This is a genomic window from Oceanotoga teriensis (genome assembly GCF_003148465.1).
GTDB lineage: Bacteria > Thermotogota > Thermotogae > Petrotogales > Petrotogaceae > Oceanotoga > Oceanotoga teriensis.
Genome location: NZ_QGGI01000016.1, coordinates 1 through 57,671, shown reverse-complemented (window position 1 = coordinate 57,671; position 57,671 = coordinate 1). Strand labels below are relative to the sequence as shown.

General features: G+C 24.9%; 52 protein-coding genes and 1 CRISPR repeat array (1 of these 53 running past the window's edge). Of the genes, 30 read left to right on the top strand and 22 right to left on the bottom strand.

Translation table 11 applies throughout. The annotated features are described in order from the left end of the window. The 3 genes in view from C7380_RS10490 to C7380_RS10480 are tightly spaced (at most 19 nt apart) and all read right to left on the bottom strand, a layout consistent with a single transcriptional unit that may run on beyond the window. Positions 1-506, bottom strand: partial view of a metal ABC transporter ATP-binding protein gene (locus C7380_RS10490; RefSeq protein WP_109605680.1) — the 5' portion only. 238 nt of this gene lie to the left of the window's left edge; the window shows 506 of its 744 coding nt (coding positions 1-506); its start codon is at positions 504-506; its stop codon lies off the left edge, out of view. A gap of 19 nt (positions 507-525) precedes the next feature. Then, complete coding sequence (locus C7380_RS10485; RefSeq protein ID WP_109605679.1) at positions 526-1,461, bottom strand: metal ABC transporter solute-binding protein, Zn/Mn family; 936 nt, start codon at positions 1,459-1,461, stop codon at positions 526-528. Positions 1,462-1,474: 13 nt separating this feature from the next. After that, positions 1,475-1,777 (bottom strand): ArsR/SmtB family transcription factor, encoded by a 303-nt coding sequence (locus C7380_RS10480; protein ID WP_109605677.1) that lies wholly within the window; start codon positions 1,775-1,777, stop codon positions 1,475-1,477. Positions 1,778-1,957: 180 nt separating this feature from the next. Between C7380_RS10480 and C7380_RS10475 the strand changes: the two genes are divergently transcribed. Beyond that, positions 1,958-2,245, top strand: coding sequence for a hypothetical protein (locus C7380_RS10475; RefSeq protein WP_109605675.1), 288 nt, complete (start codon positions 1,958-1,960; stop codon positions 2,243-2,245). On the opposite strand, the gene C7380_RS10470 is transcribed toward C7380_RS10475, so the two are convergent. The 3 genes from C7380_RS10470 to C7380_RS10460 form a co-directional block, all read right to left on the bottom strand. Beyond that, positions 2,240-3,583 (bottom strand): MATE family efflux transporter, encoded by a 1,344-nt coding sequence (locus tag C7380_RS10470; protein WP_109605673.1) that lies wholly within the window; start codon positions 3,581-3,583, stop codon positions 2,240-2,242. The genes C7380_RS10475 and C7380_RS10470 overlap by 6 nt on opposite strands. Positions 3,584-3,598: 15 nt before the next feature. Beyond that, complete coding sequence (locus C7380_RS10465; protein WP_109605671.1) at positions 3,599-4,213, bottom strand: TetR/AcrR family transcriptional regulator; 615 nt, start codon at positions 4,211-4,213, stop codon at positions 3,599-3,601. A gap of 146 nt (positions 4,214-4,359) precedes the next feature. After that, complete coding sequence (locus C7380_RS10460) at positions 4,360-4,788, bottom strand: flavodoxin (RefSeq protein ID WP_109605669.1); 429 nt, start codon at positions 4,786-4,788, stop codon at positions 4,360-4,362. A gap of 221 nt (positions 4,789-5,009) precedes the next feature. Here C7380_RS10460 and C7380_RS10455 point away from each other — a divergent pair, with 221 nt between their 5' ends. Next, positions 5,010-6,287 carry an amidohydrolase family protein gene (locus C7380_RS10455; RefSeq protein ID WP_109605667.1) on the top strand — a complete coding sequence of 426 codons (1,278 nt, stop codon included), beginning with the start codon at positions 5,010-5,012 and terminating at the stop codon, positions 6,285-6,287. Between the two features lie 200 nt (positions 6,288-6,487). Beyond that, positions 6,488-6,970 (top strand): GNAT family N-acetyltransferase, encoded by a 483-nt coding sequence (locus C7380_RS10450; protein ID WP_206050584.1) that lies wholly within the window; start codon positions 6,488-6,490, stop codon positions 6,968-6,970. Positions 6,971-6,990: 20 nt separating this feature from the next. On the opposite strand, the gene C7380_RS10445 is transcribed toward C7380_RS10450, so the two are convergent. Beyond that, positions 6,991-7,437, bottom strand: a complete 447-nt coding sequence (locus tag C7380_RS10445; protein ID WP_109605665.1) for a MarR family winged helix-turn-helix transcriptional regulator — start codon at positions 7,435-7,437, stop codon at positions 6,991-6,993. Between the two features lie 163 nt (positions 7,438-7,600). Here C7380_RS10445 and C7380_RS10440 point away from each other — a divergent pair, with 163 nt between their 5' ends. From C7380_RS10440 to C7380_RS10395, 10 genes are all read left to right on the top strand, one after another. Continuing rightward, positions 7,601-10,285 (top strand): efflux RND transporter permease subunit, encoded by a 2,685-nt coding sequence (locus tag C7380_RS10440; RefSeq protein WP_109605657.1) that lies wholly within the window; start codon positions 7,601-7,603, stop codon positions 10,283-10,285. Between the two features lies 1 nt (position 10,286). Then, a complete protein-coding gene (locus C7380_RS10435) occupies positions 10,287-11,060 on the top strand; it encodes an outer membrane lipoprotein-sorting protein (protein WP_109605655.1) in 774 nt (257 codons plus the stop codon). A 5-nt stretch (positions 11,061-11,065) separates the two neighbouring features. Beyond that, entirely contained in the window at positions 11,066-12,652 is a 1,587-nt protein-coding gene (locus C7380_RS10430; RefSeq protein WP_109605654.1) for a hypothetical protein, read from the top strand. Positions 12,653-12,697: 45 nt separating this feature from the next. Then, a complete protein-coding gene (locus C7380_RS10425) occupies positions 12,698-13,939 on the top strand; it encodes a tetratricopeptide repeat protein (protein ID WP_158274877.1) in 1,242 nt (413 codons plus the stop codon). A 226-nt stretch (positions 13,940-14,165) separates the two neighbouring features. Further along, complete coding sequence (locus tag C7380_RS10420; RefSeq protein WP_109605650.1) at positions 14,166-14,903, top strand: GntR family transcriptional regulator; 738 nt, start codon at positions 14,166-14,168, stop codon at positions 14,901-14,903. Between the two features lie 10 nt (positions 14,904-14,913). Next, positions 14,914-15,846, top strand: coding sequence for a carbohydrate kinase family protein (locus C7380_RS10415; RefSeq protein WP_109605648.1), 933 nt, complete (start codon positions 14,914-14,916; stop codon positions 15,844-15,846). After that, the gene (locus C7380_RS10410) at positions 15,847-17,349 is read left to right on the top strand and encodes a sugar ABC transporter ATP-binding protein (protein WP_109605646.1); all 1,503 of its coding nucleotides are present in this window, start codon (positions 15,847-15,849) and stop codon (positions 17,347-17,349) included. Beyond that, positions 17,336-18,283 (top strand): ABC transporter permease, encoded by a 948-nt coding sequence (locus tag C7380_RS10405; protein ID WP_109605644.1) that lies wholly within the window; start codon positions 17,336-17,338, stop codon positions 18,281-18,283. Before C7380_RS10410 ends, C7380_RS10405 begins: the two co-directional genes overlap by 14 nt. 18 nt (positions 18,284-18,301) lie before the next feature. Continuing rightward, the gene (locus C7380_RS10400; RefSeq protein WP_109605642.1) at positions 18,302-19,315 is read left to right on the top strand and encodes a sugar ABC transporter substrate-binding protein; all 1,014 of its coding nucleotides are present in this window, start codon (positions 18,302-18,304) and stop codon (positions 19,313-19,315) included. Positions 19,316-19,334: 19 nt separating this feature from the next. Further along, a complete protein-coding gene (locus tag C7380_RS10395) occupies positions 19,335-20,318 on the top strand; it encodes an ADP-ribosylglycohydrolase family protein (RefSeq protein ID WP_109605640.1) in 984 nt (327 codons plus the stop codon). A 72-nt stretch (positions 20,319-20,390) separates the two neighbouring features. Here C7380_RS10395 and C7380_RS10390 read toward each other — a convergent pair whose 3' ends face one another. Both C7380_RS10390 and C7380_RS10385 read right to left on the bottom strand, forming a co-directional pair. Further along, positions 20,391-21,650: a sensor domain-containing diguanylate cyclase gene (locus tag C7380_RS10390; protein WP_109605638.1), complete on the bottom strand. Its 1,260-nt coding sequence runs from the start codon at positions 21,648-21,650 to the stop codon at positions 20,391-20,393. A 93-nt stretch (positions 21,651-21,743) separates the two neighbouring features. Then, positions 21,744-23,318: a histidine kinase N-terminal 7TM domain-containing diguanylate cyclase gene (locus C7380_RS10385; protein WP_109605636.1), complete on the bottom strand. Its 1,575-nt coding sequence runs from the start codon at positions 23,316-23,318 to the stop codon at positions 21,744-21,746. A gap of 237 nt (positions 23,319-23,555) precedes the next feature. Here C7380_RS10385 and C7380_RS10380 point away from each other — a divergent pair, with 237 nt between their 5' ends. The 4 genes from C7380_RS10380 to C7380_RS10365 all read left to right on the top strand — a co-directional run bounded on the left by C7380_RS10380 (position 23,556) and on the right by C7380_RS10365 (position 29,946). Next, positions 23,556-24,755, top strand: coding sequence for a BaiN/RdsA family NAD(P)/FAD-dependent oxidoreductase (locus C7380_RS10380; protein WP_109605634.1), 1,200 nt, complete (start codon positions 23,556-23,558; stop codon positions 24,753-24,755). A gap of 354 nt (positions 24,756-25,109) precedes the next feature. Continuing rightward, positions 25,110-26,111 carry a LacI family DNA-binding transcriptional regulator gene (locus C7380_RS10375; RefSeq protein WP_109605632.1) on the top strand — a complete coding sequence of 334 codons (1,002 nt, stop codon included), beginning with the start codon at positions 25,110-25,112 and terminating at the stop codon, positions 26,109-26,111. Positions 26,112-26,158: 47 nt separating this feature from the next. Beyond that, entirely contained in the window at positions 26,159-28,561 is a 2,403-nt protein-coding gene (locus C7380_RS10370; protein ID WP_109605630.1) for a glycoside hydrolase family 38 N-terminal domain-containing protein, read from the top strand. Positions 28,562-28,641: 80 nt separating this feature from the next. After that, a complete protein-coding gene (locus tag C7380_RS10365) occupies positions 28,642-29,946 on the top strand; it encodes a cache domain-containing protein (RefSeq protein WP_109605629.1) in 1,305 nt (434 codons plus the stop codon). A 232-nt stretch (positions 29,947-30,178) separates the two neighbouring features. Here C7380_RS10365 and C7380_RS10360 read toward each other — a convergent pair whose 3' ends face one another. The 6 genes from C7380_RS10360 to C7380_RS10335 form a co-directional block, all read right to left on the bottom strand. Then, positions 30,179-30,952, bottom strand: a complete 774-nt coding sequence (locus tag C7380_RS10360) for a GntR family transcriptional regulator (RefSeq protein ID WP_109605627.1) — start codon at positions 30,950-30,952, stop codon at positions 30,179-30,181. Positions 30,953-31,015: 63 nt separating this feature from the next. Continuing rightward, the gene (locus C7380_RS10355; RefSeq protein ID WP_206050583.1) at positions 31,016-31,942 is read right to left on the bottom strand and encodes a type I phosphomannose isomerase catalytic subunit; all 927 of its coding nucleotides are present in this window, start codon (positions 31,940-31,942) and stop codon (positions 31,016-31,018) included. 55 nt (positions 31,943-31,997) lie between these two features. Further along, the gene (locus tag C7380_RS10350; protein ID WP_109605624.1) at positions 31,998-32,819 is read right to left on the bottom strand and encodes a PTS system mannose/fructose/sorbose family transporter subunit IID; all 822 of its coding nucleotides are present in this window, start codon (positions 32,817-32,819) and stop codon (positions 31,998-32,000) included. Beyond that, positions 32,819-33,628 (bottom strand): PTS mannose/fructose/sorbose/N-acetylgalactosamine transporter subunit IIC, encoded by an 810-nt coding sequence (locus C7380_RS10345; protein ID WP_170110827.1) that lies wholly within the window; start codon positions 33,626-33,628, stop codon positions 32,819-32,821. Before C7380_RS10345 ends, C7380_RS10350 begins: the two co-directional genes overlap by 1 nt. Positions 33,629-33,645: 17 nt before the next feature. Beyond that, a complete protein-coding gene (locus C7380_RS10340) occupies positions 33,646-34,134 on the bottom strand; it encodes a PTS sugar transporter subunit IIB (RefSeq protein WP_109605620.1) in 489 nt (162 codons plus the stop codon). An 11-nt stretch (positions 34,135-34,145) separates the two neighbouring features. After that, complete coding sequence (locus C7380_RS10335) at positions 34,146-34,577, bottom strand: PTS sugar transporter subunit IIA (RefSeq protein ID WP_109605618.1); 432 nt, start codon at positions 34,575-34,577, stop codon at positions 34,146-34,148. A gap of 305 nt (positions 34,578-34,882) precedes the next feature. On the opposite strand from C7380_RS10335, the gene C7380_RS10330 reads away from it, so the two are divergent. Genes C7380_RS10330 through deoC form a run of 4 tightly spaced genes read left to right on the top strand, consistent with a single transcriptional unit; the run spans position 34,883 to position 38,888 of the window. Next, positions 34,883-36,619, top strand: coding sequence for a class I mannose-6-phosphate isomerase (locus C7380_RS10330; RefSeq protein WP_109605616.1), 1,737 nt, complete (start codon positions 34,883-34,885; stop codon positions 36,617-36,619). Positions 36,620-36,623: 4 nt separating this feature from the next. Next, entirely contained in the window at positions 36,624-37,358 is a 735-nt protein-coding gene (locus C7380_RS10325; RefSeq protein WP_109605614.1) for a GntR family transcriptional regulator, read from the top strand. A gap of 1 nt (position 37,359) precedes the next feature. Next, entirely contained in the window at positions 37,360-38,223 is an 864-nt protein-coding gene (locus C7380_RS10320; RefSeq protein WP_109605612.1) for a sugar phosphate isomerase/epimerase family protein, read from the top strand. Between the two features lie 14 nt (positions 38,224-38,237). Next, positions 38,238-38,888 carry a deoxyribose-phosphate aldolase gene (gene deoC, locus C7380_RS10315; RefSeq protein ID WP_109605610.1) on the top strand — a complete coding sequence of 217 codons (651 nt, stop codon included), beginning with the start codon at positions 38,238-38,240 and terminating at the stop codon, positions 38,886-38,888. A gap of 57 nt (positions 38,889-38,945) precedes the next feature. Here deoC and C7380_RS10310 read toward each other — a convergent pair whose 3' ends face one another. Together C7380_RS10310 and C7380_RS10305 are read right to left on the bottom strand one after the other, a co-directional pair. Next, complete coding sequence (locus tag C7380_RS10310) at positions 38,946-39,578, bottom strand: DUF998 domain-containing protein (RefSeq protein ID WP_109605608.1); 633 nt, start codon at positions 39,576-39,578, stop codon at positions 38,946-38,948. An 18-nt stretch (positions 39,579-39,596) separates the two neighbouring features. Further along, positions 39,597-40,538 (bottom strand): carbohydrate kinase family protein, encoded by a 942-nt coding sequence (locus C7380_RS10305; RefSeq protein ID WP_109605606.1) that lies wholly within the window; start codon positions 40,536-40,538, stop codon positions 39,597-39,599. Positions 40,539-40,860: 322 nt separating this feature from the next. Here C7380_RS10305 and C7380_RS10300 point away from each other — a divergent pair, with 322 nt between their 5' ends. The 6 genes from C7380_RS10300 to C7380_RS10275 all read left to right on the top strand — a co-directional run bounded on the left by C7380_RS10300 (position 40,861) and on the right by C7380_RS10275 (position 47,825). Next, a complete protein-coding gene (locus C7380_RS10300; RefSeq protein WP_109605604.1) occupies positions 40,861-42,690 on the top strand; it encodes a beta-glucoside-specific PTS transporter subunit IIABC in 1,830 nt (609 codons plus the stop codon). After that, complete coding sequence (locus C7380_RS10295) at positions 42,687-44,141, top strand: glycoside hydrolase family 1 protein (protein WP_109605602.1); 1,455 nt, start codon at positions 42,687-42,689, stop codon at positions 44,139-44,141. Before C7380_RS10300 ends, C7380_RS10295 begins: the two co-directional genes overlap by 4 nt. A gap of 30 nt (positions 44,142-44,171) precedes the next feature. After that, entirely contained in the window at positions 44,172-45,014 is an 843-nt protein-coding gene (locus tag C7380_RS10290; RefSeq protein ID WP_109605600.1) for a PRD domain-containing protein, read from the top strand. Positions 45,015-45,056: 42 nt separating this feature from the next. Continuing rightward, on the top strand, positions 45,057-45,578 hold the full coding sequence (locus tag C7380_RS10285) for a cob(I)yrinic acid a,c-diamide adenosyltransferase (protein ID WP_109605598.1): 522 nt from the start codon (positions 45,057-45,059) through the stop codon (positions 45,576-45,578). 242 nt (positions 45,579-45,820) lie between these two features. After that, on the top strand, positions 45,821-47,143 hold the full coding sequence (locus tag C7380_RS10280; protein WP_109605596.1) for a carboxylesterase family protein: 1,323 nt from the start codon (positions 45,821-45,823) through the stop codon (positions 47,141-47,143). A gap of 19 nt (positions 47,144-47,162) precedes the next feature. After that, positions 47,163-47,825, top strand: coding sequence for a DUF4332 domain-containing protein (locus C7380_RS10275; protein ID WP_109605594.1), 663 nt, complete (start codon positions 47,163-47,165; stop codon positions 47,823-47,825). 66 nt (positions 47,826-47,891) lie between these two features. On the opposite strand, the gene cas2 is transcribed toward C7380_RS10275, so the two are convergent. The 3 genes from cas2 to C7380_RS10260 are packed head-to-tail and all read right to left on the bottom strand — an operon-like array spanning position 47,892 to position 49,657. Further along, positions 47,892-48,179: a CRISPR-associated endonuclease Cas2 gene (cas2, locus tag C7380_RS10270; protein ID WP_109605592.1), complete on the bottom strand. Its 288-nt coding sequence runs from the start codon at positions 48,177-48,179 to the stop codon at positions 47,892-47,894. 6 nt (positions 48,180-48,185) lie between these two features. Then, a complete protein-coding gene (cas1b, locus tag C7380_RS10265; RefSeq protein ID WP_109605590.1) occupies positions 48,186-49,175 on the bottom strand; it encodes a type I-B CRISPR-associated endonuclease Cas1b in 990 nt (329 codons plus the stop codon). An 11-nt stretch (positions 49,176-49,186) separates the two neighbouring features. Continuing rightward, positions 49,187-49,657 carry a CRISPR-associated protein Cas4 gene (locus C7380_RS10260; RefSeq protein WP_109605588.1) on the bottom strand — a complete coding sequence of 157 codons (471 nt, stop codon included), beginning with the start codon at positions 49,655-49,657 and terminating at the stop codon, positions 49,187-49,189. Positions 49,658-50,120: 463 nt separating this feature from the next. Beyond that, positions 50,121-52,599: a CRISPR direct-repeat array (repeat unit 30 nt; unit sequence ATAATAATCAAACCATATTGGAATATAAAT). A gap of 698 nt (positions 52,600-53,297) precedes the next feature. On the opposite strand from C7380_RS10260, the gene C7380_RS10255 reads away from it, so the two are divergent. From C7380_RS10255 to C7380_RS10245, 3 genes are read left to right on the top strand one after another with little or no spacing between them, the layout of a single operon-like run. Continuing rightward, positions 53,298-54,269, top strand: a complete 972-nt coding sequence (locus C7380_RS10255; RefSeq protein WP_109605697.1) for an ABC-three component system protein — start codon at positions 53,298-53,300, stop codon at positions 54,267-54,269. Then, positions 54,253-54,480 (top strand): ABC-three component system middle component 6, encoded by a 228-nt coding sequence (locus C7380_RS10250; protein ID WP_109605586.1) that lies wholly within the window; start codon positions 54,253-54,255, stop codon positions 54,478-54,480. Before C7380_RS10255 ends, C7380_RS10250 begins: the two co-directional genes overlap by 17 nt. Continuing rightward, positions 54,471-56,195, top strand: coding sequence for a DUF2326 domain-containing protein (locus tag C7380_RS10245; protein ID WP_109605584.1), 1,725 nt, complete (start codon positions 54,471-54,473; stop codon positions 56,193-56,195). The genes C7380_RS10250 and C7380_RS10245 overlap by 10 nt, the downstream gene beginning before the upstream one ends. 397 nt (positions 56,196-56,592) lie before the next feature. On the opposite strand, the gene C7380_RS10240 is transcribed toward C7380_RS10245, so the two are convergent. After that, positions 56,593-57,192: a PIN domain-containing protein gene (locus C7380_RS10240; protein ID WP_109605581.1), complete on the bottom strand. Its 600-nt coding sequence runs from the start codon at positions 57,190-57,192 to the stop codon at positions 56,593-56,595. A gap of 10 nt (positions 57,193-57,202) precedes the next feature. Then, positions 57,203-57,547, bottom strand: coding sequence for an STAS-like domain-containing protein (locus tag C7380_RS10235; protein WP_158274875.1), 345 nt, complete (start codon positions 57,545-57,547; stop codon positions 57,203-57,205). Positions 57,548-57,671: the final 124 nt, after the last annotated feature.

Below are 57,671 nucleotides of genomic sequence, written 5' to 3'. Positions count from 1 at the left end.
ACACCTTGAAATGGTTCATCCATAAAGTATATATCGGCATTTTGAAGTAAAGCTCTTGCCAAAAATACTCTTTGTTGTTGTCCGCCGGATAATTGACTTATTTGTCTATTAGCAAATTTTTCCATTCCAACTTTTTTTAAAACAGAGATTGCTTCATCTTTTTCTTTTTTACCTGGAAGTTTTATCCAGCCAAGTTTTCTATAAGCTCCCATACTGACAACATCTAATACGGTAGTTGGGAAATCCCAATCAACAGAACCTCTCTGAGGCACATAACCAACTTTTTCAATATTTTCTTTATAAGAATTACCTTTTATTAAAACACTACCAGCAATTGGCTTTATTATATTCAAAACTGCTTTTATGAAAGTAGATTTACCAGCTCCATTCGGACCGACTATTGCCATAAGATTATTTTCAGGAACTTCTAAATCAATATCCCATAAAACAGGTTTATTTTTATATGCTACAGTTAAATCGTTGACTTCTAAAGCGTATTGTGACATGAACTCACCCCTTAAATAATTATTTTAAAGCATTCACTATAGTATCTACATTATGCTTAACCATTCCATAATATGTTCCTTCAAAACTTCCAGCATCACCCATAGCATCTGAGAATAACTCTCCACCTATTTCAACATTAAAACCTCTTGATTTTACGGCTTCTTGCAAAGCTTGAATATTTCTTTTTGGAATAGAAGATTCTATAAAAATAGCTTTAATTTTGTTTTTTGCTATATAATCTGCAAGTTCTATTATATCTTTTGTTCCAGCTTCAGACGAGGTAGAAATACCTTGAATTCCCTTAACTGAAAATCCATACGCATTTCCAAAATAATTAAAAGCATCATGAGCAGTTATGAGCACTCTTTTATCTTCAGGAACTTCTTTAACTTTTTTAATGACATAATCGTTTAATTCATTTAAAGATCTTATATAATTTTCATAATTCTTTTTATAATATTCAGAATTTTTCTTATCATAATCTGATAAAGTCTCATATACTTTTTCAGAAGCCATGATCCATAAATTCACATTAAACCATATATGTGGATCATGAGTTCCATACCCGTCATCAGGTTCTAAAAGCATATTTTCTGGAATATCTTCTGAAACTTCTACCGTTGTTTTACCAAGTTTTTTCATATTTTCAAAAACTTCAGCCATCTTTCCTTCAAGGTGTAAACCATTGTGGAATATTATATTTGCATTTTCCATCTTGCTGACATCACTTTCAGAAGCTTTATAAAGATGTGGATCTACACCAGATCCCATAAGAGATATAGTCTCAGCTTTATCACCAGCTATATTAATCACTATATCATTAATCATACCAGTAGTTGAAACTATATTCAAATTCGAATTTGAATTTACACTTTTATTGTTAAAAAGAATCAAAGAAAAAATGACACCAAAAACTATAATTACTGTTATCAACAAAGAAATTAATCTTTTCATAAAAAACCCTCCCTTAATAGATAAAATCATCTACATGTTCTATTGCAATTTGAATTATTTTTTTTATATGGGGATCTGTGAGAAAATAAAGAATATTTCTACCATCTTTTTTATAATCTACGAGGTTTAGATTTTTTAATATCCTCATTTGATGTGATATCGCACTTTTACTCATATCTAAATTTTCAGAGATCTCTGAGTTTGTTAAAAAATCTTTTTTTGTGAGTTCATAAAGTATTTTAAATCTTGTCATATCCCCCATAGCCGATAAAACTTCTGATGCCAATTGAAAATATTTAGGATTTATTTTCTTCATCAAATTCCCCCTTGTATATTATAGTTGAATAACTGTTCAACTATAATATACTATTCTTTTTTTTCTTTTTTATTTCTTATTAGTAACAAAATAAATTTATTTTATTATAAAAAGTTTAATTTTAATTATATTCAGACGATAAAATATATGAAAGAAAAATAATAAAAGGAGGTGATTATTATGGATTTTAAAGTAGATAAAGTTGAACCTGTAAGTGGAAGAACAATAAAAAGAGTTGAAAATAGTTATGAAGAAGATCAGAGAAGAAAAGATAATTTTCATAAAACTTTAAAAAAAGAGATAAAAAAATTGAAGAATAAAAAAGAGATAAAAATAATAGATGAAGTTATACTAAACGATGATTTAGAAAGATCCAATAATAATTACTCCGAATTAAAACCAAAAATAATACAAAAGAGAAATACAACTATACTTTTTTTAAAAAATAATGAAAAAGGGTCACTATAAAGTGACCCTTTTCATTTGTTTGGTCTTTAATATTTTTATTAAAATAGCTCCAGTGATCGTTATTAAGATATCAGCTAAAGGAAGAGAAATCCAAATTCCATCTGATTGCATAAAATAACTAAGAATGTATACAGAAGGAATAAAAATTATTACGAGTCTACCAATAGTTAATATAGATGCATGGAGACCTTTTCCAAGTGCCTGAAAAAAACTTATATAGTTAACTTCTATTGAATAAATAAAAAATACAGATAAAAGAATTCTAAATAAAGGAGCACCATCAACTATATATTCTGTATTATTGATGAATAAGCTCAATATAAATTCTGGAAATAACATGAAAATTAACCAGCACATAAAAGATATTATAGTTCCTATGATATTAAAATATTTTAATGAAAAATATGTTCTATGTACATTTCCGGCTCCATAATTTATTCCAGAAACAGATGCCAATGCTTGGCCAATACCCCATAGAGGAGTATAAAAAAACATAAAAACTCTTAAACATGTTCCCATTATTATTATATGAAAATCTCCACCATATTTTGCCAAAAGTCTAAATATTATTATTTGCTGAATAATAGCAACTATATTCAATGCCATTGCTGAAATTCCTGGGTTTAATATATTCAATATTATATCGAAATTCAAATTAAATGATTTAATTTTTGCATAACTTGAACTTTTTTGAATATATAATATATTTATAATAAAATATGTAATTTGAGATATGACTGTAGCCCATGCAGCACCTTTAATACCCAGTTTAAAACCTATTATAAAAATGGGATCAAGAATTATGTTCATGAATATTGAAATAAAAACCATCTTCATGGCTGTTTTCATTCTCCCCTCAGCCCTAATCAAAAAATTTAAAGCTGGCCCCGAAGAAGCAAAAACAAATCCTAAAGATAATACTTTTACATAGTCTACTGCAAGATTTAAAATTTCATTTTTTCCCCCTAAAAATGAAATAATATTTTCAGCATAAACATTTACAATTATCGTTAAAATGAGAGAAAATAAGAAAGTTAAGATTAATACATTACCAGCAATTTTTTCAATTTTATTAGAATCATTTTTCCCAATGGCTCTTGACAAAACAGACATTGCACCATTTCCAAATAATGTTGTTATAGACTGATTTATAAGAACGATTGTATATGCGAGTGTGATTGCACCAAGACCTTCTTTACTAACAAATTGACCTATGAATATTGCATCTACAAAATTATAAAGACCCAATGCAAACATTCCTATAATTCCTGGTATTGCGAGTTTCTTGAATAAAAAACCCATATCATCTTTCAAAATATTATCTTTGGAAATTTCCATAAAAATCTCCCCCCATTAATGGTAAATTTTCAAATCTTTTAATAAACCATATGACCCTGAATATAAAAAATTTATAAGTTCTTTTAAAATATTTTTAATTTCTTCTTTTGAATAATCGTTAGAAGTTACTTCTACAAGAACTCTAAAATAAAGAGATATTAATTGTTTTAAAATAAAATTGGAAATATTATAATTATTATTCTTATAATTCATCAATGACATTTGATTTTTTCCAACTTCAAAGTATCTTTTCAATATTTTTTCTGGAATATATTCAAAATTAGTTCCATAAGAAATATTAAAAATAAGATTTATTTCTACTTTATTATTAATGATAAAATCTATCATATCATCGAGTTCTTTCAGGATAAGCTCACTATGAAAATCTAGAATCATATTTTTTTTCTTTTCTTGCTCCAAAAACCATTTATCTATAATTTTTAAAGTATTTTCAATACATGTATAAAAAATAGAATCTTTAGAATCAAAATAATTATATATATTTCCAACTGGGATACCGGATTTTTTTGATATATCAGATATTTTTGTTTTAATATATCCTTTTTCAAAAAATAAAAGTTTAGATGTTTCTATTATATTTTCTCTTATATCTTCTTTTTGTATTTGCATAATATCTCCTTTCAAAAAAGAATAATTGTTCGTTTTTATTTTTTACTATTTAAACGGGCTCTTTGAGCCCGCTTAAAGGAATAGTTCAAGCTAAACAAATGGTAAAAATAGAGGTACACAAAGCCTGGAGTTGCAAGTACAGATGTCTAATTTGCCAATTTATGTGCCATTTCTTTACATTTTTGAATGTCCTCATCTTCTGGATGAAGATGAACTATAAGTCCTTCTGAAACCAAAGTAGCTCCATAACTTTCCATTCTTTCTTCCCAATCTTTCATCCATTGACCATCACCCCAGTCATATGAACCAAAAAGAGCCACTTTTTTATTTGAAAAATTAAAATTAGATAGCGATTCTACAAATGGTTCCATTGAACCATCTTCTAAAATTTCAGCACCCATTGCAGGACAACCGAGGGCTATTATATCTGCATTCTCTAAATCTTCTAAAGTTGCATCATCTACAAATAGTTTTTTAACTGTAGATCCTTCACTTATCAAAGCATCTTCAAGTTCATTGGCAATAGCTTCTGTATTTCCTGTTGCTGACCAAAATACTATAACTGAATTTTTCATAATAAACCTCCTTAAATTAGGTATGCCTAATTTATGTATATCATAACACATAAAATGTATAAATAAAATAAATTAGATGTATAGATTTTATAAAGAGATGATAAAAAAATAAAATATTTAAACATATTCTTTTTTGAATAGATTTTTAAAAAATAAAAACTTTTGATATCATAGATATAGTAAATATAATAATGATATTTTAAGGGGGCATTAGAAAGTATATGAAAAAGCTTAGAAGAAACGGAGATTTTTATACAATTAATACAAAACACAATTTTAATTATTTTGTAACTCCTTTAGCAACAGATACTCATCTTCATCTTCTGGGCTTTGGAGAAAAACTTAATAATCCTGATCTTGAACATAAAGATAATGAAAACATAAAAAAAATAATCGAAGAAGAGCTTTTAAAAGATAAAAAAGATATAGTATTACGTGGATGGTCGGAACAAGATTGTGATCTAAATAAAGATATTTTAGATGATTTTAAAACAGAGAAAAATATTTTACTTATAAGAAGATGTGGACATGTTGCCATTGCAAATACAAATCTTTTAGAAAATTTAGATTTTGAAGAATCAGAAAAATATGTTAATAGATCAAATGGATATATATATGAAAAAGCATTGGAAAAAATATATGAAAAAATAGGATATTTTACAGATATAAATGGTGCATATGAAGAGGCAAAGAATTATTTGATTTCTAAGGGTTATGGATTTGTTCATTCAGAAGATATTCATGGAATAACTGTAGATGATTTACCATATGATGATGAATATTTAAAAGTATATGAGAAAATAGCTGTTAATTCATATGATGAGCTTTTAAAATATTATGAAAGAGGATATTTCAAAAAATATAAAGCTGTTAAAGTTTATTTAGATGGATCTTTTGGTGGATGGACTGCATATATGAGAGAAGTTTATAAGGATAGAAATACTAAAGGGAAATTTGTTTGGAATAAAGAAGAATTGATGAAAGTATTGTTATTTTGTGAAGATAAAAAACTTCATCTTGCAATGCATGCAATAGGAGATGCATCTATAGACATAATATTAGAAATATTTGAAAAAATAAATCCAATAGGTCTTCATAGAATAATACATTCAGCTATTTTACATGATGAACAAATAAAAAAACTTGAAAAATATAATATAATTCTTGATATGCAACCTGAGTTTATAAATTCTGATAAACCAATATTAGAAAAAAGATTGGGATTGAGAACAGAAAAAGCTTATAGATTTTTGGATATATATAAAAGTAATATACCATTATTTTTGTCTTCTGATGCACCAGTTGAAATTCCAGACTGGATAAGAGATTTAAAAACTTTAAGTGATATGGGAATACCTTTAAAATATCTCTTACATAAAGTTACTTATGCTCCAGAAGTAATAGATAAAATAGATAGAGAAAAAGATATGCATGATAGATATTTAATATTCAAAGATAATCCACATGAAAAAATAACTATTCCTGAAATTCACATATAAAAATAAAAGCATTCATATAGAATATAAATATGAATGCTTTTTATGTTATGAAAAACAAAATATAATATTAAGATTTAAAAGAATTTATTTAGATTTAAAATAAAATTATTGCTTTTGTATTAAATAAAGTTAAGAAATGTGATAACATAATATTGAAGACTATTTTTTTTATCTTTAAAAAATTTGGAGGTGTTATACTGTTGTTTAAATTAAAAAATATGAATACGGAAAGTATCAATCTTGAATTTGTTACAAGCAGAGAAGATTTTCTCGAAGATGATATAGATTTTACGAAAAATGAGGTAGCAGAATTTCTCCATGAACATCTTGGAAGATTTGGTGATCCTTTAGAAGATATAATCGATGCAATTGATTATGCTCTTTCTGATGAAAAAGGAAAAGGTGGATTTGTTCTGGTGCTCCATGATCAAGATGAAATAATAGGTAGTGTTGTAATAAACAATACTGGAATGAATGGTTATATACCAGAAAATATATTAGTTTATATAGCTGTTCACGATGAATACAGAGGAAAAGGAATCGGGGGAAATCTTATAAAAGAGACTGCTAAAAAATGTAAAGGAGATATAGCTTTACATGTAGAATATGATAATCCCGCAAGAAAACTTTATGAAAGAAGTGGATTCAAATCTAAATATGCTGAAATGAGGCTTAAAAATTAAAAAATATAGAGGTATAACCTCTATATTTTTTTATGTTTTTTTGAGTGTATTTTATTAACTGTTTCAAATAAAACTTCTAATTCTTCATCGGATATAGGGTCTAACATATCCATCAATTTTATATTGAGATCTTCTAAAAATTCTTCAACCATTATTTTACCTGCTTTTGTTAGATGAATATGAATAATTCTTCTATCTTTAGAAGATCTAATTCTCTTTAAATAATCATTACTTTCAAGTTTATCAACTATTATTGTAATTGCACTTTTTGTTAAATTATGATAATCAGCCAAATCTTTCATCTTTTGTGGCCCTTTATAATAAATCAAACTCAGTATATTAAATTCAATGGGTTTTAAAGAAAGAGCTTTTTTGCTTTTTTTAAAATCAAGATTTGATGTAAAACTATTTACGAGATCTAATAACATCTCTAAAAGTAATTTGTTATTTTTATTCTTATTCTTCATATTTATACCTTCTTAAAAAATTTATTTTTCTTGATGATAACATCTATAATTTTTTTTGTCAAATAAAAATATAATAATAAAATTTGACAATCGATGTAAAAAACAGTTATAATTATTAATAATTAAAAATATTAACTAATTTTATATCAATAGGGAGGATATCATGAAAAATAAAGTTTTAAGCATATTAAGTATAGTACTGATTGTTTTGATAACTATTTTCTTAGGATATCAATTAACAGATATTACAGTAAAAGAAGATATGCTGTCTTATTTATCCGAAAATGACCCTGAAGTTATCAAGTATAATGAAGTTACAAAAAAATTTGGTAAAAAAGATTTTTTAATAGTTGGGGTAGAACTTGATAATATATATTCTAAATTATATGATATAGAACTTATAACAAAAGAGCTTCAAAAATTAAAAGAAGTAAAAAGTGTAAATTCTCTCACAAATGTTATAAGAATAAAGTCTGAAAAAAATGGAATAGAAGTTGGAAGTTTAACAGAAATGTATGATCTTTCTGATAAGACTTTAGATTTAGAAGATGAAATATTATCGGATGATATATTAAAAGAAAATTTTATATCTAAAGATGGAAAAGCTGTGCTTTTTACACTTGAAATAAACACTAAAGATAAAGATTATGATTTTTATAGTTTGAAAAAAAATATAGAAAAAATATTTTTAAATTATAATTATGATGATATTTACTACTCTGGATTAATTTTTATGAATGAAGAAATGGCTAAAATGTCTGTTGAAGATATTTTAAGGATTTTTCCATTTGCTCTTATATTAATAATATCAGTGCTTTATTTTATGTTTAGAAGTTTTACAGGGATATTTATACCAATAATAACGGTTTTGATATCAGTAGTATGGGTTATGGGGACTATGGTATTATCTTTCAATACTTTAACCAGTATAACATTGATGGTTCCAACAATTCTAATTGGTATAGGCGTTGATTATTCAATACATTTTTTTAATAGATATAATGAAGATATTTCAAAAGGCTTTAATGTGGAAAGCTCGATAAAAGAAACATATAAAAGCATTTTAAAGCCTATATTTTTAACAACAATAACCACTATAATAGGAGTTTTAAGTCTTGTAACAGCCGGAATTAAACCAATTTCACAACTCGCTATAATGGCCAGTGTAGGAATAACTTATGCATTTATGATATCTTTAATATTTGGTCCAGCTTTAATTTTTTTAATAAGACCCAAAAAAAAGAAAATTCTTAATGAAAAAGGTCATAATGAATTTTTAAAAAAATATACAAAATTAGTTTTAAAAAATAAAAAATTAATAATTCTTTCAATAATAATATTAATAACCATTTTTACAATACAAATACCAAAATTAGAAGCAAAAATGGATTTAGAACTGTATCTTCCAAAAAATTCAGATTCTATAAAAGGATCTGATTATATAGAAAATAATTTTGGTGGAAATAACTATATAACACTTTATTTAAAAGGTGATAAAGAAAATATGTATCAAGATTTTTATTATAATAGAGTTATGAGAAATATAAAAGAATATATACAAAAATTTGAAAAAGTTGATAGTTCAAGGGGATTTTCTGATTTAGTCTCTAATTGGATGAAAAGTTATGATGGCATTGAGTATATACCAGCAGATAATTCAGCCATGTCTCAAATATTTTTGTTTTTGAAAGGCTCTGATTCTCTAAGACAAATAGCTATTTTAGATAGTTCAGAATCTATTATGGAATTTAAAATGGGGACATCTGATGTTGATTTGGTATATAATCTTTCTCAAAAAGCTCAAAATTTTATGAAAGATAATATAATATATTCTTATGATGTAATACCTTTCAATAAAGAAGACTATAGATCTATAGAAGGATTTGAAAATGAACTCAAATTTTTTGTATTATCCAGACATGGAAATTATGAGGAAATAATATTAAACACTTTATTAGATGCTAAAGATAAAGATGTTTTAGAAATATTAAAATCATTAAATCAAGAAGATATGCTCAACAGATTTAACGAGTTTTTAGAATCATATGATGAAAATAAAGTAAATATGAATACATTTATCTCTATGATTGAAAAAAATGATGATTATATACAAAATTATTTATATCAATCTGAGAAAGAATTAAAAGCTAAATATGTTTATGAAAAATTATTGCAAAACAAAGAAAAAATAAATATAGAAGAAAAAGATCTCAAAGAACTATCTTTTTATGTAAATGATATCTTAGTACCTATTTCTGGAGATACCAATAAACTGGACATTAATTTAACAGGAAATTCAATAGTTACGGCCAATTTAAATAAAATAATGATAGATAGTCAATTATTAAGTCTTTTTATTGCTTTAATATTGGTAACAATAGCTTTTATGATAATAATGAAATCATTTATATTTGGATTAATAGCCATGATTCCCCTTGGGATAACTCTGATAATGAATTTTGGATTCATAAAATTCGTAGGATTTTATTTAAATGCAGCTACAATAACAATAGCTTCAATAGTCATAGGCCTTGGAATAGACTATATAATTCATTACTTAAGTAGATTCAGTGAAGAATATATAAAAACTCATGATAAATACAAATCCATAATAAATGCATCCTCAACCACTGGAAATGCAATATTTTCTGCAGCATTAACTACAATATTTGGATTTTTACCTTTAAGTTTTGCAAAAGTTGGCTTTATGGCACAATTTGGAGCTATAACTGCTTTTAATATATTTATAGCTTTTATAATGACATTAACTATATTTCCAATAATTTTAAATATATTACCGGATAAATTCTATAAAAAGAATTTTCTTAAAAATAAAGGAGCTGAGTAGAATGAAAAAAGTTGTTATTTTAATGATATTAGTATTATCAATGCTATCTATAAATATCTTTGCAGATTCAGCAAAAGATATTTTAAAACAACTTTCAGATTCAATGAAAACATTTAAGACAGCTAAACAAAGTTATGAATTGATAGTAGAAAAAAATGGTAATAAAAGTATAAAAGAATTAGATATATATGTATTAATATATGAAGAAAATGGAGAAACAAAAAATAAAACTATACTTAGAATAAACTCACCTGTAGATGTTAGAAATACTACAGTTTTAAATTTATCTGAAGATGAACAATACGTATATTTACCAGCATTGAGAAAAGTAAAAAGAATTTCTGGTTCTTCAAAAGATGAAAACTTTCTTGATACAGATATAAAATATTCGGATATGAATTTAATAACTGGAGATATAGAAGATGATGAAAATTCAAAAATAATTTCAGAAGATGAAAATAATTGGAAAATACAAATTACAAATGATGATGAAAATGTAGATTATTCAAGAGTAGAAATGATAATATTGAAAAAAGAGATGATGTTAGAACAAGCATACTTTTATAATAAAAAAGGTGAACTTATAAAAATTATGAAATCTCAAGATCTTATAAAAGAAGGAAAAAATAAGTTTTGGAAAAAAATAGAAATACAAAATATACAAAATGATACAAAAACTATAATGAATTATTTAGAAGCTGAATATGATATTCCCATAACAGATAGATTTTTCAATAAACTCAATATATCAAATCCTATATTGGTATACAGGTGATCTATATGAAAAAAATATTATTAATAACTTTTATATTTGTATATTCAATATTCTATTCTGCAAACGGAAAAATTGATTTTGATATAGCAAAAAATTTTGAATCTGAAAACTCAGATATATATCAATTAATAAAAACAGATATAATAAATGAATTCTATTCAGACAATTCATTTTTCAAATATAATATTTCATTTTCCCTGTTGAATGGAATATCAGATGAACAATTGCAAGATAATGCTTATATAATAAGCAGACCTGATTTTACATTTGAAATTCCGAGCATGAATTTATTATCCACATATTTAATATCTAATATATCTTTTAGAGAAGTATTCTATGATTTCTATTCTCAAGCGTTTAATTTGAGAATAGGAAGATTTGATTTGAATACAGGAACTGGGCTTTATTATAGTCCATCTACAAATCTACAAGCCAATGATTATAAAGGTGTTTTTACGAATGATAAAAAAATTCCTATGGATGGATTAAAAATTCAAGGATTTTTAAATGATATAGCTTTAGAGGGCTACTTTACAGCTGTAAATAAATATGATAATCCAGATTATAAATCAAAACAAGAACTACTAATTTTCACAGAAAAATCAAAAAAAATCATGACTTTCGAACCAACCATGACTATATCCAAGATGATAGACGGTAAAAATTCAAAAATATCTTATGAAGATTTAAACTTAGGAATAAAAGGAAACATAAATTTCTTTGGAATAAATACAACAATAGGATATTATAGAGATCATTACCATTTTAAACTTCCACAAGATATAAATTTAAATATGGATAGAACTAATAATAAAGTTAGAATACTTTTAAATGGTGAAATAAATTCAAATGATCCCATGATAGGTCCTATAATAGATGGAATGAAAATAAAAGATACTATAGATGCATCTGGAATGATAATAGATACTATTCAATCAACTTCAACACTTTATACGCCATATAGAAATATAATAACACTTGATTTAGAAGGAACTATCCCAATAGATGGTTTTACATGGCATTTAGATAGTGCCTACTATATACCTCAAAAAAAAGAAAGTATTTATAGAACTAATTACACAGAAAAAGATTCAATATATGAAATAGATATAACTTTTGAATCTACTCCTACAAAGACTGATGAAGATAACACTGACACTATAATCAAACAAAAAAATTATATAGAAAATTTCAAAACAAGAAATTACAGTGAAAATAAAAAATTTTTTAAAGAAAATTATTTTAAATATGTATTTGGATTAGAGTATATGAAAAATGATTTTACAATTGGAATTGAATACTTCAATTCATTATCAAATCAGCATTTTAAATTCACACCTGGAATATCTCCATACATATCATACAAAAATTCAGATTTTGATATTCAATTTGGAACATTGATAGGATTTGACATAAATAATTCAAAAATAACTCCGGCATATACATTTACAGGCGACATAAAATATACGGGAGAAAAGCTTTTTGAAGTCGGTTTTTCATTCTTATACACATTAATAGATGATAAAACTCATCCAATGTATACAAATAAACAATTGAATGGAATAAAATTACAATTAACAGGTTATTTTTAATATTATGATATAATATCCATGAAATATATTTCATGGAGGGATAATATGAAATTTGAAGAAATTATAGAAAATGCAGATCAATTATACAAAAAAGGTAAATATGAAAAATCTCTTAAAGAGTATAAAAAAGCTTTAAAAAAGAAATTCAATTCTTATGAAATACACAGTAAAATAGCGAGTATAAACATAATATTAAGAGATTTCGAAGAAGCATCAAAATCTTTAAAACTTGCTTTAAAGTTCAAACCTGAAGCTTATGAAAATTATTTTATGCTTGGAAATGTTTATCAAAGTATGGGATATATAAAAAATGCTATTGAATCATATGAAAAATATTTAGAAAGCATAGAACAAGATGATAAAGGATTTTGGGTTATACTTTATTCTTTATATGTTCAACTCGATATGAAAGAAAAGGCAAAAAAAATATATGATGAAAAATTAAAAGAAATAAAATATAAATTAGAAAACGAAAAAAATGATCCTGAAACATACCATCAAGCTGCAATTTTAAAAAGATTTGAAAATGATCATCAAAAAGCTTTAGAATACTTAAATGAAGCCATTAAATTAAACAAGAATTCTATATATTATGTAGAATTTGCAGATTCATGTACACATCTTGCAAATTTAGATATAGAAAAAAGAAAAGAGGATAAATATTTAAAAGAAGCTGTTGAAAAGCTTGAAGAAGGAATAAAAAATTGCGAAGATAACAAAAAAATATATGAAAGTCTTTCAAATATATACATGATCCTTGAAGAATATAAAAAAAGTGCTGATACATTGGAGATTTTATTGAACAAATATCCTTCATATTCAGATGTATATATAAGATATCATAACCTTTTGGATAAAAATCTTGAAGATTTTGACAGAATAATTAAAATATATGGTGAATTGAAAGAAAAATATCCACAAAATCCTATAATAACTTATTGTTTAATGAATGGTTATATGAGAAAAGAACAAAATCAAAAAGCATATGAAATAGGTTTAAAAGCTGAAAAAGAAGATTATGCGGATGCACTCATATATCTTTCTATGGGTCATATAAATGAAATAGAAAATAAAAATATAGAAGCTGAAACATATTATAAAAAATCGATCAAAGAAAACAAATTCTTTTTTGATTCATATTTTAAACTTATGATATTCTATAATAAATTAAAAGAAGAAGAAAAACTTAAAGAACTTTTTAAAGAATTTAAAGCATTGTCAACAGAGATAAAAGATTCAACTTTAAAAAAGAGACATGATAGAATGATAAAAGAACTCAAAATATGAACTATGAAAACCTGATTAATAATAAAAAGTTAATCAGGTTTTTTATTTTTTATTAGAAAAATAAAATAAAAAGTAATAGGTATTACCAATAAAAAGATTTTTAAATATATTTGATTAAGAACTAATCTCTTTGTTAATAAGTATAAATAATTCAATTATATTAATTTTTAAAAAAAGATTATAATGTTATTGGTAATACCATTAAAATAATGGAGGAGGAAAATATATGTCTGATGAAATAAAGAAAATAAATGATGGAAGGTCAGTCGTATCGAAGACATATGAAGAACTTTTAAAATACATAAATAATCCAGAAAGAACAAGTGATAAATTACCATCAGAAATTAAACTTTCAAAACAATTAAATGTAAGTAGAACAGCTTTAAGAGATGCTTTAAAAAAACTTGAGCTTGAAGGATATATATCCAGAAAAAGAAAAATGGGAACTTTTATAAATTGTAATAAATATAAACTTCAAGGTGGACTTGAAAAACTAAGATCAATAACAGATTTTATAAAAAGTTCAGGAATGAGACCAGGAACTATATTTTCAAAGTATTCAACAGATTATGCGGATGGAAATATATCTGAAAAATTAGACCTAAAAAAAGATTCAAAAGTTTCTATAATAGAAAGAGTTAGAACAGCTGATGAAAATCCATTTTGTTATGAAATAAGTTTTGTACCTCTTGTTTATTTTAATCAAGAAGATTATGAAAGTTTTTCTGGTTCTCTTTTATCTTATTTGACAGAAAAAAAAGAATTCAAAGTTGATCATGCAATAACTTATTTAAATCCATATAGTTCAGATGATCTTATAAGTGAAAAATTAGCCATAAAAAATAATCATTTAATAATGTATATTGAACAAATTCATTATTCATTTGATAATAAACCAATATGGTATTCAAGAGCATTTTATAGAAATGATATGATACGTTTCTCTCTTATGAGAAAACTATAGGAGGTATATTATGAAAATATTAGGACTTGGAAGTATAGCCATTGACAGAATATTCACTGTAGACAGATTACCTGTAAAAGATGGATTTTCTAACATCATAGATGAAAAAATTTATGATGGTGGTAGCTGTGCAAATGTTATAAATCAAATTGCAATGTATGGTGGAGATACGGCTTTTTGTGCAAAAATTGGAGATGATGAAAGTTCAAAAATAATCAAAAAAGGATTAGAAAAAAGTGGTATAAATTCTAAATATATGATAACTAAAGAAAATGGTATATCAACTTCTACAATTATTTATGTTGATAAAAATGGAGACAAATCAATTCTTACAAGACTTGGAGATTGTCTATTAAACTTAACAAAAGATGAAATAAATAAAAAAATATTTGAAGAATTTGATATTCTTTATACAGATTTTATTCCAAGTGATGCATGCCTTTATGCAGCAAAAGAATTTAAAAAAAGAGGAAAAACTGTTGTATTCAATTTACAAGTTGCACCAATTGTTATGAAAGGTTTTGGTATGACAGATGAAATATTTTCCGAACTTTTTAATTATATAGATGTTTTTAATATATCTTTTTCTACTTTAAAAGATATAACAGGTTTATCGAATTTAAACGAAAATATTGATTTTATAAGAGAAAATTATAAATACAATGGTGATATTATTTTAACTCTTGGAAGTAAAGGAGCATGTGTATGTACCACTGATGATCTTATAATGCAACCATCTTTAAAAATAGAACCGGTAGATACTACAGGAGCAGGAGATTCATTTATAGGAACATTTTTATACTGGCATTATGTAAGAAATGAAAATTTTGAACAATCACTCAGATATTCTAATACAGCTGCAGCAATAACCTGTACAAGAAAAGGGGCAAGAAGTGGTCCTGATTTAAATGAACTAATATACAGAATAAAAGAAGGTTTTTAGATGCAAAAAACAATTCTTTCAGTAAAAAATATAAGTAAAAATTTTCCAGGTGTAAAGGCTTTAAAAAAAGTTTCTTTTGATTTAAAAGAAGGAGAAATACATGCACTCCTTGGAGAAAATGGTGCGGGTAAATCAACTCTTATAAAGATTATTTTTGGATTAATAAAAAAAGATGAAGGAAAAATAATATTCAAAGATCAAGAACTTAAAGTACTTTCTCCATCAAAATCATATGAAAATGGAATAGTGTTAATACCTCAAGAAAGAACACTTTTAATGCATAAAAGTGTAGCTGAAAACATTTTTCTTGGACTTGAACCATTAAAAAAAGGATTAATTTCAAAATCATATATGATAAAAGAAAGCTCTAAACTTATGAAAAGTTTTAGTATGGATATAGATCCTGAAACTATAGTATCTGAATTGAGTACAGGTATGCAACAAACAGTTGAAATAATGAGAGCCATAAACAGAAAAGCAAAAATAGTGATCATGGATGAACCAACAGGTGGATTGAGTGCTCAAGAAGTTAAAAAACTTTTTGAGATTATAAAAACATTAAAAGAAAAAAATATATCTATAATATATATTTCTCATAGAATGGAAGAAATATTTAAAATATCTGAGCGGATAACAATATTGCGTGATGGTGAAAATACAGGTACATTTGATACTAAAAGTATAACAAAAGAAAAAGTCATAGAACTCATGGCGGGTAAAAAAATCTCTTCAATACAAAAAAATAACCTAATTATAGGTGAAACAATTCTTGAATTAAAAGATTTATCAACCATAAAACTTAAAAAAATAAATTTTGAATTGAGAAAGGGAGAAATACTTGGAATAGCGGGATTACTTGGAAGTGGTAGAACAGAAATATTTGAATGTATTTATGGAATAAATAAAAATTACAAAGGAAAAATTTATATAAATTCTGAAGAATATATAAATCCATCAATAAACAACTCTATAATGCGAGGAATAGGCTTTGTAACAGAAGATAGAAAAAGAACAGGACTCTCTTTAAAATCATCAATATCAAAAAATATAACCTTACCAATGAGTAAAGAGATATTTGAAAAAGGAATAAAAAAAACTAAGAAAATAAAAAAAATATCTTCAGAATACTCACAAAAAGTTGGACTAAATACTCAGAATATGTCTTTTATTAGTGGGAATTTGAGTGGTGGTAATCAACAAAAAGTTTTAATAGCTAGATGGTTGGCAAAAAAATCTAAAATACTTCTTTTAGATGAACCAACTGTTGGAGTTGATGTAAATGCAAAACAAGAAATACATCAACTAATAAGAAAGTACTGTTCAGAAAACAATTCTGCTATAGTTGCATCATCAGATTTTCCAGAACTACTCGATTTATGTAATAGAATAATAATTATATCTGATGGAAAAATTGTTAAAGAATTAGAAAATAAAAATATAGATGAAAAGATCTTACTTAAATATGCAACATCAGCTGGAGGAGAAAAATATGAAAAAACTTAATATTTTAAAAGCTCCTGAATTTGGAGTAAGTATAGCTTTAATAGGACTTTTTATACTTATGTCATTTTTATCACCATTATTTTTATCTGGATATAATTTAATAAATATTCTATTACAGTCCTCAACATACATAATTCTTTCAATTGGAATGACTTTTGTAATTGTTACTGGCGGGATTGACCTCTCAGTTGGTTCAATAGCTGTAGTGAGTGGTATATTAATGGCAAGCCTTATGAAAAGCGGAACAAATGTATTTATTGCTATACTTGCTGGACTTATAATAAGTATTTTATGTGGATTTATAAATGGATTTCTTGTATCAAAAATAAATTTACCATCTTTTATAGTAACTTTAGCAACTATGAGTATTTTTCAAGGAGCAGCTCTAATATTTTCAGGAGGACTTCCTATATATGGGTTTCCAAAAAGCTTTTCATTCTTAGGAATAGGCTCTATATTATCAATACCAATTCCAGTAATAATTGCATTGATTTGTATAATAATATCTATATTTATATTCAAAAAAACAAAGATAGGTCATTATGCACTAGCAATAGGGGATAATAGACAAGCAGTAAAAATGTGTGGAATAAATATATTCAAATATGAAATGATAGTTTATATGATAAATGGTTTTACAACTGGTATAGCAGCTATCATAACTACAGCAAGATTAAATAGTGCAGAACCATTGGGATCTATGAGCATGGGACTTGATGCAGTTGCAGCTGTTGTTATGAGTGGTACAAGTCTTTCGGGTGGTACAGGATCTGTGACAGGAGCTATAATAGGCTCTCTTTTAATGGGAGTTTTAAGAAATGGAATGACTCTATTGAATGTTCAGTCATATTATCAAAATTTAATTATTGGTATAGTAATTCTTATAGCAGTTTTCATAGATAAAATAAGAAACGATTATTCATATAAAGGATAATTGTTCAGGAGGGATATTATGAAGAAATATTTGGCATTATTTTTAACTTTTATTACTATTTTTAGCATAGGTTTATCTGAACAAAGTGCATTTGAAAAAGCAAAAAGTGATGTGTTGAGAGAACTCGGTAGTCCAGAAAAAACAGATAAAGTTTATAAAGTAGGAGCTCTTGAAATAACCTTGGCAAATCCTTTTTGGGTAACTATGAAAGAAGGATTTGAGGCATCGGCAAAAGATTTTGGATTCAAAATCGATGTAGTTGCAGCACCTTCAGAAGGAGATGCTTCTGCACAACTGAACTATTTAGAAACAATGTTAATAAAAGGATATGATGCTCTATGTATATCACCTATAAATCCTTTCAATCTTATTCCGGCAGTTTCTAAAGCTACACAAAGAAAAATACCTGTTATTGCTGTAGGAACTTATGTAGATGAACAAGCAGCTAAAAATGCTGGAGCAAAGATAAATGGAATGCTTGCGGTAGACTTTGAGTATCAAGGAAGACTTCCAGGCCAATATATAGTTGAAAAGTTTAAAGGTGAAAAAAATGTTAAAGTTGCTATAATAGAGGGAATACCTGGATCTGCACAATCAGAAGGAAGAAAAAATGGTTGTATTTCTGAACTTGCAAAATCTCCAAATATGAAAATTGTATCTGTACAACCAGGAAATTGGGATAGAACAACTGCATTAAACGTAACATCGAATCTTATACAGGCAAATCCAGACCTTGATGTAATATTCTGTGCCAATGATACGATGGCTCTTGCTTCTGTAGAAGCTTTGAAAGCTGTAGGAAAAAAAGATCAAGTTATGGTTATAGGATGTGATTTCATAGAAGAAGCAAAAGAATCAATTGAAAAAGGTGAACTTGATGCTACATTGGCAATGTCTCCTTATCTTTATGGATATATAGGTGGAGTTATGGCCTATAAAACGATAATAAATGGAAATTATACAACAGATATTCAAGTACCTATAAAAATAGTTGACAAATCAAACTTAAAAGAATATCATGACTGGAAATGATCTATAGGAGGAATATTAAATGAAATTATTCGAAAAGGTTCTTCAAGCATTTGCAGCAGGAGATGCTATAGGTATGCCTACTGAGTTTATGACCAGAAATCATATAAAACATTTTCTTAAAGAAGATGAAGATTTCATAGATCCAGCAAAATCAATATTACATAAGAATCTTTTCAGATTTCAAATAACTGATGATACCGAACAGGTTCTTTATTTAATAAAACGTTATAGTAAAGATGGAGAAATAACGATTAAAAATACATATGAAACGCTTGAAGAATGGATAATAAAATCAGATGCTGTTAAAAAAGGATATATAGGACCAAATTCACTAAAAGCTCTTGAAAATATAAAAAATGGAGTGCCTGTAAATGAATCTGGAAAAAATGGAACTACTTGTGGGGCGGCTATGAGAGTTCTTGCACCAAGTCTATGTGTAAAAAAAGAAGATGAAAAATCTCTTATAAAAGGTATTATAAACTGTTCTATTCCTACTCATAATACCAGTCTTGCACTCGAAGGTGCTATGGGATTGGGTTTTGCATACCATTATTTGGCTTGTAACTATCCTTTAGAAGAAGTTATGAAAAAAATAAAATTGGGTTGTAATATTGGAAAACAAAGTTCAAATTATGAAGTTGCAGGAGCAAGCTCATTAGAGAGGATAAAATTTATAGAAAAATATATAAAATCTATTAAAGAAGATGAAGAACTTTTAGATTTTTTATACAATGTAATAGGAACAGGTTTAGGTACAAATGAAGTATTTCCAAGTGCCATAGGAATATTTCTTTATTGTAGAGAAAATGTTTTTAAAGCTATAAAACTTTCCAGCAGATTAGGTGGAGATACAGACACAATAGGAGCTATTTCTGGTGGATTATGTAGTTTATATAGTAAAGATCATAACATTCCATATAGATATATAAATGAAATTTCAACTTTAAATAATATTGATTTTGATGAATATTCAAATATGATCTCAACTATGTTTACAGTATAAAAATATGGGAAGCGGAAGAATTTAAAAGATAAAATTCTTCCGCTTTTTAAATTTTTTAAAACTAAAAAATATTTATTTTGAAATTTTTTTTAATTTTTTCATAGAATACATATCTTCATCAGCTTTTTTTATAAACTCATCTATATCTATACTATCAAAATCATTATATTCAAAAAAACCGAATGAAAAATCAATATAAAAATCTAAGTTTTTATTAATATCTTTCAATTTATTTTTAATCCTGTTTATTACACTTAAAGCAGAATTTTTGACACAATCAGGAAAAACAATGAAAAATTCATCTCCTCCTATACGACACAAAATATCTGAATCTCTTATTTCAGATTTTATAGTTTTTGCAAGCAATTTTAATGAATCATCTCCGATATCATGACCATAATTATCATTAATATACTTTAAATTATCCTGATCTATAAAACATATAACACATTTTTTTTGATATCTTTTTGAATATTTTAATTTTTCTTCGAGAAGAATCAAGCCCATTCTCCTATTATAACAATCAGTTAAAGGATCAAAATCTGCTAATTCTTTCAATTTTAACTCAGTATTTTTACGTTCTGTAATATCCATAACAACACCAATAAGATTTAAAGGAGAATGATCTTTGTCTCTTTCAATTATCTGTCCTTGATCATAAAACCATTTATAATATCCATTTTTTGTTCTTATACGATACTCCGTATGATAAAATTCATCTTCACCATTTAAATGTTTTTTCATTGCATTCATAGTATGTTCATAGTCATCTGGATGAACGAGTTTCATTATATCGTACATATGTTTAGGAAACTCTTCAATAGTATAATCTAAAAGTTCAGCTTTGTTTTTATGAAATTCGATATAGCCAGTTTTGATATTTAATTCCCACCAACCTATTTTACCTATATCTAAAGATATATTTAATCTTTTTTGTAGCTTATAAATTAAAATATCTTTTTTCTGTTCTTTAGTAATATCCCTTATAACAAAAAGACATTTTCTATTTTTTAAATAAGCTACAAATTCATAATAAGCATCAAGCTTTTTATTATAAACATTTATAGGCTTATTATTTAATTTGTCTATATTTCTTATATATCCCTCAAAAAAATCTTTCATATTAATCTCTTTTATAAAACTATATTTAAAAAATTCCTTAAGTTCAAGATCTGGGTTATTTTTCATTATATCTTTAATAATATTTTTTACATTTTTATTCATTTCCAATATCTTAAAATCATAGGGTTTATTTTTATGGTACAAAATTTCTGTTTCTATAAGTCCATAACCAAGATTTTCAAATATTTTTAAATAGTTATATGTATTCACCAGATCACCCCTTTTATAGTATTATACAGTATACAATAAAAGGAGATTTTAACTACATAAAAAATTAACTTTATATACATAAAATATTAAAAATTAATCATGTCCATATATTGTTAACCTATTTTTACCATTATTTTTAGAAAAATAAAGAGCCTCATCAGCAGCGGATATGAGATCCGAATACATATTTTCAACCATTGAACAAGTCACAAGACCTATGCTTATTGTAAATGAAAGTGAAATATCATCTTTTTTGAATACAAGAGACTCTATATTCATTCTCAATCTTTCAGCAAGCATTAAAGAAACATCTATATCAGTTTCAGGCAACAAAATTGCAAATTCATCTCCACCATATCTCGCAATTATATCAGAAGATCTGAACATAGATTTCAACGTTTTTGAAATAAGTACAAGAATATCATCTCCAATGAGATGACCGTATTTATCATTTATACTCTTATAATTATCAATATCAAACATTATAAGAGAAACTTTTTTATCGAATTCATTACATTTTTTAATCTGAATATTTGTCAAATATTTAAAATAAGTGTTATTATAAAGACCGGTTAAACCATCTGTATTTGCTTTATCTATAAGTTTTAATTTTTCATTTCTTTCAACTGTAATATCTCTAAAGATCGAAACAGATCCAAGAAATTCATTACCCGATTTAGTACTCAATGGATATATACTAACAGAATAATGTTTTTTCATATTATAAATATTAACAGTTATTTCTACATGTTCTATTTTATTACTTTCCATATTTTTAAACCATTCAGGAAATTCTTTTTCAATAATTATTTTTACTTTTGAATAAAATTTATCTTTTTCATCAAATGAATAATTATTATCTTTTCTATCCATTAAAGTATAAAAAAAATCTCTACTTGCAGGATTTAAATCTATTATACGGCTTTTTGGAGAGTAAACCAATATACATTCATTAATAACTTCAAAAACCTTATCCCTTGCAATTGGCGAAATAGAAAGTAAATCGTATTTAAAAAGTCCCCAAGCGACAAATATAAGACCAGGTATAAAAAAAGTACTCATAGGAATACTATCAAAAAAACCTATAATTTTAAACCAAGTTAAAATAGCTGGAAAAGCTAAACCAATAGAAATTAGCCAAGATTGAATTCTAAATTTCTTAGGCCCTCTATAAGAAAGTAATATTATTATCGAAAGAATAACCATAATATAATTATGAGATACAAAAATTTTAGATAAAACTGTTGTTTTTATAAATAAAGTAGTATATCCATCAAAACTTAAAATTTTTATACTTTCTCTCATCAAGTGATGAAAAGAATCTGTAAAAATCAAAAAAAGACTTAATATAGGAATAATTTGTATACTAATCATAAAAATTTTTCTTTTTTTATTAAACCCTGTAAAACTCAAAGCAAAAAAAACTCCAGCTACAGGAGCATAAAAAATTCCTATTTGAGATAAATTTCTAAAAAACAACATCAAATTAAAATTATTAACTAATATTTCTATCAAAGTTGATGAAGTATTTAACAAAAGCAAAAACATGAACAAAATAAATTCATTAGCCCCAATTATATCCTTTTTATTAAATGCATAAAGTATAAAAAATAATATAAAAATTATAGTAATAATTAACAAAAATACACTTATAAATCCAGAAACCATATTTTTTTCCCCTTTGAAAAAATTAAATTATCCCATATTAAATATAAACATGATATCACAAAATTACAAATAAATATACTATAGTATAAAAAATAACAATCAATTAATTTTATACTATAAAACAAGTATAAACATTAAAAAAATATTAATTTTATTTTAATAAATGATGTGAAAAAAATTAATGGGAAAAAATAAATTTTATGATATAATTTTCGATGTAAAAAAAGGAGGAAAAATATGGATTATGATGTTGTAATAATAGGTACAGGCCCTTCAGGGTTGTTTGCTGCAGCAAATATAAAAAATAAAAAAGTATTAATAATAGAAAAAAATGATGAAATTGGTAAAAAATTTTTAATATCTGGATCTGGACAATGTAATTTAACACATTATGAAGATATAAAACAATTTATAACACATTATGGAGAAAGAAAAAATTATGTAAAAAAACAACTTTTTAGATTTACTAATTATGATACTATAAATTATTTTCAAAAATATGGTATGAATTTCATAATAGATAAAAATGGAAAATATTTTCCAAAAACAAAGAAATCTAAAGACATTTTAAATATATTGATTAATATAATAAAAGGAAATAATTATACAATAAAAACTTCGGAAAAAGTAAAAAGTATAAAAAAAGAAAAAGACTTCATAATAAAAACAAATAAATCAGAATATAAATCAAAAATGGTAATAATAGCTACTGGTGGTAAATCTTACCCAAATTTAGGTACAAATGGTGATGGATATGAATTTGCAAAAAAATTTGGTCATAATATAATAACACCAAAACCAGCCCTTACAAATATAAAAATAAAAAATTTTGATATGCAAGAACTTTCCGGTACATCTTTCAAAAATGCAAAAATAAAAATATCTGATAAAAAACAAAATATCAATGATTTACTCATTACACATCAAGGATTTTCAGGACCTTGTATACTCGATTTTTCGAGATATTTAAATGAAAATCAAAAAATAAAGATTTCTTTTATAAATTTAAAAAATAAAGAATTATTCAAAGAAGATATAAATAAAAAAATAAAAAAATCTAATGACAATTTATTTTCAATACTTAAAGAATATGAACTAACAAAAAGATTTATAGATTATATAGAAAACAAAATAAAAATAAATCCAAAACAAAAATCACATAATATCGATAAAAGAACAAAAGATAAGATAACAGATTTTCTAATAGATCATGAATATACAATAGATGAACTCGGAAATTTTGATAATGCAATGGTTACAAATGGAGGAATTGACACTAAAGAGATAAATCCTAAAAATATGGAATCGAAAATTATTAAAAATCTATATTTTGCAGGTGAAGTTATAGATGTAGATGGAGATACAGGAGGCTATAATATACAATATGCTTTTAGCACAGCTTGGGTCATATCAGAATATTTAAACAGTTTAAATTGAATTTAAAAATTATAATTAAAAAATGTGATAAATATCAACATTCAGATATTAACTTAATATTAAAGCTTTTATGAGAGAGTCTGAAATTAATAGAACTAAAAAGCAATCAAAAATTAACATAAGATTATAAAAGTTTAAATATTATTTAACTAAAATTAATTAAGACCGTTACTTAAGTAAAAAAGACGTAACAATAATCGTGTTATAATAAATCAAGTGATTAACTAAACCCCAATCACCGAACAAAGATCCCCCCCTTTGTTATTATAGAATTAGGCTGTGGAAAAATATTCCACAGCTTTTTTTTATTTTATGATATAATTAATACGTATTAATTAATGGGGGGAATATAAAATGAAGAGAATAAATAGTAAAGATGTTGCAAAAGAAGCAGGTGTATCTCAGTCGACTGTATCTATGATACTGAATAATAAAAAAGGAGCAAACTTTAAAAAAGAAACCATTGAAAAAGTTATGAATGCAGTAGAAAAATTAAATTATAAGCCTAATATACTTGCAAGAAATATGAAAATGAACCTTGCAAATTCAATTGGGATTGTTATTTCAAAATATATAGATTCATTTTTGATACCCAATATTCTGGAAGGAATTAGAAAAATATGCATAAAAAATCAAAATAGTATAACCATATGTAATTGGGAATATAAACAACAAACTCCTGACTATATAGAATATTATCAACAAAAAAGAATAGATGGATTAATATATGTAGCAACAATAGATGAAAATATAAAACAAATATCAAACGAATTAAATGCTTTAAAAATACCATTTGTGACAATAATTGCTGGTTATGATATACCACAAATAACAACTATTACATATAATTTATACAAAGGAGCATTCGAATCTACAAAACATTTAATAGAAAAAAAATATAAAAATATACTATATATATCCCCTGAAAATTTAAACTATGGTGAAATGGATAGAATAAAGGGGTACAAAGAAGTTATTTCAAATTTCAAATTAAAAGAAAACATAATATATATAAAAGATTATAAAAATGCAAATATAGAAATAGAAAAATATCTAAAGCAAAATAAAAATATAGATTCTGTAATAGCATCACATACATATCTCGCATATAATGCGATGAAAAGTGCTGTAAAATTGAATAAAAAAATACCAAAAGACTTTGGAATAATATCATGTGATCACAATAGTTATGCTCCATACACTCAAATTCCTTTAAGTACAGCGGATATACCCTTAATAGAAATGGGAGAAAAGTCTGCTGAAATACTTTTTAAAAAAATAAAAAAAGAAAAACATATAAAAAAATTCCAATGTGAACCTAAGTTAACCATAAGAGAGTCTTCTTCAAGAGAGTAGGAAGACTGATTTAATAATTAATACGTATTAATAAAAGGAGGAAAAAAATGAAAAGAAATTATACAATCAAATTGATTCACACTACACATACTGACATAGGATATACTCATAGACAAGAAAAAATAATGGATTTTCACACAGAATTTTTAAAACAAGCTATAGAAATAAGTGAAAAATTAGAAGAAAATGACAATTTTATTTGGGTATGTGAAAATTTTTGGGAAGTTGAAAATTTTATAAAATCTACAAATGAAATATGGAAAGAAAGACTTATAAAAGCTATAAAAAGAGGGAATATAGAATTAACTGCAAACTATTTAAATATGTCTGAATTAACTGATATACCTTCATTAAAAAATAAAATAAAAAAAGCAAAAAATTTTGCAAAAAAATGTGACCAAGATATTGAAACAGCAATGACAGCGGATATAAATGGATATGGTTGGAGTTATTCACAAGCTTTTTATGATGAAGGAATAAAATATTTATTTTCATGTATACACACACATCATGGAATGTACCCTTTAAGAAAAATACAAACACCATTTTATTGGAAAACGCCATTAGGAAATAAAATACTTGTTTGGAATGGTGATCATTATATGACAACAGCTTCTGTTGGAATAAATGCACCTGAAATTATGTGGATAAAAGAAAAAAATTGGGAATTATGCAGCAAAATTGATCAACAAATAGAAAATGATTATGAAAAATTAGAACAATATATAAATAATCTTGAAAAACAAAATTATGAATATTCTTATATACCGCTTATGACATCTGGACTTGAAACAGATAATGCACCACCTAATCCATATTTTATAGAATATATAAAAAAATGGAATGAAAAATATGGAAAAAGTATTAAACTTGAGATGTCTACATTAAAAGGATTTTTTAAAAATTTAAAAAAAGAATCGAAAGATATTCCCACATATTCTGGAGATTGGCCTGATTGGTGGACAGATGGATTTGGTTCTTTACCAGACTATACAAAGATGTATAGAAATGCTCAAGCTGATTATGAACTTTTAAAAGAAATAGATAAAGAAAATATTATAAATGAAAAAACAAGAGAAGAAATAGAAGAAAATTTATTACTTTATTCTGAACATACTTGCGGATATTCTGCCAGTATAGACAATCCTTCTGATGAAATGGTCTTATTTTCGGAAGCGAGAAAAAACAAATATGCATTAGATGCACATATACAAGTACAAAAATCTTTAGATAAAATTTTAATCCAAAAAGGACAACAACTTTTAAAAACAGCTCAACCATTAATTTATAAAGTAATAAATACATCAAATCAAGAAATATATGAAATAGCAAAACTTGAAATAAATTATTGGGAATTAAGGTTTTTAGAAAAAGGATATAAAATAATAGAAGAAAAAACCAATGAAGAATACGATTATCAATCAGAAAACTTTCCACGTGGAATAATTCTTCATGTACCATTAAAATTAAAACCTTTAGAAGAAAAAACTCTTAATATAAAATTAGATAAAAAACAAAATAGCGATTATTATAAATCGATAAAATTGGCAGATGGAATTTATGATATAGATTTAAATAAGCAAGAATATAATACATTTCAAATAACTCCCGAGTATATAGAAACAAAATATATAAAAATAATATGGGGAAAACATGGAATAAAGAATATGATAGATAAACAAACAAATACAGATTTAGTGGATAAAACAAAAAACTATGAAATATTAGAACCAATATATGAAATAACTCCAAATGAAAAAAATTTAATTCCATCGACTCATAGAAGAACTTTTGGAAGAAATAGAAGATATATAAACACCCAAATAAATAGAGGCATGATAAAAAGTATAGATATATTAAAAGATGGAAATATATTTACTGAAATAAGTATTAAATATGATTTAAAAGGCTTTTCATACTATGAAATAAATATGATAGTATATAAAAATTTAAAAAAAATAGATATAATTTTAAAAATGAATAAACAAAGTGTATGGGAACCAGAAAGCGTATTAATGGCATTACCAATTAATACGGGAGAAAATTCAGAACTTTGGATAAACAAAGGAATGGTAAATTTAAGACCAGCGATAGATCAATTGCCTGGAACATGTATGGAATATTATTATGTAAAAGATGGAATATTAAAAATAGGTTCAAAAAACTCTGTCTTAATCTTAACTCCAGATGTTCCTTTGATACAATTATCTAAACCAAAATATAAAAACATAAAATTATATGAAAAACCATCAATAGAAAAAAATCAAGATATATTTTTTTCTTGGATAATGAACAACATATGGGAAACAAATTTTAAAGCAAGTCTTGGTGGATTTCATAGTTTTAAATACACTATAATATGGGATGATAAATTAAAAAATCCAGATAAAATATTTAAAAAGTTCAAAAACAACAGAAATATGATAACAATCAGAATTAATAATAATTAAATCAAAAAAACCCCCCTTGTTTAACTTAAATGTAAAAAAATATTATTATAATATAAAATAAATAAAAGGGGGAGATAGAAATGTCACTAAAAAAACAAGTTATTTTACTATTAATTTTTCTTATAGCTATCCCTATGGGAATCTTTACATTATACATAACAATAAGTTCTTATCAAAATGCCACAAGTAGTGCAAATGTTAGAATACTCGCAGATATTCAAGGAAAATCACAAATAATAACTAATTATTTTGAACCTTTAACATCCCTTGTAAACTTTATGGCCATAGACCCCAATGTAAAAGGTGCATATAAAAACGAATTTGATGAAAGAATTTGGATGTATAAAACTTTTGATAATGTATTAAAAACATATCCTCAAGTCATATCAATATACTTAGGTCTTTCAGATGGAGAAATATTAATAAAACCGGATGCAGAACTTCCTGAAGGGTTTGATGTAACTACGAGAGATTGGTATAAAAAAGCTTTAGAAGATAATAAAAATATAATATATACACCCCCTTATATAGATGCAGTGACTAATGATCTCATAATTTCTATGTCTAAATCGATTCAAAATGAAGAAACTGTAGGAATTTTAGGAATAGATTTCAGTCTAAAATCATTGACTGAAGATCTTAAAAAATCTGATTTTGAAACTTCATATTCATTTATATTAGATAAAGATGGAAATGCTGTTTTGCATCCTAAAACTGAAAACATTGGAATTAATATGGCAAATTTAGCTGAATCAGATCCGATCGAGGGTGATTCGGGTTACATAGAATATGAATTTGAAAAAATAAAAAAAGTTGCTTTTTATTCAAAAATTTATGGTACTGATTGGTTTGTATTCACAACAGTTAATAAAAGCGAAATATATGAAAAAGATAGAGCTAAATTTATAACCATGTTCATAATAGGTATAGGTTTTACAATATTTGGTGCAATAATAGGATATTTTTTCATAAAAAATAAAATAACAAATCCATTAGATAAAGTATTAGATGGAATAGAAAAACTTGGGAAAGGAATATTGAAAAATGAAGAAATAGATATAAATTCAAAAAATGAAATAGGAAAACTTGCAAAAGCTATAAATAAAACAACAGATTCATTAAGACATTTAATAAAAAATATAGATTCAGCTGGAAAAGGATTTTCAGTAGTCGCAGATGAAATTAGAAAGCTTGCAGAAGATTCACAAAATGCTACAGAAGAGATAGCTAAAATTTTAAATGAAATAAAAAATGATGCTAAATTAGTGGATACAGAAACATTTGAAGTAGTGAATTCAATAAATAGTGTAAATAAAGGAATATTTGAAATATCTAAACAATTTGAGAACATAACGAATCACATATACTCGATGAATGAACAGTAGATGATACATCAGAATCTGCTCAACAGCAAAGCAATTCGACAGAAGAAATAAGTGAAGAAATCTATGAAATAAAAAATACAATTCAAAATCAAAATGAAGATCTAAATGAAATATCTAAAAAAAGTAATGATTTAAGAAAAACATTAAAAAATCTACAAAAATTTATAGAAGGATTTGAATATTAAAAATAAAAAAATATCACCTTTAATTTTAAAATTAAAGGTGATATTTTTTATTTTGAAATTTCTATTATAAATTTATTTCTTTCTCCAGGATAAATACTTGTAGAAAATTCTATAGGCTGTCCATCTTCTAAATATCCTATAGAAGATATAACAGTTACCGCATCATTTTCATTTATTTCAAGTATTTCAGCGTTTTCTTTATCTATATTTTTTGCTTCAAGCTCTCTTATAACTTTTTTAACTTTTAAATTATTTTTTTCTAAAACTTCATAAAAAGAAAAAACTTCAAAATCATAATTTAATAGTTCGGGAAATATTTTTTTTGGTGTATACACAGTTGTGACAAGTATGGGTTTATTAGTATCAAAAATTACTTCTTCTTCTTTTAAATGATTGGCATATCTAACTCTTTTTAATTTTATTACTTCTTCGCCCTCTTTTATTTGCAATTTCTTAGATATGATATTATCAGCTTTTAAAACTTTCTTATCTAAAACTATTGTTTTAGGAATCAACCCATTTTTTAACATGGAACTATTATAACTTTCTATAAATCTTGTATATTCTTGTGTTACTTTAGGCTTTGTAACAAAAGTTCCTTTTCCTTTTATTCTGTATAAATATCCTTTTTCAACAAGATTTTTGAGAGCTTGTCTTACAGTAGGTCTACTTATCTTAAACATTTCACTCAACTCTATTTCAGTTGGTAATATATCGCCTTCTAAAAAGTATTTATTTTTTATAGCTGTAACTATTATTTGCTGAAGCTGATAATATAATGGAACTGGAGATTTTTTGTTAAGTTCTTGTGGTTTAAACATTTTTTTACATTCTCCTTATTATTAAGACTAAATTCTATATTTATTATAACATATTATTCTTTTTTAATAGTTGGTAGTTACATAACTTTCTATTAATGTACCTAAACCTTCAAATAAATAATTCTTGAAATTGGCAGCTATAAATATACTTTCACCATTTTTAATAGTTTCACATTCTTTTTTATATTTCAAATTAAACTCACCATTTACACAAGTATAAACCTTAAACTTATTTTCTTCATTCCCATTATAGTATTTTTGTACATCTATAATATTCATAGTATAAACCTCTTTACACGTTTTTCTAATCACATAATTTTCTCTTTCTATATCTATGTTTTTTACTATAACTCCTTGAGATTTTATATCTATAACATCTAAAGACTTTTTTATATCCAAATCTCTACCTCTACCAAAATCATATAATCTATAGGTTATATTACTATTCTGTCCAACTTCTATTGCCAATATTCCTTTTCCAAGAGCATGTATTGTTCCGGCCGGAATAGATACAACATCACCTTTTTTTACATAAATTCTATTCAAAAAATTTTCTAAATTATTATCTTCAATAGCCTTAATAACTTCACTTTTTTTCTTTAATGATGTTCCTGCATACAAATAGGCACCTTCATCGGCATCAACTATATACCAAGTTTCTGTTTTTCCATTATCATTCTCGATTTTTAAAGCATAATTATTATCTGGATGAACTTGTATTGAAAGATGTTCATCAGCATCCAAATAAGCAACTCTTACAAGATCTTTTTGATTAATATTTTTTCCAAGAATATCATCAGAATTATTTTTTATTAACTCTGTTAAAGTTTCACCTTTAAATTTACCATTTTTTATCTTACAATCAGCTGTTTTATGAGCACTGAAATCCCAAGTTATTCCAATTCCTTTATCTACATTTTTTATATTATTTAATTTTTTTCCAGCCCATATTTTTTTAATAGGTATAAATTCAAACTTTAAAGGATACATCAAATCATCTCCCATTATTAAAGATAAACACCTTCTTTTAGAAGGTGTTTTGGATTTAAAATATACCAAGAAAAACTCCAACTATAGATAATAATAAATATATTCCCATAAGTTTTAAAGGAGTTATGCTCTTTTTTTGAAGTAATTTCCAAGATAATAATACTATTAAAAGAGGTAATAACTTTGGAAATATTCCATCTATCAATTCTTGAAAATTAATAACAGCTTTTCCATTATCAAAAACAGCACTTATATTTAATTTAACAAAACTAGCAGATATTCCACCCATTACAACTATTCCAAGTATTTTAAAAGCTTCTGTTAATCTTTTTGCTTCTTCACCGACAATTATATTTACAGCATCTAATCCAAGAGTATATCCTTTTTTAAACAGAAAGTAGGATACAAAAAGACTTAAAGGCAACCAAGTTACTGTATAAAATAAAGGGCCAAGAATACTTCCATCAGCAGCTAAACCCATACCAATACTCAATAATAATGGTACAAGTATACCTTGTATTATTACATCGCCTACACCTGCAATAGGTCCCATTAAACCGACTTTAACCCCTTCAATCAATTCATCTTCTACAGGTTGATCATTGGCTTTAGCTTCTTCAAGACCAACAGTTATTCCATTCACTATTGCTCCAATTTGAGGTTCAGTGTTATAAAAACCTGTATGACGTTTTAAAGCTTTAGCTTTTTCTTCTTTAGTATCATATAATTTATTTATTATGAGGAGCATAGATTGACCAAAAGAAGTTCCTTCAAGTCTTTCAAAACTTATTGCTGCAAGATTAAAATGAATCCATGACCACCAACTTTTAAATAAATCTTTTTTAGATAATTTCTTTTTAAAATTTTTATTATTCATTATAACTCCTCCTCATCGTCATCATCAATATTTTGATTAGAAGGCCCTGCATTACTTTTAACAGCTCTTGGAGAATACTTATAATGCATAACCGCTATTGTTGCTCCAACAATTGTAAGAGCTATCATATTTAAATTCAAAAAAACTATTCCAATAAAACCAACTAAAAAATAAACTAATAAAAATTTTTCTTTCATTATTTGACTTAAAAGTAACCCTATACCAACTGCCGGTAAAACTCCACCGAGTACAGTCATTATTTGCATTAACACATCTGGAATAGAATTCAAAAAATTTTCTGCATATTGAGCACCAAAATAAACGGCGAGAAATGTAGGAACAAATCTCAAAATAAAAGTTGTTATTTGAGGATATATAGCATTAGCTCTCCAAAACCCTTTTAAGTCACCTTTTTCTACATATTTATCTGCAAGATGATTCCAAAACGTATTTATAGTTTCTATTAAATTAAAAAGTATAACACCTAAAAGACCTATTGTAGCAGCAAGAGCTATTGCAACTTGAACATCAGCACCAGAAAGCATTGCAAGAGCTATTGCAGGATATGCAACAAAAGTTATATCTGCTGCCGCTACTCCTCCTGGAACTATCAAAGACAGATATAAAGCTTGTACTGCAGCACCTATTATTATACCTGTCTGAATATCTCCAAGAATAATTCCAACAAACATTCCAGATATAAGTGGACGACTTAAATAATAAAAACCTCCTGTAGTACCAAAAAACCAAGGAACACCTAAACTTGCAACATAACAAAAAAGCCCGAGTAATATAGCTTGAAAAAGCATAATACTCCCCCTTTCACTTAATAATATTTTTCTCTAATTTCAGACCATTTAAATCCCTTTTTATTTGGTATTAATTTAAAATCTATATCTATATTATTTTTAAAGAAAAATTCACAAGCATCCATTTCATCTTTTGTTAATGACTGATTAGCACCTATTGTTGTAGTATTATCTCTATAACTTGAAGGACCATAAACTATATAATTACCAAAACTTATATTATTTTCCAAAAGTGTTTTCAATTCTAAAGGAGTTTTAGAAATCAAAAAATAATTTTTTTGGCTTTTAATAGCTTCAGGTAATTTTCTTATAGTCTTTTCAACTGAAAAAATATGTACCTTTATATTTTCAGGAGCGGCATTCTTATAAACATTTCCTAAAGATTTATTTTCTGAAAGATTATCATTAACAACTATTATTCCATCGCATTTATATATTCTTGTCCATTGAGTTAAAACTTGTCCATGAATTATTCTGTCATCTACTCTAACTAGTGTGATTGCCATAATATCCCTCCTTAAAGTTCTTCTTCTTGTTCATCAATATCTAAAATCTTTTCGAAAGAATTAATAGACTGTCTTCCTGCATTTAAAGCAATTGTTTTTAAAGATTTTAAATTGGAAAAGTCTCTTTGGGCACATACTTCTAAGAGCATTCCGAGATTTAAACCAGCAATTATTTCTATTTCAAAATCAAATAATTTAGAAGTTGAAAAATAAACACTACTATTATATGGTGTTCCACTTTGAAGATCTGTAAGTATAAGTACACCATCACTACTTTTAACTTCATTCAAAGTTTTAGAAAGTTGTTTGTTGAACTCTTCAATTCCTAAATTATTCTTTAAACATACAGCTTTAACATTTTCAGGAACTCCCATGATCATTCCTAAAGAATCTAAAACACCTTCTGCAAGGTTGCCATGACTTGAAACTACAATACCTATCATCTCTTGAAACCTCCTTTATTTATTATATTTATATCATAATGTAATTACATAGTAAAGCCTCAAAAATAATAAAAAAATAAAATCTGAGGCGATTATAACCATATATTTTATCATTATATCAAAAAACTTAATTTTTTATATTTACATAGTACTGACATAAAATAATAAAAGATATAATCAAAATTCTTTTTCTATCAAACTTGATAAATTTTTTTTTATAGTATATAATAAAAATAATAACATGATACTTACATATTGAATATATAGGTTAAAAAGTCATAACAAAAATTAGGAGGGATATATTTATGTACAATAATTATGACAAATACCCTAAAATAAAAATAGAAAATTTTGAAAACCAAATTATAAAAGGGTATGGTAGCATATGTAATTTCTTAAAGAAAAAATTAAAAAAACAAAAAACAATAATAGTTATAGATATGTATCCAGGAGTAGATGAAAATGAAATAATAAATGGATTTAAAGAATTAAATATTGACTATTTTTTTAATTCCAATAAATGTGCATTAAGTGGAAAAGAACTAACAGAAAAAATTTCAGACTATTTAACAGATGATAGAGTATTTGGAGTTATAAATCATAAAAAACTCGATCATTATTTTAAACCTGAATTAATAAAAAATATGAAAAATGAAATCAATAATATAAATGAAGGAATAATATTATTATATGGAGTTGGAGCTGGATTAGTAACTAAAGGAGACATTTATATTTATGCCGATATAGCAAGATGGGAAATTCAGAATAGATATAAAAATGGAATGAGTAATTGGAATATTGAAAATTCTAATGATGAATTTAAAAGTAAGTATAAAAGAGGATTTTTCTTTGAATGGAGAATATCAGATCGTCATAAAAAAAATATTTTAAATGATATAGATTTTTTATTGGATACCAATATTAAAGAAAACCCAAAACTTTTATCAGGAAATGATTTTAGAAAAGGATTAGAACAAGCATCAAAAAAACCATTTAGACTTGTGCCATATTTTGATCCAGGTGTTTGGGGTGGACAATGGATGAAAAATGTTTGCGGTTTAGATAAAAATAAAGATAATTATGCTTGGGCTTTTGATGGAGTACCTGAAGAAAACAGTGTTTATTTATTATATGAAAATGATTTTATCGAAATTCCTTCTGTTGATATTATATATTATAAACCTGTAAATTTGTTAGGAAATAGAGTTCATGCAAGATTTGGGCATGAATTTCCAATAAGATTCGATTTTTTGGATACGATGGGAGGTCAAAATCTTTCTTTACAAGTTCATCCATTAACAGAATATATTCAAGATAACTTTGGAATGAAATTTACACAAGATGAAAGCTATTATATTTTAGATGCTAAAGAAGGAAGTGAAGTTTATTTAGGTCTCAAAGAAAATGTAAATAAAGAAGAATTTATAAATGATTTAAAAACTGCTGAAAAAGGTCAAAAATCATTTCCTGATGAAAAGTATATAAATAGATTTCCGGTTAAAAAACATGATCATTTCTTAATTCCTGCTGGAACTATTCACTGTTCCGGTAAAGATACTATGGTTCTTGAAATAAGTGCCACACCTTATATTTTTACATTTAAACTTTGGGATTGGGGTAGAGTAGATCTTGATGGAAAACCAAGACCTATTCATATAGAACATGGTAAAAATGTAATACAATGGGATAGAAACACGAAATGGGTAGAAAAAAATCTAATAAATAAAATAGAAAATATAAAAAATGAAGAAAATTATGTAGAAGAAAAAACAGGATTGCATGAAAGAGAATTTCTTGAAACAAGAAGACATTGGTTTACTGGACCTGTCTTGCATGAAACCTTTGATAGTGTAAATGTGTTAAACTTAATTGAAGGTGAAGAAGCAGTTGTTAAATCAATAGATAATTCTTTTGAACCATTTATTGTTCATTATGCAGAAACTTTTATAATACCTGCATCTGTAAAAAATTATATAATAGAACCAACAGATAAAACTAAAGGTAAAAAACTTGCTACTATAAAAGCATTTATAAAGAGGTGATTAGATGGCCTATAATATTGATAAGAAAAATACAGAAATACCATTTTATATTCAATTAAAAATGATTTTAAAAGAAATGATAGAAAATGATTATACTCCTGGAGAATTAATACCAACAGAAATAGAACTTCAAAAAAGATTTGAAATCAGTAGAATAACAGTCAGAGATGCTATTTCTGAACTTGTCAATGAAGGTTATCTTAAAAGAAAAAGAGGAAAAGGAACAATTGTTTTACCGAAAAAGATAGAAGAACCCTTATCAAAAATTAAAAGTTTTACAGATGAAATGAAAGAAAGAGGATTTTCACCATCTACTAAGTCAATAGATATTCTAATAACTAAAGCATTTGATGATGTTTGTAAAGCTTTAAATGTAAAAACAGGTGAACAAGTCTATAAAATAAGTAGAGTTAGATGTGCAGACAATGAACCAATAGTCTATTTTGAAACTTATATGAATATGAACATGAAGATAGATTTAGACATAAATGAATATTCAGATTCACTATATGAATACTTAAAAAGAGTAAAAAAAATAAATATAAAATATGCAGAACAAAGAATTTCTGCATGTAGTGCGGATGAAAAAATTAGTAATAAACTTGAAATAAAAAAAGGAGAACCAGTATTACTTTTAAAAAGAAAATCATTCGATGAAGAAAATAAAATTATAGAGTATACAAAAGGATATTATATTTCAAACAGATATGAATATTTTATAAAATTAAAAGGAGAATAAAATGAAAAAATCTATTATTACGGATCAAGTTGATATGGATTTTGAAAAAGCTTTAAAAATCATAAAGAAATATAATTATAAAAATGTTGAAATACACTCTTTATGGAATAAAACTATTGAAAATATTACTATTGAAGAAGCTTATAATATAAAAAAACTCTTGGGATTTTATGATTTAAATCTAATATGCCTTTCAACTACATTATTTTTAATGTGTCCATTGTATGAAAACTATAACATTTCTGATTTTGGAAATAAATTTTTAACTTTTAAAGGAAATATAAAAGAACACTTTCAAAAAATGGAATATGTAATTAAAATTGCTAACATCTTAAATACAGATAAAATAAGAATCTTCCCATTTAGAGCTCCAAATGATAAGGAAATAATTGGAGATGATGAAGATTTTTCAAATATAAAGAAATATTTTAAACAATTATCTGAAAAATATAAACATGAAAACATTACTTTTATTTTAGAAAACTGTCCTCATTCATACTTACCAAATTCTTATATGACAGGGAAACTCTTAAATGATTTAAATGTCGACAATATAAAACTTTTATGGGATCCAGGAAACAGCTTTAGAGCAAATTATGATAGAATTCCAAAAAAATATATAAAAAATAATCTTTTTAATGAAATAGAAAATAATATAAAGAATATATATCATATACATTTAAAAGATTATAAAAAAAATCAAAATGAATTTGAACACGAAATATTTCTTGAAGGAGATATCGATTATAATAATATAATTAATAAATTGAAAGAATATAATTATGATTACTCTTTAAGCCTTGAGTCTGAAGTGAATTTTGAAAAAACAATAAAAAGTATGAACAATCTTAATAAAATAATTTAAAAGAAGGGATTTTTATGGAATTTAATTCAAAAATATTTGATCACACATGTTTAAAACCATTCGCAAAAAATGAAGAATTAAAAAAATTATGTTCTGAAGCTGTTAAATTTAATTTTAAAACAGTTGCTATAAACAATGCCTATATAGAATATTGTAAAAAAGAGCTCCAAGGAACTGAAATATTAATAGATGCTGCAGTTAGTTTCCCACTTGGACAAAGTACTCTTGAAACAAAAGTTTTTGAAACAAAAGATGCCATAGAAAAAGGTGCAGGAGAAGTAGATTATGTAATAAATATTGCCCAATTAAAAAATAAAAATTATAAATATATAGAAAAAGAAATGTCAGAAATTGTAGAAATCTGTAGGAAAGAAAACATAACTTCTAAAGTTATATTTGAAAATTGCTATTTGACAGATGATGAAAAAATTTTATTATGTGAAATAGCTAATAATATAAAACCTGATTTTATAAAAACATCTACTGGATTTGGAATATCTGGTGCAACATTTAAAGATGTAAAACTCATGAGAAAACATGCTAAAGACTATATAAAGATAAAAGCTGCAGGTGGAATCAAAACCAAAAAAGATGTTTTAAAATATTTAGATTTAGGTGTTTCAAGAATCGGATGTAGTTCTAGTGTACAAATTATAAATGAATAAAAACAATAAAAAAGAGCAAATTATACAAAAATATATTTGCTCTTTTTTTAATACAACTCAATCAAAAATTTTTTCAAAAGAAAATATTATAATTGGAAAATACATAAATAATAGACTCAATCTCTGCCATAAACCCTCATAAGAAATTATAGAAGATTTAAATTTTGGTTTATCAGACATAATAAACAAAACAAAAAATATAAAAGCTAAAATAAAACAAAATATAAAAATAAAACCATTAATAAGATTACTATCTTTAAAAGATAACAAACCTAAAATAAGTGGAGTAAACAATAAACTCAAAAAACCAAATACAGAACCAAACCCATGAATTTTTGAAGATAAAGAAGAAAGATCTTTTGATTCTTCAACTGAAAAAATTCCAGATAAAATACAAGCACCAACTGCAAAAATTGAAATAAAAATAAATAATATTAAAGATAATACATTTGAAATATGTAAAACATCGAAATAAAGTTTAAATCCACCAATAAATATAAAACACCCTGCGATTATCAACCAAATATTATAAATATAATGATAATTAAAATTAGAATTACCCAATAAACTCATAACCATTTTTAAATGATTATATCCCTTGTAAAAAGGTGCAATAATGAATGGAATTAATAAATCTCCTATAGTACCTACTAATAATGCGATATAAAAAATATTAAAATTATTTTCCATTTTACACATCCCTTAAAATTATAAATTATCTACCTCATTCAAAGTTGGAATAGATTCAATAGCTCCATAATTAGAACAAGTAATTGCTCCAACTTTATTAGCAAATAAAATAATATCTTCCCATTCTTCAAAAGAAATATTTTTTTTATTATCAAAACTACTCAATTTAAACAATACAGCGCCAACAAAGGCATCTCCGGCTCCAGTTGAATCTACTTGATGTATAGAAATAGAAGGAATTATTTTTTTGGTTTTATTAATACTTAATAAAGTACCTTTATCACCAAGAGTTATAGTTATAACTTTAACACCTAAATCATGTAAAAACTCTATTCCTTCTTCTAAAGTATTTTTTTTAGTAATTAAAAATAATTCATTATCACTTAATTTAACAAAATCACTCAATTTAATAAACTCAATACATTTATCAATAAAATCATTCAAAAACTTATCCTCTATTAAAGTATCACGATAATTAGGATCAAAAGAAACGAATATATTATTTTTATTTGTAAAATTTAATAATTTAAAATAAGTTTTTTCAAGTTCTCCTCCTAAAAATCCAGTAGCTGAACCAAAATGTATAATATCATTATTATTAATACGATCAAAATTTATTAAATCATATGAATAATTACCATCGCCACCTCTCAAAAAATCAAAATTTCTTTCACCAAATTCATCAATACCAACTAAAGCTATAGTTGTCTTATCTTTTTGAATCATCATATCAATATTTACACCATAAGATTCTAAACTTTCAATTAAAAAATCACCAAAAAAATCTTTACCAACTTGTCCTAAAAAATAAGAACTTCCACCAAGTTTAGAAACGGCAACAGCAACATTTGCAGGCGCACCACCAGCCTTCTTTTCAAATTTTTTTCCATATTTTAAACCTTTTTTATCTGTACAAACCATATCAATTAATAATTCACCAATACAAAAAATATTATTCATAAAATGCCTCCAATAAATAAGATATTTAATTCTATTATAGTATAAAAAATTATTCAATCAAATTCTAACAAAAAGAACAATTTTCTTTTTTAGTTAGAATTATTTTAATATATTCTCTAATAATTGATTAATATTAAAATTTGTAAAAGAGATAAAATAATATAAAATAAATTTTGACAATTGAATAATATATTATAGACATGTGACTGGTAATGCAGGCAGGATCTAAAATAAGCAAATAATAATTATTTGTTTATTTTAGGTCCTTTTTTTTATTTTTTATAATAATATTTTAATCATAGAAAGGAAAGGAGAAGTTTGTATGAATTATAAAGATACAGCTGTAAAAATAATAAAGTATGTAGGTGGTAAAGAAAATATCTCGCATTTTGAAAAATGTTCTACAAGATTAAGGTTTACTCTAAAAGATGATTCAAAAGTTGATGTTAAAAATCTTGAAAGAATCTCTGGAGTAATGGGAGTAAGAATGACAGCCCAATGTCAAGTAATAATAGGAAATGAAGTTATTGAAGTTTATAACGAAGTAATAAAAATTATAGGAGATATAAATAAATCAGTATCATCATCTGAAAAAAAAAGAAAATTAGGAACTGTTATTCTTGATTTTATTGTAGGAGTATTTCAGCCACTTGTTCCTGCAATAGCTGGAGGAGGAGTTCTAAAATCATTACTTCTTGTTCTTTCACTTTTTAATATACTTGATTCTGGAAGTAACACATATAAAATATTAAATATGATAGGAGATGCTCCATTATATTTTTTGCCAATACTTGTTGCAATAACAACGGCATCAAAACTCAAAGTAAATCATTTGGTTGCTTTATCTGCAGTTGGAGCATTACTTTTACCTAATATGGGATCTATGCTTAAAAATGGAGAATTATTTGGGTTTGGTCTTCAAAATATAGCGTATGCATATCAAATTTTTCCAGCAATATTGACAGTATTCTTCTACGCATTTATGGAAAAAACATTTACAAAAATTTCACCTAAAGCAATAAGAATATTTTTTGTACCTATGATGTCACTCGTAATAACAGTGCCTGTATCACTTTTGATTTTAGGCCCATTAGGATATAATATAGGTCAAGGTTTTGCAGCTATAATTCTTTTTATTTTTGGGAAAGTAGGATGGATAGCAACAGCACTTCTTGCAGCAGTATTACCTTTTATGGTTGCAACAGGCATGCACAAAGCAATGATTCCTTATGCAGTTGCAACCATGGGAGAACTTGGAAAAGAAATTCTTTATTTACCAGCATCGCTTGCTCATAATATATCTGAAAGTGGAACATGTTTTGCAATAGCCATAAAAGCAAAAGATAAAAATGTTAAATCTACTGCAATTTCAGCTGCAATTTCAGCACTTTTTGGTATAACAGAACCAGCACTTTATGGAGTTACCCTTCAAAACAAAAAAGCATTGGGAAGTGTTATGATAGGATCACTCATAGGAGGTGCATTTATAGGTATAACAGGAGTTGAAGCTTTTGTTCTCGTTGGTCCTGGACTTGCAAGTATGACAATGTATGTTTCTGAAAAAGCACCTATGAATATAGTATATGCAATAATAGGTTTTGCAGTTTCATTTTTAATTGCTTTTGTAAGTGCTCTTTTTATTTGGAAAGAAGAAGAAATAAATTCTGAAGAATTAAGTGACTTAAAAGAAGAAATTTTAAAAACACCTGTAATAGGTGAAACTATTTCTATTTCAGACGTAAAAGATGATGTTTTTTCTGCTAAAATTGTAGGAGACGGAATAGCTATAATTCCAGAAAATGGAGAAATATATGCTCCTACAGATGCAAAAATAAAGACCCTTTTTGAAACAAATCATGCAATAGGAATGAAAACACATAATGGTGCAGAACTTTTAATACATGTTGGTATAGATACAGTTAAATTAGAAGGAAGATATTTTGAACCTCTTGTTAAAATAGGAGATGAAGTAAAAAAAGGAGATCTTCTTTTAAAAGTAGATTTTGAAAAAATAAAAAAAGAAGGATTTGATCCTGTAACTGTTATGGTGATAACTAATAGTGATGAATTTGATATAAAAACACTTAAAATGTCAAAAATAAATAAAAATGATGATTTATTACTTGTCACACCGAAAGGAGTGAAATCATGAGTAAAGGATTTTCTAAAGAATTCCTTTGGGGAGGAGCTATAGCAGCAAATCAATCAGAGGGTGCCTGGGATGAAGATGGAAAAGGAATGTCAGTTGCAGATGTTATAAAATTTCACTCAAAGATCTATGTTAAAGATTATAAAAAACAAATGGAAATAACCTCTCAACAAATAGAAGAAGCAATTAAAGATAAAAGCGAAAAAAAATATCCTAAAAGAAGAGGAATAGATTTTTATCATAAATATAAAGAAGATCTCGCACTTTTTGCAGAAATGGGGTTCAAAACACTTAGAGTTTCAATAGCTTGGAGTAGAATATTTCCAACAGGTGAAGAAGAAAAACCTAATGAAAAAGGGCTTGAATTTTATGAAGAACTTTTCACTGAAATGAAAAGATTGAAGATAGAACCAATAGTAACACTTTCACATTATGAAATGCCACTTGAATTAAGTGTAAAATATAATGGGTGGGAAGATAGAAAAATAATAAATCTTTTTGTAAAATATTCAAAAACATGTTTCAAAAGATACAAAAATCTTGTAAAATATTGGCTCACATTCAATGAAATAGATAGTATAGAAAGACATCCTTTTATAACAGCAGGTATTATACCTGAACAATGTAAAAATATAAAACAATCAATATATCAAGCATTCCATCATCAGTTTATAGCCTCAGCTCTTGTTACACAAGAATGTCATAAAATAATACCAGAAAGTCAGGTCGGATGTATGCTTACAAAACTTACGACATATCCGAATACATGCAATCCTGAAGATGTTGAAAAAACACTTATTAAAAATCTTTTGAATTATTTTCCAGCAGATGTTCAAGTATTTGGAGAATACCCTGTAATCATACAAAACATGCTTGAAAAAGAAAATATAATAATAAAAAAAGAAAGTGGAGATGAAGATATACTAAAAAACAATACAGTTGATTTTGTATCATTTAGTTATTATATGTCACTTACAGAATCAGCAAATGAAAATTCTGAAAAAACTGCAGGTAATACTATTTTTGGAGTAAAAAATCCATACCTTCCTTCAACAGAATGGGGATGGCAAATAGACCCAAAGGGATTAAAAATATCTTTATTGGAGCTCTATGACAGATATAAAAAACCTCTTATAATAGTTGAAAATGGTATGGGAGCTGTAGATAAAGTTGAAACCGATGGTAAAATACATGATGATTATAGAAAAGAATATTTCAAAAAACATTTCGAACAAATGAAAGAAGCTATTGAAATGGGAGTTGAACTTTTTGGATATACGAGTTGGGCTCCCATAGATATAATAAGTGCTGGAACATCTCAAATGTCAAAAAGATATGGTTTTATATATGTTGACCAGGATGACTATGGGAATGGAACACTTAAAAGAATAAAAAAAGATTCTTTTTATTGGTATAAAAAAGTAATAGAAAGTAATGGAGAAGATTTGGAATAGTCTGACATCTCAATAGGGAAGGTGTTTGCTATGATAAAAATAAAAAAAGTTTTAAATTCAAGTGTAGTACTTGTAAGTAATGAAAAACAAAAAGAATATATTTTATTAGGAAAAGGAATAGGTTATGGTAAAAAATCAGGTTCTAAAGTTGAAGAATCAGAAGCAGATCAAATATTTATACCTATTGACAATCTAAGAACAAAAGAAATAATTGACTTTTTTGGAAATATTCCCTCTGTATATATAAATATTACTCAAAAAGTAGTAAAATTTGCTGAAGAAAAATTAAAAACCAAACTTAATACAGGAATTTATATAACTCTTATGGATCACTTAAATTTTGCTGTTGAGCGTTATAATAAAAAAATGATAATAAAAAATAGAGTTTATTGGGAAATAAAAAATTATTATCCAAGTGAATTTGAAATAGGGATATTTACGTTAGAATTATTAGACAAAGAGTTTAATATAAAAATGCCATTTGAAGAAGCTGCAAATATAGCTTTTCATATAATAAATGCACAGGGAGAATATCAAGAAAATCGAGATGGAATGATGTATGCCGAAATGATATCTGGTATAACGAATATTGTGAAATATAATTTGAATTCTGATATAGATAGCAAAAATATTCATTATATAAGATTTATAACTCATGTAAAATTTTTCGTTGAAAGATTTTTTGCAAATAAAATGTTAAAAGATAAAGATAAAACTCTTTTTAAACAAATATCTGAATCCTATCCTAAATCTATGGAAATATCATTCAAAATTAAAGAATATATAGAAAAAAAATATGATAAAGAAATGTCTAAAGATGAACTTACATATCTCGCAATACACATACATAGGCTAATAATGGCTAATAAATAAATCAATATATGTATATAAATCTTCTTAAAAGGAGAATCTAAATTGGAAAATAAAGGCTTAATACATATTTATTATGGAGATGGAAAAGGTAAAACAACAGCAGCTTTAGGATTGGCTATAAGAGCATTAGGAGCTGGATTATCAGTTGGTATAGTTCAGTTTATGAAAGGCTATCCATACTCCGAAGTTTCAATATTAGAAAATTTAGACAAAATAAAATTGATCCAAACGGGAAGACCAGATTATATATATAAAGGTAAAGAAACTAAAAAAGATGTAGAAGAAGCAAACAGAGGAATAAAAGAAGCTAAAAAAATGATCTATGAAGAAATGAGAGATTTAGTTATACTCGACGAAATATCTGTGGCAATAGAATATAATCTAATAAAAGAAATAGAATTATTAAATATAATAGATAAAAAACCAGAAAATACAGAATTAATTATAACAGGTAGAAATCCATCAAAAAATATACTAAAAAAAGGAGATTATCTATCTGAAATTAAATCTATAAAACATCCATATGAAAAAGGAATACTTTCAAGAAAAGGAATAGACCATTAAAAAAGCTCGCTTTTGCGAGCTTTTTTAATAACATATTATATATTTGGTACTAAATTAATTATTTATGTATAACTAATCAATTTAAAATCATTATTCTTATATTTTGATTTTAAAAAATTAGCTGACAAATTTTCTTGATTTAATCTTTTTGTAAAAAATATTTCACGAATTTTTATTAATATAACTATAGACAGATAAAATTCCAAAGTCCTGTATAATATCGTTTTTAGGAGGAAATATACATGAACAATCAAATAAAATGGAATTGTCCAAGTGGAGAAATAATAGGTTGGAAAGATGAAGGTGTTTTAAGGGCAACAGGGATAAAATATGCGAATGCGAATAGATTTGAAAAACCAAAAGTTATTTCAAATTATAAAGAGGTAATACTTGCGAATAAATGGTCACCTTTTTGTCCACAAAACGAGGATACATTAACTATTGATCAGTTTAAAATAAATTTAACCAGACCTGTTGAAATGGATGAAAATTGTCAGTATTTATCAGTAACAATACCTGATGCTGATAATAAAAACAAAAAATTACCGGTTATGGTTTGGATTCATGGAGGATCTTATGTGAGTGGGGGCGGAGATTATGAAATATATGATCCTAAACAATTTGTAATAGATCATAATGTTATTGTTGTTTCTATAACATATAGACTTGGTATATTCGGCTATTTAGGAGATGGCGTAAATAAACCAGCTAACTTAGGTCTTTTAGATCAAATAGAAGCTTTAAAATGGATTAAATCTAATATTATAGGCTTTGGAGGTGATCCAAATAATATTACTTTATTTGGAGAATCTGCTGGTGGTGATTCAGTTGCACATCTTTTGATTTCTGAAGGAACTGAAGATTTATTTAACAGGGCTATAATAGAAAGTGCTCCATTTGGTATTATGAAAAAGAGACAAAAGATGACAATGGATATGTTAGAATTAACTAAAGGAATAACTAAAGATACATCTGTTGAAGAAATAATTACTTTACAAAAGGAAATACCTTCAAAGTTGTCAGACCATGGCCTTAAAGGAAATATGCCTTTTGGAGTTCAGTATGGATATTATCCTTTACCATCAGAAGATGAATTAGTAGATTCTTGGAAAAAAGCATCTGATTCATTTGACATAATGGTAGGCTATAATTATAGAGAGATTTCAACATTTGCCGATATAATTCCTTTTATGATTAAAAATAAAAAAATTCCATTGATAGGAAATTTGATAAACGAAATTGTAATAGATATTTTGACTTATCTAATATACAAAAAAGATGCAAAACGATTTTTTAATATAATAAAAAATGGAAATAAAAATACTTATTTGTATGAATTCACATGGAAAATTCCTAAAAATAAATTATCTGGTGGACATACAAGTGAATTAATAATGTTATTTGAGAATAAAGAAATTTGGCAAAATTCTAAATTTTTAGAAGGTATGACTTGGGAAGATTTTCATAAAAAAGCTAAAATCTTAAAAAATATATGGTTTGAATATGCCAACAAAGGAATCATAAATACTGGAGAATTTGGAGAAATAATAAAAATAATAAATTAAAAACTATAGGGGGTGTAAAGTGAATATATTTGATAATTTTTTGATTTCTGATTTACCAATTGTTTTGAGAGAAGATTCTCTATTAAAACGTTATTATGATCTTATTCCATTATCAAATAAATTATGTAAAGCAATATATGATTATGGTATTAAAGATACGAATTCTTTTTTTGAAAAAATAGAATCTGTATCTGAATTAAAAAAAATAGTAAATAAAACAAATATTGCCAGTGAATATTTTTTATTATTAAGAAATATGTTGTTTTTTTATAGATTTAGAACTGTAAAATTAAAAAAAATAAATTCTTTCGATAAAAAATATATTAGTAAATTAGAATCAATCAACATAAAAGATACAGGTTCATTAATTATTGAATGTAAAACTCAAGAAAATAAAGAAAAACTTTCAAATCGCTTAGAAATACCTGTAGAAAAAATAAATAAATTGGCAAATATTGCTGATATTATGAGATTACCGGGAGTAAAAGATATTCGAGCAACCCTTTATTTTGATTCTGGATTTGATACTTTAGAAAAAATATCAAAACAAGATCCATTGGAAATGAAGAATAAAATTAACGAATATATTAAAGATAAAAATATATCTAAATCTCCCCCATTTCCAAAAGAAATAACAACACAAATAACATGGGCAAAAATATATCCGAGAATAATAAATTAAAAAATCTATAAGATAAAATTTCTAATTCTATATGTATTTTACATAGACTTTTACAGATTTATTCTTTTAGAAAAAATTAGAAGTTTTATCTTCTTTAATTCCCCAAAAATCTTTCATTAGCCATCTAGGGTTATTACTTTTAAATACAATTATTGAATCTAAATCTTTTCTTATATATCTATTTAATTCTGAGTGAAGTTTTTCAAGTTGAGCTTTATCTATTTCACCCTCAAATACAGATTTTTGTACATGATTTAAATATTTTTTGCATATTTTAAATGAATTATTTAATATTCTTTGACCTTTTTTATTGTCTTCTTCAATATTTATGTCATAAATTAATATTATATACAATATTTATCACCACCATATTTTAAAACCTTCATATTTTTTTTCTTCTATTATATGTTTTTCTAATTTGTAGCATTCTAGTCTGATTAATTTTCTATATGATACTTTTTTATTAAGTTTTTTATGTTTTATTGTTTGTTTTAATCTTTCATCAAATTCTTTCAATATAATTTTTTTTGAAGAATCTTTTAATATTATATGATTAAATTCTTCTATAAAAGATTCATGAGTTATCATATTTTTATTTAATAAAGAAAATATTAATCTATCTCCTATAATAGGTTTGAATATTTCTGAAATATCTAAACTTAAGCTAAATCTTCTTTCGGAGGGAGAGTGTAAAAAACTTATGGTAGGATCTAAATGAGTATGATATATTTCGGTTAAAGTTGTAGTATATATTAAAGAATTGATAAATGATATTAATGAATTTATCCAATTTTTTGGAGGGTGTTTTTCTCTTTTATGAAAGTTTATATTTTGGTTTATGAAAAAATTCCAAGTAGAATAATATATTTTTCTTATATTACCCTCTATTCCCATTAATTCTTCAATTGAATTAACTTTGTTTAATTTATTTCTTAATAGTTCTATATCTTTTATTTGTGTTTCTAAATTAACTTCTTTTCTATTGTAATATTTTAAATTTCTACTTATATTAAAACTTGCAGAATCTATAAATTCTTTTGCAATTAATAATCTTTTTTGAAAATTTAAATGACTAACAGCTTGTTTTAAGTGTACATCTCCAGATAATAAACTTTCTCTAGGATAAAAACTGCCAGAATAATATCCGTAATAATTGAAAAAATGTACAGTTATGTTATTTTGAAATAAAAAATTAGTAAGTTTTGAATTAAAGGATATTTCTCCAAAAACATATATTTGATTTACGTCTTCTACTGGTATATATTTTGATGTTTTGTCGTTTTTTATAATTAATGAATTATCTCTTCGTTTTAATTCTCCGTTAGAAAATAAATAATAAGATCTTTTCATAAAATCACCTCTTATACATAGCAATATTCATAATATGCACATTTTTTACATATTTTATTATCTATTACATTAGGTATTTTTTTATCATTTATTATTTTATATATTTCATCTATTTGTTTTTCTATTATAATATCATCATTTTTATCTAAATGTACTTCTTTTCTTATATATAACTTTGGATATTCTAATATACCTTTTATATCATCTAAACCATATTCTTTTAATATGTACAAATAATATTTGATTTGCATGATATTAGCTTCTTCGAATGAATTGCTTTTTTTTATTTCATGTATTGTTTTATTCTTTTTTATATAATCTATATTTATGTTGTCTATCATATAATTCTTTTTTTGAGAACTATATGACTCTTCTTCTATCACTTTACCTATTTTCACATCAATATTTTCATCTTCGAAGTTTAAATTATGAGAAAAAAGCCAAAGTTTTCTTTTGCAGATATTAAAGTAATATATATGCATTCCAGATAACTTTTTTATTTTTTATCACCACCTTGAATTTTTCTAATAGAATATTTTTATTTTAGATGTTTATTGAATTAATTTATATAAATATGATAAAATTAAAATAAGGTTTTTTTAACATTTTATTTATGTCAAATATCTAAAAAAAAATAATCATTTACATTTTAATAAAATTATACTATTATTAAAAGAAAATTCAAAACGAAAGTGAGGCGAAGAAATATATTTAGAAAGGGTATAGGAAGGTATTTAGAAAATAAAGAGGAAAATAATTTTATTTGAAAATCTGTCGACCTCAACTAATCAAATAAACACCTAAGATAGACAGATTCTAAAAATGGCTAATAATAATAAAAATTTTCTTATGTAAATTTTGTTAAAGATTGAATGTGTGGTTTTTTATCAGTTAGACAGATTATAAGGTTATAAATGAGAAATAATAGGCATTTAAATTTGGCGCATAATAATCAAACCATATTGGAATATAAATAAAGAAAGATATTAAAAGTAGCTACGACGCCATTAAATAATAATCAAACCATATTGGAATATAAATGATGGGTTGGTGATTAGATGACAAAAGAAGAATTTTATAATAATCAAACCATATTGGAATATAAATTTTATTAAGACATTTAATTATCATACTTATATTAATATAATAATCAAACCATATTGGAATATAAATAACACTTAAGAATATCAATTCAACAGGTTCATTTTTATAATAATCAAACCATATTGGAATATAAATGCTGTTTTTTCTAAAGAATCTTGATACATTTTAAGTAATAATAATCAAACCATATTGGAATATAAATTATTTTTTCTTGTTGTTCTTGGATTCTTTGTGCCATATAATAATCAAACCATATTGGAATATAAATTAGTAAATTTCATAATTTCACCCTCTTTCAAAAACGATAATAATCAAACCATATTGGAATATAAATAAAGTTCAGAAAATGATGATGTTCATTTGGATGTATATAATAATCAAACCATATTGGAATATAAATACTGGTAAGGTCTTACGTGTATATTTTTTTCAGCAAAATAATAATCAAACCATATTGGAATATAAATGATTAATTGATAAAGAAACAGCTATAAACAAAATATCATAATAATCAAACCATATTGGAATATAAATACTCTTACAATGAAAAATCCTTGGTCTTTTAACATCATAATAATCAAACCATATTGGAATATAAATGCTACTTTCGAGCTATTTAGTTTATTATTTATAGCTATAATAATCAAACCATATTGGAATATAAATTTTTTACAACCTCAGTCTACTGACTTTAGCAAAGGTATAATAATCAAACCATATTGGAATATAAATAAAACAAGTGCAGAAATTTTAAAGCATGTTGATTTAATAATAATCAAACCATATTGGAATATAAATCAGTGTTAGTCAAGCTTTTGATAATAGTTGGCAAGTAATAATAATCAAACCATATTGGAATATAAATCATTTCAGTTAAATTATATCAAAAAAGACAAAAAATATAATAATCAAACCATATTGGAATATAAATGTTGGCAATTTTACAGGAAGTTATAATCACAATGAAATAATAATCAAACCATATTGGAATATAAATGTAGGAACTTTCACTGGGAGTTATAATCACAATGAAATAATAATCAAACCATATTGGAATATAAATTTTTTCTGGAGTAATGAATTTCATTTCTTGAAGTTTATAATAATCAAACCATATTGGAATATAAATACAATTGGATGTAGTTTGTTTTTATTATAAAACGTTATAATAATCAAACCATATTGGAATATAAATTTGAATTATAAGGTGTCTGAACGGGCTTTCATGAAAAATAATAATCAAACCATATTGGAATATAAATAAAGAATTTAAAAATTAAGAATTAAAATGAAAGTAAATAATAATCAAACCATATTGGAATATAAATAGAACTTCTAAAGGAATAATAGAAGTTTTAGACATTATAATAATCAAACCATATTGGAATATAAATATTTATAATATAGTAAGTTATAGAAAGTTTGTTAATAATAATAATCAAACCATATTGGAATATAAATAGAACTTCTAAAGGAATAATAGAAGTTTTAGACATTATAATAATCAAACCATATTGGAATATAAATATTTATAATATAGTAAGTTATAGAAAGTTTGTTAATAATAATAATCAAACCATATTGGAATATAAATCCTTACATATCCGTTTTTTAAATATTCAAGATGTTTATAATAATCAAACCATATTGGAATATAAATAGAACTTCTAAAGGAATAATAGAAGTTTTAGACATTATAATAATCAAACCATATTGGAATATAAATATTTATAATATAGTAAGTTATAGAAAGTTTGTTAATAATAATAATCAAACCATATTGGAATATAAATTTCTTTTGCTGAAAGTTTTAAAGGAAAAGTTTATTTATAATAATCAAACCATATTGGAATATAAATGAGGGAGCTATTTGGTATAATCCAAATAACGATAGTATAATAATCAAACCATATTGGAATATAAATGAATTATTAGAATTTACTGAAATGAAAGATACTGATATAATAATCAAACCATATTGGAATATAAATTATGGTGGAAGAATAAGAGTACAGGATATATTTTATATAATAATCAAACCATATTGGAATATAAATTTTGATTTATATGATGTAATATTTACAGATGAATTGATAATAATCAAACCATATTGGAATATAAATAATAAATAAGTAGTATTTTCTAACTTATTCATGACGATAATAATCAAACCATATTGGAATATAAATTTATTATATGATCCAGCATTTTTATATCTAGAATTATAATAATCAAACCATATTGGAATATAAATGTGGTAGTCATTCCACAGGTCAAAATATTTTTCTTCATAATAATCAAACCATAGTGGAATAAAGATGAAACCGATGGTTTCATAACGGGATTGAAAATCCCTTTGGTAGGGAGATTTAAAGAACAAAATCTCGACGGTGCAAGCATCTTTAGCACGAATCAAAGATTCTTTAGCAAGTACAAGAAATGTATTTAGCCAAAGGAGTGAAACTCCGTGCTAAAGTGAAGTGAAACGAAACGTCATGAAAGATGCAGTATATCTTTCATATTCATCGTATGCCTTAGCATAAAATTCATCAGTGTGATTACATACGTATTAATCAATATGACGGATTTACCGTCATTAAATCAATAGTTTGATATTTTCGTTTGGGGTTAAAGATCATATGATATACTTAATTATTAAATGAATAATTTATAATAATCAAATTATATAGGACTTGAAATATAAATTAAGAAGTATTTATAGCAATTTGTTTTGAAAATATTTTTATTTTTTTATGTATATAAGTTTTATAGTTTTTATTGTCAATACTTTTATTGAAGTTATAATTTTTATTTTTCTTACTTATTAAAAAACATATTATATATTTTATTTATTTATTGTTAACTTATTTTGTTTTTGATTATTTTGTATATTTTAAGTTATAGATAATTAAATTTATGATAAAATTAATTATATAATGCATTAGAGATTGATACATATTTGCTTTTTGTTGAAAATAATCAAATAAAAGAAAATTAAGGAGTTTTTTTGATATGCCGATGAATAGATCATATTACTTTAATTATATTGAAAATAAATTACAAGTTTTATCTAATAGTGTTGCAACTAGAGGTAAGTTGAATGTTTTAGATTATAATATTTATTCAGAGACATTTTTTGCAAATTTATTAAATATGATTTTTAATTTTAATTTAGAAAATATGAATACTTTTAAACAAAATATCGAAGGTATAGATTTGATAGATAATGAAAACAAAATTATTGCTCAGGTTTCTTCTACAAGTACAAAACAAAAAATTGAAAAATCTTTAGAAAAAGAAATTTTTAATAATTATCCGGGGTATAGATTTTATTTTATATCAATTGCAAGAGAAGCGGAAAATTTAAGAAAAATGAAATATAAGAATCCAAATAATGTTTTATTTAATCCAAAAGAAGATATTATTGATGTAAAATCTATTTTAGATAATGTATTGAACATGCATATTGATAAACAAAAGGCATTTTTTGAATTTATAAAAAAAGAGTTGGGAGAGGAGCCGGATATATTTAAAGTCGATACAAATTTAGCTACAATTATAAATATTTTAGCCTCTGAAAAATTGAGTGAAATCGAGGAATATTCAGATAATAGCTTTGAGATTAATAGAAAAATAGAATTTAATTCTTTGGAAAGTGTTAGGGAAACAATTGATGATTATAAGATTTTTTATATTAAACTTGATGAAAAATATACTGAATTTGATAAAATAGGAGCAAATAAAAGTTTTTCAGTTTTACAGGCAATTAGGAAGCAATATGTATTGTTGCAGAATAAAGAAGAAATTTCAGAAATTATTTTTTTTAATATAATTGATAATGTGATAGATATTATATTAAAAAGCAACAATTATGTTGAGATTCCTTATGAAGAATTAGAAATGTGTGTTCAGATTTTAGTTGTTGATGCTTTTATAAGGTGTAAAATCTTTAAGAATCCGGAGGGATATAATCATGTTGTTACCAGATAATATACATCCGGATCTTAGTATTTATTATAATGGTTCTATACTTTTAATGGAATTAAAAATTAAAGAAAAACAAAAAATAATAGATTTATATCAAAATGTAAAAAATAGGGTAGATATGTCTTTTCCAATTTTTATATTATGTTTGGACTGGTTATATTTAATTGATGCAGCAAAAATAGATGAAAATGGATGTGTGGAATTATGTTCATAAAAAATTTGAAAATATCAAAAGAAAATGAAATTATTAGAGAACTGAAATTTCAAGCGGGGTTAAATTTAATTATAGATAAAACACCAGCAAATGTAGAACAATTAACCGGGAATAATGTTGGTAAGACTACAGTTTTAAAATTAATAGATTTTTGTTTGGGAGCAAAACCAAAGGTTATATATTCAGATACGGAAAATAAAAAAGAAGAATATAAGTTAGTTAAAGACTACCTAATTGATAATGAAATTTTGGTGACTCTAGTTTTAGTTGAAGATTTATCTAATGAAGATTCTATACAAATTAAAATTGAAAGAAATTTTCTTTCCAGAAAGAAAGCCATTAGACGAATAAATGACAAAGATATATTAGAACAGGATTTTGAAGATGAATTACAGAGGCTTATTATACCTCAACAAAAATCGGATAAACCAACATTCAGGCAGATAATATCTCATAATATAAGGTATAAAGATGAAAATATCAATAATACATTAAAAACGTTAAATAAATATACATCCGATGTTGAATACGAAGCATTATACTTATTTTTATTGGGGTGTAAATTCGAAGATGGATCAAAAAAACAATCATTATTAACTAAGATGGATCAAGAAAAAACTTTTAAACAAAGGCTTGAAAAAAAAGAAACAAAATCAGCTTATGAAATGTTATTATCAATTATTGAAGATGAAATCGATGATTTAAATAAAAGAAAATCGAATTTAAATTTAAACGAAAATTTTGAACAGGATTTAGAGGAGTTAAATTTTATTAAATACAGAATTAATAAAAGTAGTTCTGAAATTAGTAAATTAAAAATAAGAGAAAATCTTATAGAAGAAGCTGAGTTGGAGATGAAGCAAAATATTTCAAAAATTGATTTAAGACAACTTGAAATAATTTATAAGGAAGCAACGAAGAATATTTCGGGTATACAGAAGAAATTTGAAGATCTAGTTGCATATCATAATAAAATGTTAGTTGAAAAAACCAAATTTATTACTGCTGAATTACCTTTATTAAAAGAGAAAATAAAACAAGAAGAAATGAAATTAACAGAGCTATTAAAAAAAGAGAAAGAGTTATCAGAAAAAATTGCAAAAAGTGATTCTTTTGAAGAACTTGAAAAAATTATTCGAGAATTAAATAAAAAACATGCATTAAAAGGTGAATATGAAAGTTCTATTACACAATTTGAAGAGGTTGAAATTAATATTAATGAATTGAATAAAAAGATAGAAGAAATTGATAATTTACTTTTTTCCGGTGATTTTGAAGAGGTAATAAAAGTTCAAGTGAAAAAATTTAATAAATATTTTTCAGATATTTCTTATAAACTGTATGGAGAAAAATATGCTTTAAAATACGATAAGATAAAAAACAAGAAAAATCAACTAATTTATAAATTTAGCGCTTTTAATACTAATCTTAGTTCAGGAAAAAAACAAGGTGAGATTTTGTGTTTTGATTTAGCATATGTTTTATTTGCCGATGAAGAAAGAATACCTTGTTTACATTTTTTATTAAACGATAAAAAAGAATTGATGCATGATAATCAATTAATTGAAGTTTCAAAATTTGTGAAAGAAAAAAATATTCAGCTTGTAGTATCTATTTTAAAAGATAAATTACCAACCGAACTCTTAGATAGTGGCAATATAGTGGTAGAGCTTTCTCAAGAAAGTAAATTATTTAAAATTGAAGAAAGTGAATGAGCGGATATTGAAATAATTATTACGCTTTTCAATATAAATAAATTATCTGTCGTAAATGAATTGAGCTAAATACAAAAATTAATAAAATTTTATATAAAAAAGGATGCTAGATTTTTAAATTTTAAAAGAATCAAGCATCCAAAGTTTTTCTGAAATCTATAATAGTTATAAAATATTTAAGGTTTGAATGTATTGAACAAAGCATTCATAAGGTCATTTTCTCCATAGTTATCAATACGTGAATATACTTTATATCGTTGTATGTTTTTTTAATTTTATAAATATATTTCAAGTTTCTATCGCTATGAAATACAGGTTTAACCTTTAGATATTTCTATATATACTTAAAGAAAAGAAAACTGATGTGAAATTTTGACTAATCATTTAGAATTCTAAACTATGAATTGTTATTTTTTATAGCTTTATTATTTAAAGTATAAACATTTATTCCAGAAATTGATGTAAAATCACTATCATCTGAAATAACATTCAATAATTTTTTACTTTTAATAAAAGATAAAATTGCATGATCATATACATCACATTTATGAGTAGACATTTCGTTGATATATTCCAGTAAATTATTATTTGTAAAATTTATATCTTTTATAGTGTATAAATTTTTAATTTCTTTATAAATTGCATTTAATGTTTTTTTTAATTTATTTCTTTCAACTTCTATGTTACGGTAATCTTTTAATTTTAAAGAGGGGTTATTATTATTTTTTTTATAAAGTTTATATTCTGTCATTTCAATTCTATAAAACAACTCTGATAAATTTATCGAAGATGTAAATAAATTCTTATTTTTTTCTATAAATTGTTCAATAAATTCGGGATATTTCTTTTGATATTCAGCAATTTTTATATTATTATAATTATATTTTGCAAAAGCATAATGATACCAGAATAAAACATTTGTATCAATAAAGAAATCATTTTCGTTTAGATATTTAAAATCAATATTATTAAGATTATAAACACATGAATTTAACATAATGAACACCTTACTCTTCTAAATCTTTGAAAAAGTTTTCTACTCGAACTTTTTCATCGGAATTCATTTTTGACTGTTTTATTGCATTTTCCACTGATTTACTATATAACTCATTACCTAATTCTGTTAAATTAGTTACTTCTATTAATGAATTATATTTTTCGATGCCGTATTTCAAAATATATGTTCCAAAAACATAATTAAAAAAACTTGTTGCAAACTTTGTTATTCCATAAAAATCAAATAAAGTTTTTTCATTATTATTGTATGCTTCTTCAACAAAATTTTTAATTTTATTACCAGATAGTTCTGAAAGGCATAATTTTGTATAGTTAATTACAATTATCGTTTTCAAAATTATCTACCTCCTTTTATATCATATATTATAGTATCTTTCTAAATTCTAAAAACGTTTATTTAAAGTAATTTTAAACGATGTTAAAAGGGATATTTACCTCCATAGGTTATAATTAAATTGT

Bases quoted from the DNA above. Each gene is read 5' to 3' on its own strand.
- C7380_RS10310 (WP_109605608.1), bottom strand. From the start codon at position 39,578: ATGGAAAATAATTTTAATATTTTTTATATCGCATTATTAGTAGGTACT.
- C7380_RS10260 (WP_109605588.1), bottom strand. From the start codon at position 49,657: ATGCATATATATTACTTTAATATCTGCAAAAGAAAACTTTGGCTTTTT.
- C7380_RS10440 (WP_109605657.1), top strand. From the start codon at position 7,601: ATGAAAAATAAAGTTTTAAGCATATTAAGTATAGTACTGATTGTTTTG.
- C7380_RS10445 (WP_109605665.1), bottom strand. From the start codon at position 7,437: ATGAAGAATAAGAATAAAAATAACAAATTACTTTTAGAGATGTTATTA.
- C7380_RS10385 (WP_109605636.1), bottom strand. From the start codon at position 23,318: ATGGTTTCTGGATTTATAAGTGTATTTTTGTTAATTATTACTATAATT.
- C7380_RS10420 (WP_109605650.1), top strand. From the start codon at position 14,166: ATGTCTGATGAAATAAAGAAAATAAATGATGGAAGGTCAGTCGTATCG.
- C7380_RS10400 (WP_109605642.1), top strand. From the start codon at position 18,302: ATGAAGAAATATTTGGCATTATTTTTAACTTTTATTACTATTTTTAGC.
- cas1b (WP_109605590.1), bottom strand. From the start codon at position 49,175: ATGAAAAGATCTTATTATTTATTTTCTAACGGAGAATTAAAACGAAGA.
- C7380_RS10250 (WP_109605586.1), top strand. From the start codon at position 54,253: ATGTTGTTACCAGATAATATACATCCGGATCTTAGTATTTATTATAAT.
- deoC (WP_109605610.1), top strand. From the start codon at position 38,238: ATGGAATTTAATTCAAAAATATTTGATCACACATGTTTAAAACCATTC.
- C7380_RS10360 (WP_109605627.1), bottom strand. From the start codon at position 30,952: ATGTTTAAACCACAAGAACTTAACAAAAAATCTCCAGTTCCATTATAT.
- C7380_RS10330 (WP_109605616.1), top strand. From the start codon at position 34,883: ATGTACAATAATTATGACAAATACCCTAAAATAAAAATAGAAAATTTT.
- C7380_RS10365 (WP_109605629.1), top strand. From the start codon at position 28,642: ATGTCACTAAAAAAACAAGTTATTTTACTATTAATTTTTCTTATAGCT.
- C7380_RS10305 (WP_109605606.1), bottom strand. From the start codon at position 40,538: ATGAATAATATTTTTTGTATTGGTGAATTATTAATTGATATGGTTTGT.
- C7380_RS10395 (WP_109605640.1), top strand. From the start codon at position 19,335: ATGAAATTATTCGAAAAGGTTCTTCAAGCATTTGCAGCAGGAGATGCT.
- C7380_RS10460 (WP_109605669.1), bottom strand. From the start codon at position 4,788: ATGAAAAATTCAGTTATAGTATTTTGGTCAGCAACAGGAAATACAGAA.
- C7380_RS10290 (WP_109605600.1), top strand. From the start codon at position 44,172: ATGATAAAAATAAAAAAAGTTTTAAATTCAAGTGTAGTACTTGTAAGT.
- C7380_RS10480 (WP_109605677.1), bottom strand. From the start codon at position 1,777: ATGAAGAAAATAAATCCTAAATATTTTCAATTGGCATCAGAAGTTTTA.
- C7380_RS10375 (WP_109605632.1), top strand. From the start codon at position 25,110: ATGAAGAGAATAAATAGTAAAGATGTTGCAAAAGAAGCAGGTGTATCT.
- C7380_RS10300 (WP_109605604.1), top strand. From the start codon at position 40,861: ATGAATTATAAAGATACAGCTGTAAAAATAATAAAGTATGTAGGTGGT.
- C7380_RS10295 (WP_109605602.1), top strand. From the start codon at position 42,687: ATGAGTAAAGGATTTTCTAAAGAATTCCTTTGGGGAGGAGCTATAGCA.
- C7380_RS10350 (WP_109605624.1), bottom strand. From the start codon at position 32,819: ATGAATAATAAAAATTTTAAAAAGAAATTATCTAAAAAAGATTTATTT.
- C7380_RS10485 (WP_109605679.1), bottom strand. From the start codon at position 1,461: ATGAAAAGATTAATTTCTTTGTTGATAACAGTAATTATAGTTTTTGGT.
- C7380_RS10455 (WP_109605667.1), top strand. From the start codon at position 5,010: ATGAAAAAGCTTAGAAGAAACGGAGATTTTTATACAATTAATACAAAA.
- C7380_RS10255 (WP_109605697.1), top strand. From the start codon at position 53,298: ATGAATAGATCATATTACTTTAATTATATTGAAAATAAATTACAAGTT.
- C7380_RS10355 (WP_206050583.1), bottom strand. From the start codon at position 31,942: ATGTATCCTTTAAAGTTTGAATTTATACCTATTAAAAAAATATGGGCT.
- C7380_RS10245 (WP_109605584.1), top strand. From the start codon at position 54,471: ATGTTCATAAAAAATTTGAAAATATCAAAAGAAAATGAAATTATTAGA.
- C7380_RS10470 (WP_109605673.1), bottom strand. From the start codon at position 3,583: ATGGAAATTTCCAAAGATAATATTTTGAAAGATGATATGGGTTTTTTA.
- C7380_RS10410 (WP_109605646.1), top strand. From the start codon at position 15,847: ATGCAAAAAACAATTCTTTCAGTAAAAAATATAAGTAAAAATTTTCCA.
- C7380_RS10465 (WP_109605671.1), bottom strand. From the start codon at position 4,213: ATGCAAATACAAAAAGAAGATATAAGAGAAAATATAATAGAAACATCT.
- C7380_RS10430 (WP_109605654.1), top strand. From the start codon at position 11,066: ATGAAAAAAATATTATTAATAACTTTTATATTTGTATATTCAATATTC.
- C7380_RS10340 (WP_109605620.1), bottom strand. From the start codon at position 34,134: ATGGCAATCACACTAGTTAGAGTAGATGACAGAATAATTCATGGACAA.
- C7380_RS10415 (WP_109605648.1), top strand. From the start codon at position 14,914: ATGAAAATATTAGGACTTGGAAGTATAGCCATTGACAGAATATTCACT.
- C7380_RS10345 (WP_170110827.1), bottom strand. From the start codon at position 33,628: ATGCTTTTTCAAGCTATATTACTCGGGCTTTTTTGTTATGTTGCAAGT.
- C7380_RS10435 (WP_109605655.1), top strand. From the start codon at position 10,287: ATGAAAAAAGTTGTTATTTTAATGATATTAGTATTATCAATGCTATCT.
- C7380_RS10280 (WP_109605596.1), top strand. From the start codon at position 45,821: ATGAACAATCAAATAAAATGGAATTGTCCAAGTGGAGAAATAATAGGT.
- C7380_RS10475 (WP_109605675.1), top strand. From the start codon at position 1,958: ATGGATTTTAAAGTAGATAAAGTTGAACCTGTAAGTGGAAGAACAATA.
- C7380_RS10325 (WP_109605614.1), top strand. From the start codon at position 36,624: ATGGCCTATAATATTGATAAGAAAAATACAGAAATACCATTTTATATT.
- C7380_RS10405 (WP_109605644.1), top strand. From the start codon at position 17,336: ATGAAAAAACTTAATATTTTAAAAGCTCCTGAATTTGGAGTAAGTATA.
- C7380_RS10240 (WP_109605581.1), bottom strand. From the start codon at position 57,192: ATGTTAAATTCATGTGTTTATAATCTTAATAATATTGATTTTAAATAT.
- C7380_RS10380 (WP_109605634.1), top strand. From the start codon at position 23,556: ATGGATTATGATGTTGTAATAATAGGTACAGGCCCTTCAGGGTTGTTT.
- C7380_RS10335 (WP_109605618.1), bottom strand. From the start codon at position 34,577: ATGATAGGTATTGTAGTTTCAAGTCATGGCAACCTTGCAGAAGGTGTT.
- C7380_RS10320 (WP_109605612.1), top strand. From the start codon at position 37,360: ATGAAAAAATCTATTATTACGGATCAAGTTGATATGGATTTTGAAAAA.
- C7380_RS10425 (WP_158274877.1), top strand. From the start codon at position 12,698: ATGAAATTTGAAGAAATTATAGAAAATGCAGATCAATTATACAAAAAA.
- C7380_RS10370 (WP_109605630.1), top strand. From the start codon at position 26,159: ATGAAAAGAAATTATACAATCAAATTGATTCACACTACACATACTGAC.